39 protein-coding genes and 1 pseudogene are annotated in these 56,213 nt (G+C 73.1%); 22 read left to right on the top strand and 18 right to left on the bottom strand.

The features are described 5' to 3' along the window. Positions 1-225: 225 nt before the first annotated feature. Positions 226-1,401 carry an Ig-like domain-containing protein gene (locus FAF44_RS16250; RefSeq protein ID WP_237103997.1) on the bottom strand — a complete coding sequence of 392 codons (1,176 nt, stop codon included), beginning with the start codon at positions 1,399-1,401 and terminating at the stop codon, positions 226-228. 213 nt (positions 1,402-1,614) lie between these two features. On the opposite strand from FAF44_RS16250, the gene FAF44_RS16245 reads away from it, so the two are divergent. The 4 genes from FAF44_RS16245 (at position 1,615) to FAF44_RS16230 (ending at position 5,220) form a co-directional block, all read left to right on the top strand. After that, positions 1,615-2,250 carry a TetR/AcrR family transcriptional regulator gene (locus FAF44_RS16245; protein WP_237103996.1) on the top strand — a complete coding sequence of 212 codons (636 nt, stop codon included), beginning with the start codon at positions 1,615-1,617 and terminating at the stop codon, positions 2,248-2,250. A 106-nt stretch (positions 2,251-2,356) separates the two neighbouring features. Continuing rightward, positions 2,357-2,842: a DUF3224 domain-containing protein gene (locus FAF44_RS16240; protein ID WP_237103995.1), complete on the top strand. Its 486-nt coding sequence runs from the start codon at positions 2,357-2,359 to the stop codon at positions 2,840-2,842. Between the two features lie 85 nt (positions 2,843-2,927). Then, complete coding sequence (locus FAF44_RS16235; protein ID WP_237103994.1) at positions 2,928-3,764, top strand: NAD(P)H-binding protein; 837 nt, start codon at positions 2,928-2,930, stop codon at positions 3,762-3,764. A 37-nt stretch (positions 3,765-3,801) separates the two neighbouring features. Then, positions 3,802-5,220 (top strand): FAD-dependent oxidoreductase, encoded by a 1,419-nt coding sequence (locus FAF44_RS16230; RefSeq protein WP_237103993.1) that lies wholly within the window; start codon positions 3,802-3,804, stop codon positions 5,218-5,220. Positions 5,221-5,229: 9 nt separating this feature from the next. On the opposite strand, the gene FAF44_RS16225 is transcribed toward FAF44_RS16230, so the two are convergent. From FAF44_RS16225 to FAF44_RS16210, 4 genes are all read right to left on the bottom strand, one after another. Next, complete coding sequence (locus FAF44_RS16225; protein WP_237103992.1) at positions 5,230-6,048, bottom strand: SAM-dependent methyltransferase; 819 nt, start codon at positions 6,046-6,048, stop codon at positions 5,230-5,232. Positions 6,049-6,240: 192 nt separating this feature from the next. Then, complete coding sequence (locus tag FAF44_RS16220; protein WP_237103991.1) at positions 6,241-7,581, bottom strand: NAD(P)/FAD-dependent oxidoreductase; 1,341 nt, start codon at positions 7,579-7,581, stop codon at positions 6,241-6,243. A 1-nt stretch (position 7,582) separates the two neighbouring features. After that, the gene (locus FAF44_RS16215) at positions 7,583-8,167 is read right to left on the bottom strand and encodes a PadR family transcriptional regulator (RefSeq protein WP_237103990.1); all 585 of its coding nucleotides are present in this window, start codon (positions 8,165-8,167) and stop codon (positions 7,583-7,585) included. A gap of 75 nt (positions 8,168-8,242) precedes the next feature. Next, a complete protein-coding gene (locus FAF44_RS16210; protein ID WP_237103989.1) occupies positions 8,243-9,226 on the bottom strand; it encodes a helix-turn-helix transcriptional regulator in 984 nt (327 codons plus the stop codon). 402 nt (positions 9,227-9,628) lie between these two features. Here FAF44_RS16210 and FAF44_RS16205 point away from each other — a divergent pair, with 402 nt between their 5' ends. Then, complete coding sequence (locus FAF44_RS16205) at positions 9,629-10,519, top strand: serine/threonine-protein kinase (protein ID WP_237103988.1); 891 nt, start codon at positions 9,629-9,631, stop codon at positions 10,517-10,519. A gap of 31 nt (positions 10,520-10,550) precedes the next feature. On the opposite strand, the gene FAF44_RS16200 is transcribed toward FAF44_RS16205, so the two are convergent. Further along, on the bottom strand, positions 10,551-11,189 hold the full coding sequence (locus FAF44_RS16200) for a TetR/AcrR family transcriptional regulator (protein WP_237103987.1): 639 nt from the start codon (positions 11,187-11,189) through the stop codon (positions 10,551-10,553). 80 nt (positions 11,190-11,269) lie between these two features. Between FAF44_RS16200 and FAF44_RS16195 the strand changes: the two genes are divergently transcribed. Beyond that, positions 11,270-12,388: an acyltransferase gene (locus FAF44_RS16195; RefSeq protein ID WP_237103986.1), complete on the top strand. Its 1,119-nt coding sequence runs from the start codon at positions 11,270-11,272 to the stop codon at positions 12,386-12,388. Positions 12,389-12,429: 41 nt separating this feature from the next. On the opposite strand, the gene FAF44_RS16190 is transcribed toward FAF44_RS16195, so the two are convergent. Genes FAF44_RS16190 through FAF44_RS16180 form a run of 3 tightly spaced genes read right to left on the bottom strand, consistent with a single transcriptional unit; the run spans position 12,430 to position 28,469 of the window. Beyond that, positions 12,430-13,743 carry a hypothetical protein gene (locus tag FAF44_RS16190; RefSeq protein WP_237103985.1) on the bottom strand — a complete coding sequence of 438 codons (1,314 nt, stop codon included), beginning with the start codon at positions 13,741-13,743 and terminating at the stop codon, positions 12,430-12,432. A 14-nt stretch (positions 13,744-13,757) separates the two neighbouring features. After that, a complete protein-coding gene (locus FAF44_RS16185; protein WP_237103984.1) occupies positions 13,758-15,575 on the bottom strand; it encodes a hypothetical protein in 1,818 nt (605 codons plus the stop codon). A gap of 36 nt (positions 15,576-15,611) precedes the next feature. After that, the gene (locus tag FAF44_RS16180) at positions 15,612-28,469 is read right to left on the bottom strand and encodes a hemopexin repeat-containing protein (protein WP_237103983.1); all 12,858 of its coding nucleotides are present in this window, start codon (positions 28,467-28,469) and stop codon (positions 15,612-15,614) included. 340 nt (positions 28,470-28,809) lie between these two features. On the opposite strand from FAF44_RS16180, the gene FAF44_RS16175 reads away from it, so the two are divergent. Together FAF44_RS16175 and FAF44_RS16170 are read left to right on the top strand one after the other, a co-directional pair. Next, complete coding sequence (locus FAF44_RS16175) at positions 28,810-29,376, top strand: PadR family transcriptional regulator (protein WP_237103982.1); 567 nt, start codon at positions 28,810-28,812, stop codon at positions 29,374-29,376. A 76-nt stretch (positions 29,377-29,452) separates the two neighbouring features. Beyond that, a complete protein-coding gene (locus tag FAF44_RS16170) occupies positions 29,453-29,815 on the top strand; it encodes a hypothetical protein (RefSeq protein ID WP_237103981.1) in 363 nt (120 codons plus the stop codon). A 39-nt stretch (positions 29,816-29,854) separates the two neighbouring features. On the opposite strand, the gene FAF44_RS54680 is transcribed toward FAF44_RS16170, so the two are convergent. Beyond that, positions 29,855-31,318 (bottom strand): Ig-like domain-containing protein, encoded by a 1,464-nt coding sequence (locus FAF44_RS54680; RefSeq protein WP_272894590.1) that lies wholly within the window; start codon positions 31,316-31,318, stop codon positions 29,855-29,857. Between the two features lie 177 nt (positions 31,319-31,495). Between FAF44_RS54680 and FAF44_RS16160 the strand changes: the two genes are divergently transcribed. Genes FAF44_RS16160 through FAF44_RS16150 form a run of 3 tightly spaced genes read left to right on the top strand, consistent with a single transcriptional unit; the run spans position 31,496 to position 39,773 of the window. Beyond that, the gene (locus tag FAF44_RS16160) at positions 31,496-31,993 is read left to right on the top strand and encodes a hypothetical protein (RefSeq protein WP_237103980.1); all 498 of its coding nucleotides are present in this window, start codon (positions 31,496-31,498) and stop codon (positions 31,991-31,993) included. A 21-nt stretch (positions 31,994-32,014) separates the two neighbouring features. Continuing rightward, positions 32,015-35,518: a hypothetical protein gene (locus FAF44_RS16155; RefSeq protein WP_237103979.1), complete on the top strand. Its 3,504-nt coding sequence runs from the start codon at positions 32,015-32,017 to the stop codon at positions 35,516-35,518. Between the two features lie 22 nt (positions 35,519-35,540). After that, positions 35,541-39,773, top strand: a complete 4,233-nt coding sequence (locus FAF44_RS16150; protein ID WP_237103978.1) for a hypothetical protein — start codon at positions 35,541-35,543, stop codon at positions 39,771-39,773. 31 nt (positions 39,774-39,804) lie between these two features. On the opposite strand, the gene FAF44_RS16145 is transcribed toward FAF44_RS16150, so the two are convergent. From FAF44_RS16145 to FAF44_RS16130, 4 genes and pseudogenes are all read right to left on the bottom strand, one after another. Continuing rightward, complete coding sequence (locus FAF44_RS16145) at positions 39,805-40,674, bottom strand: IclR family transcriptional regulator (protein ID WP_237103977.1); 870 nt, start codon at positions 40,672-40,674, stop codon at positions 39,805-39,807. A 109-nt stretch (positions 40,675-40,783) separates the two neighbouring features. Further along, a pseudogene (locus FAF44_RS16140) lies at positions 40,784-41,296 on the bottom strand (cytochrome P450); the annotation flags it as partial. 121 nt (positions 41,297-41,417) lie between these two features. Then, positions 41,418-42,071 (bottom strand): HAD family hydrolase, encoded by a 654-nt coding sequence (locus FAF44_RS16135; RefSeq protein WP_237103976.1) that lies wholly within the window; start codon positions 42,069-42,071, stop codon positions 41,418-41,420. 51 nt (positions 42,072-42,122) lie between these two features. Next, the gene (locus tag FAF44_RS16130; protein ID WP_237103975.1) at positions 42,123-43,742 is read right to left on the bottom strand and encodes a zinc-binding dehydrogenase; all 1,620 of its coding nucleotides are present in this window, start codon (positions 43,740-43,742) and stop codon (positions 42,123-42,125) included. Between the two features lie 200 nt (positions 43,743-43,942). Here FAF44_RS16130 and FAF44_RS16125 point away from each other — a divergent pair, with 200 nt between their 5' ends. Together FAF44_RS16125 and FAF44_RS16120 are read left to right on the top strand one after the other, a co-directional pair. Further along, positions 43,943-44,515 carry a hypothetical protein gene (locus tag FAF44_RS16125; protein WP_237103974.1) on the top strand — a complete coding sequence of 191 codons (573 nt, stop codon included), beginning with the start codon at positions 43,943-43,945 and terminating at the stop codon, positions 44,513-44,515. Positions 44,516-44,543: 28 nt separating this feature from the next. After that, entirely contained in the window at positions 44,544-45,110 is a 567-nt protein-coding gene (locus FAF44_RS16120; protein ID WP_237103973.1) for a hypothetical protein, read from the top strand. A 181-nt stretch (positions 45,111-45,291) separates the two neighbouring features. Here FAF44_RS16120 and FAF44_RS16115 read toward each other — a convergent pair whose 3' ends face one another. Further along, positions 45,292-46,248, bottom strand: coding sequence for an acyl-CoA desaturase (locus tag FAF44_RS16115; protein ID WP_237103972.1), 957 nt, complete (start codon positions 46,246-46,248; stop codon positions 45,292-45,294). 197 nt (positions 46,249-46,445) lie between these two features. Between FAF44_RS16115 and FAF44_RS16110 the strand changes: the two genes are divergently transcribed. Genes FAF44_RS16110 through FAF44_RS16095 form a run of 4 tightly spaced genes read left to right on the top strand, consistent with a single transcriptional unit; the run spans position 46,446 to position 51,724 of the window. Beyond that, positions 46,446-47,735: a cytochrome P450 gene (locus tag FAF44_RS16110; RefSeq protein WP_237103971.1), complete on the top strand. Its 1,290-nt coding sequence runs from the start codon at positions 46,446-46,448 to the stop codon at positions 47,733-47,735. Between the two features lie 3 nt (positions 47,736-47,738). Beyond that, positions 47,739-49,325, top strand: a complete 1,587-nt coding sequence (locus FAF44_RS16105) for a peroxidase family protein (protein WP_237103970.1) — start codon at positions 47,739-47,741, stop codon at positions 49,323-49,325. Continuing rightward, complete coding sequence (locus FAF44_RS16100) at positions 49,322-51,457, top strand: hypothetical protein (protein WP_237103969.1); 2,136 nt, start codon at positions 49,322-49,324, stop codon at positions 51,455-51,457. Before FAF44_RS16105 ends, FAF44_RS16100 begins: the two co-directional genes overlap by 4 nt. A 9-nt stretch (positions 51,458-51,466) precedes the next feature. After that, positions 51,467-51,724 carry a hypothetical protein gene (locus tag FAF44_RS16095; protein WP_237103968.1) on the top strand — a complete coding sequence of 86 codons (258 nt, stop codon included), beginning with the start codon at positions 51,467-51,469 and terminating at the stop codon, positions 51,722-51,724. A gap of 14 nt (positions 51,725-51,738) precedes the next feature. Here FAF44_RS16095 and FAF44_RS16090 read toward each other — a convergent pair whose 3' ends face one another. Continuing rightward, positions 51,739-52,104, bottom strand: a complete 366-nt coding sequence (locus tag FAF44_RS16090; RefSeq protein ID WP_237103967.1) for a DUF4267 domain-containing protein — start codon at positions 52,102-52,104, stop codon at positions 51,739-51,741. Positions 52,105-52,196: 92 nt separating this feature from the next. On the opposite strand from FAF44_RS16090, the gene FAF44_RS16085 reads away from it, so the two are divergent. Beyond that, complete coding sequence (locus tag FAF44_RS16085; RefSeq protein ID WP_237103966.1) at positions 52,197-52,793, top strand: TetR/AcrR family transcriptional regulator; 597 nt, start codon at positions 52,197-52,199, stop codon at positions 52,791-52,793. Between the two features lie 115 nt (positions 52,794-52,908). Here FAF44_RS16085 and FAF44_RS16080 read toward each other — a convergent pair whose 3' ends face one another. Beyond that, positions 52,909-53,466: a TetR/AcrR family transcriptional regulator gene (locus FAF44_RS16080; protein ID WP_237103965.1), complete on the bottom strand. Its 558-nt coding sequence runs from the start codon at positions 53,464-53,466 to the stop codon at positions 52,909-52,911. Between the two features lie 78 nt (positions 53,467-53,544). Here FAF44_RS16080 and FAF44_RS16075 point away from each other — a divergent pair, with 78 nt between their 5' ends. Then, positions 53,545-53,718, top strand: coding sequence for a hypothetical protein (locus FAF44_RS16075; protein WP_237103964.1), 174 nt, complete (start codon positions 53,545-53,547; stop codon positions 53,716-53,718). A gap of 62 nt (positions 53,719-53,780) precedes the next feature. Here FAF44_RS16075 and FAF44_RS16070 read toward each other — a convergent pair whose 3' ends face one another. Beyond that, on the bottom strand, positions 53,781-54,107 hold the full coding sequence (locus FAF44_RS16070) for a hypothetical protein (protein ID WP_237103963.1): 327 nt from the start codon (positions 54,105-54,107) through the stop codon (positions 53,781-53,783). Positions 54,108-54,251: 144 nt separating this feature from the next. On the opposite strand from FAF44_RS16070, the gene FAF44_RS16065 reads away from it, so the two are divergent. The 3 genes from FAF44_RS16065 to FAF44_RS16055 all read left to right on the top strand — a co-directional run. Further along, complete coding sequence (locus FAF44_RS16065) at positions 54,252-55,136, top strand: DUF2268 domain-containing protein (RefSeq protein WP_237103962.1); 885 nt, start codon at positions 54,252-54,254, stop codon at positions 55,134-55,136. A gap of 10 nt (positions 55,137-55,146) precedes the next feature. After that, entirely contained in the window at positions 55,147-55,905 is a 759-nt protein-coding gene (locus FAF44_RS16060) for a MerR family transcriptional regulator (protein ID WP_237103961.1), read from the top strand. Between the two features lie 112 nt (positions 55,906-56,017). Then, positions 56,018-56,213 (top strand): hypothetical protein (locus FAF44_RS16055; protein ID WP_237103960.1); only part of this gene is annotated, 196 nt, incomplete at its 3' end.

Here is a 56,213-nt window from a genome sequence, read left to right as displayed (position 1 = left end):
ATGACCGGAGGCACCCTCTACCTCTGGAACGGCAAAGGCGGCAACAAATTCGGCCCCGCCACCGAAGTCGGCTCCGGCTGGACCCCGTACTTCTGACCCACGGCCCGTCGCCGGATCGCGCCGGTGACATACGGCGGCCCGGGCCGGAGTCCGGGCCGCTGCGTCTCATGCCCTGGTTCTTGCGGCGGCCCGCACGTACCCGAGCCCGCCCGGCTCAGCACCCGGTCACACCGGCGACGGCTTGGCCAGGGCGCTGCCCGCCCGCCACTCCTCCCACGTCTTGGTCCACGGCGTCGGCCCGTTGCCGAACTCGAGGTCGCGCGAGGTCCCCTGAACCTTGATGATGTCCCCCCGCTGGGTGAAGTTGTAGAACCAGCGGGCGTTGTCCATGCTGACGTTCACGCAGCCGTGGCTGACGTTGCGGTTGCCCTGCGCGCCGGTCGACCAGGGCGCGGCGTGGAAGAACATGCCGCTGTAGGTCATCCTGACGTTCCACTTGGTGTGCGCGTAGTACTCGCCCGGCCTGCCGATGGTGGCCGAGTCCATGAGGAAGTCGGGGGCCTTCTCCTGCGCGATCATGGTGCCGGAGAAGCTCTCGTCGCCCCGCTTGCCCAGGCTGACCGGGATCGTCCTGACGACGTCGCCGTTCTTGCGGACGACCGCGCGGTGCGTCTTGTTGCGGATCTTGGTGATGTGCTCGGGACCGATGGTGAAGCTCACGCTGCGGTCCCTGCCGCCCCAGAGGTTCGGCCCGACCCGCAGGCCGGCCAGGTGGGCGACCACCGTCACCTTCTCCCCCGACGGCCAGTACACGCGCGGCCGGTACTGCACCTCCCGGTCGCTCACCCAGTTCCAGGAGCCCTCGACCGGCTGGGACATCTGAACCGTCAGCGAACGCTCGACCGCGGCCCGCGCCTCCTGCCCGGCCACCGGGTGCGACAGCAGGAGCTGGATCGGCATGCCGACGCCGACCTTCTCGCCGTTCAGCGGCGACATCCCGCTCTCCAGCACCCGCTTCGGCTTCAGCGTCGTGAACGCGACCCGCTTCGTGACCGGCCTGCCGTCCGTGCCGACGGCCTGGACGATGGCCGTGTACGCCGTCGCCGGCTTCAGCGGCCAGGTCGGACGCCATGTCCCGTCCGCGGCCACGCCCCCGCCGACCCGGTGTCCCTTGGCGTCGGCGACGGTCACGGCGGCGACCTTGCCGTCGGTGACCCTGACGCTGATCCCGGTGTCCGGGGCGACCTTCTTCGCGCCGTCGGCGGGCGCGATCGACAGCTTGGCCGCCCGTCCCGCCGGCTGCTGCTTCTCGGGCAGCGGGCTGGAGCCGCCCGACGTGCACCCGGCCGCCAGAAGCAGCGCCATCGTGAAGGTGCTGATGAGTATGGTGCCGCTTCGCATCGCCGATGCCTCCGCTCCCCGCCAAATAGGCATATGTCCAGCTAGGTCACTCCTTGCTGCTACGGAGTGCGTTATGCCCATCACTGAGAGTAGTCATGCGGACATGCATCGATGAGTGATGACTTGCTGTGAGATCCCCTGCCACGCAAGGGGTTCCGCATCTCACGCGCGGCGTCTTGACGCCCATTCAAACTGAACAGTACGGTTTGGCTCATGACGGCGGCGAAGACGGCCCAGGAGTCGGCACGCAGCGAGGCCAAGCGGGCCCAGATCCGGCACGGGGCGACCCGCGTCTTCCTGGCGGAGGGGTTCGCCGGCGCGACCACGGACGCCATCGCCAAGGCCGCGGGCGTGTCCAAGCAGACGCTGTACGTCTACTACCGCAGCAAAGAGCAGCTCATGGTCGACGTCCTCACCTCGCTGCTGGCGAGGTTGAACCGCGATCACGCGGTGCTGGAGGGCGAGCGGCCGGTGGGCTCGCTGCCCGAACTGCGGGCCACGCTGGTCGAACTGGCCTCCGAGGTGCTGACGGCCATCTCCGGCAGCGACTATCTCGCGTTGTCGCGCGTCATCATCGCCGACTCGCCGCGGGTGCCGGAGATCGGCCGGCTGTGGGCCCAGACGATCACCGGCGGGATCCGGCTCTTGGTGATCGGGCTGCTGGAGCGGGCCCGCGAGGCCGGGGTCGTCGTCGTGGACGACGTGGAGGCGGCCACCCGGCTGCTCACGGGCGGCCTGCTCACCTACATCCTGCCGGACGGGATCGTGGCCGTGGACGGGCCGGTGACCGCCCCCGACCGCGAGCGCGTCGAGCGGATCGTGGACCTGTTCCTGCGCGCGGTCACCTGAGTTCATCGGGCGTCGATCATGGACGCCTTTCGCAGGCCCGTCAATCAAACTGAACAGTTTGGTTTGACACTGGCCGGGGACGACCCCGGCGGAAGGGAAGGATCACATGCCATTCACCTGGGGCGGCCTCACCGAGGCCCCCGACGGCTGCGCCGAGGCGCGGCCACCGGCCGGCGCGGTGACGCACACCAGCTCCGTCGAGGTGCTCACCATGGCCAGGCAGGACATCGGCCCGCAGGTCGAAGGCGGCCCCGCGGTCTTCGCGACGCTCATGACGGAACGCTTCTCCGGCGGCATCGAGGGCACCGGGCACGCCGACCACGTACGGGTGGTGCAGCCGGACGGCTCGCAGATCGTCGCCGGGGTCGAACGGGTCGTCGCCACCGTCGACGGCCGCTCCGGCAGCTTCGTGCTGACCTCCTACGGCCACGCGGACCGGCCGGGGACGGGTCAGGGCTACTGGACGGTGGTCCCGGGCTCCGGCACGGGCGGGCTGACCGGGCTGCGCGGGCGCGGCGAGTTCACCGTGGCGCTCGGGCCGGACGGGGTCTGGCGGGCCGAGGACAGCTTCACCCACTGGTTCGACCAGTGAGAGCACAGACGTCCGCGACGCCGGGCGGTCAGGCCGAAGCGACGGCGCGGCATCTACGGCAACTCCCCACAGAGAAGAGCACCGCATGATCCTCGTCACCGGCGCGACCGGCAACATCGGCAGGAACGTCGTGACCCGGCTCCTCAACCACGGCCGCCCCGTCCGGGCCCTGACCCTCGACACCGCGCGGGAGGCCGGGCTGCCCGACGGCGTGGAGGTGGTCACCGGCGACATGTGCGAGCCCCGGGTGCTCGCCGCGGCGCTGCGCGACGTGCGCCGGGTCTTCCTCTTCCCCGTCTTCGGGGTCTTCGACCAGGTGCTGTCGGCGTGCGTCGCCGCGAAGGTGGAGCAGGTGGTGCTGCTCTCCTCCGCCGTCGTGACGTTCCCCGAGCCGGGCTGGCTCGGCCGCGAGCAGGCCCGGCTGGAGACGGCGGTGCGCGAGTCCGGCCTCGGCTGGGCCTTCGTGCGGCCGACCTATCTCATGGCCAACGACCTCAACTGGGCGCCGCGGCTGGCCGCCACCGGAGCGGTCACCGGGGCGTACGGCGACGCCGCGCTCGCCCCCGTGGACGAGCGGGACGTGGCCGCCGTCGCCGCCCACCTCCTGACGAACCGCCTGACCGGCTGCACGTTCGAGCTGACCGGCCCGCAGGCGCTGAGCCAGGTCGAACGGGTCCGCATCATCGGCGAGGTGACCGGCCGGTCGGCCCGCTTCGACGAGACGTCCGCCGGCCAAGCCGCCCGCGAGTTGCGGGAATGGGTTCCCGAACCGGCGGTGGAGCAACTACTGAGCATCCTGCGGTCGGCGCGGGACCGGCCACACCGGGTGCTGGACACCGTACGGACGCTCATCGGCGAGCCTCCGCACACCTACGCCCAGTGGGTCGCACACCACCGCGACCGCTTCCTGGCCCCGGCATGACCCGGCCGGCCCCCTTCCCGGCTCTGTGCGGAGGTGAATGATGGACGACGTGCTCATCGTGGGCGCGGGACCGAGTGGCCTGATGGCCGCCTGCGAACTCGCCCTGGCGGGCGTCTCGTGCCGGATCCTGGAACAACGGGCCGAGGAACCCGGCATCACCCGGGCCTTCGCCGTGCACGCCAGGGCCCTGGAACTGCTCGACGCCCGCGGGCTGGCCGACGACCTGGTGCGACGCGGCCACGCCATCCGCCGGGTGTCACCCGCCTACGCCTCGAACGTGGACTTCACCCGGCTCGACAGCCGCTACCCGATGATGCTCATCGTGCCGCAGAGCGGCACCGAGCACCTGCTGGAAGCCCGGGCGACGGAGCTGGGCGCGCGGATCGTGCGCGGCTCCCGCGTGACGGGCCTCAGCCAGGACGCCGAAGCCGTCACCGTGCGCCTCCAGGACGGCTCCCGGTCACGCGCACGGTACGTGATCGGCGCGGACGGCGCGCACAGCACCGTACGCGACCTCGTCGGCACCGGGTTCGACGGCGACACCTACACCCTGCCCATGGTGCTGGCCGACGTGCGCATCCCCGAGACGGGGCAGGACGGCCCGCCCATCAACGTCACCGGCCCGGACGGGGCGGTGATCGCCGTGCCGTTCGGAGACGGCTGGTTCCGGGTCGGCGCGTGGCTGCTGGACGGCCCCGGCCAGGACAAGCCGCCCCGGTTCGCGGAGATCCGCGATGCCTTCCACCGCATCGCGGGCACCGACTACGGGATGAGCGAACCGCGGTGGATCTCCCGCTTCGTCACCGAACGCCGCCAGGCGCGGCAGTACCGCTCCGGACGCGTGTTCCTGATCGGCGACGCCGCGCACGTCAACTCGCCCATGGCCGGCCAGGGCATGAACACCGGCCTGCAGGACGCGATCAACCTCGGCTGGAAGCTGGCCGCCGCCGTGCACGGGTGGGCGCCGTCCTGGCTGCTCGACACCTACCACGGCGAACGCCACCCGGTCGGGGCGGCGGTGCTCGCGATCACCGACCGGCTCACCCGGATGGTGCTCTCCGGTTCCCGGGTGCGGCTGGAGCTCGGGCGGCGGGCCATGGCCGCGGCCCTGCGCACCGGCCCCGGCCGCCGCCGCGTCCTCGGGCTGCTGTCCGGGCTGGAGATCTCCTACCCGCCGCCCGGGACCGGGGCCCACCCGCTCGCCGGACGGCGCGCGCCCGACGGGCCCACCACGCGGGGACGGTTGTACGAGGTCCTGCGCGACGGCCGGTTCGTCCTGGCCGGTGCCGACGCCGACGATCAGGTCACGCGGCCGTGGCCGGACCGCGTCCGGCAGGTGGGCGCGCCCGGCCTGCGTCCTGAGGCGGCGCTGATCCGTCCCGACGGGTACGTGGCCTGGGCCGGGCCGCACCACGAGACCCGGCAGGCGCTGCGAACCTGGTGCGGCGTCCCCTGACCGGCGCCGTCAGGGGACGCGGGCGACGCCGCAGAGGATCTCCGCCCCGCTGGGCCCGGACAGCGCCGGGTCGAGCGGGGCGGCGTCGGGACGCCACGCGTTGGACGACACCAGGCCCGGCTCCAGCATCTCCAGCCCCTCGAAGAAGCCGGTGATCTGCTCGCGGGTGCGCGGGGTGACGTTGCCCGCGCTGGTCCTGCGGTAGACGTCGCGACCCTCCCCCACCACGGCGCTGTCGAGTTCGCCCACCGTCACGTGCGAGATGATCAGGTGGCTGCCCGAGGGCAGGGACTCGCGGATGGTGCGCACGATGACCTGGGCCTGGTCGTCGTCCGGGATGAAGTGCAGCACCGCGACCATCAGCACGGCCAGCGGCCGGTCGAAGTCGAGGTGGCCGGTGACGTCGGGGTGCCCGAGGATCGCCTTGGGGTCGCGCATGTCGCCCGCCACCACGACGGTGTCGGAGGTCTCGGCGAGCAGGGCGCGGGCGTGCACCAGCACGATCGGATCGTGGTCGACGTAGACCACCCGGGCGCCGGGCGAGACGCGTGCCGCCACCTGGTGCACGTTCTCCTGGGTCGGCAGGCCGGTGCCGAGGTCGAGGAACTGGTCGATGCCGTCCTCGGCGGCCACGCGTACCGCGCGGCCCAGAAACGCCCGGTTGGCCTGCGCGATCTCCCTCGCGTTCGGCGAGAGCTGAATGATGCGGGCGGCGGCCTCGCGGTCCGACCGGAAGTGGTCCTTGCCGCCGAGCAGGAAGTCGTACATCCGGGCCACGCTCGGCACGTTCGGATCGACTCCCGCGGGTGCCCGCTCCTGTCCCATCATTCGCAGTTCTCCCTCTGATGGCGTTCAAACGATCTTAAGGGAACACTCGCGGGAGTTTCGCGGGTTTGACCAGGTTTCCCCTCCCACCAGGACCACGCAGCCGACTTCAACCGGGGGACGTCAAGGCGGCGGTGGACCAGCTCCCGCAGGCGTTTCGTCAGGGGTTGAGCCGGGCGCCCCGGCGCCGCGGGGTCATGACACCGCGTGGCGTTCGGGTTCCTGGGGGGTGGTGTCGGTCCAGTTGCCGCCGAAGGTCAGGCGCCTCAGCGCCGGCGCGTTCCGGCACAGGCGGAACCAGTTCTTCGCCGCGCCCCTGACGAGAGGGCTGCCGGAGATCATGAAGCCGGTCAGCCGGCGCGCGGCCCGTACGGCGTGGAAGCCGTGCTCGCGCATCTGCCGCTCGTAACCGGCGACGGCCGTGACGAGAGCGACCTCGCCGCGGCAGGCCGCCGAGAGCCTGCTCGACAGCAGGGCCGCGTCGCGCAGGGCGACGTTGGCGCCGAAGCCCAGGGCGGGGGTCATGCTGTGGATGGCGTCGCCGAGCAGGGTGATCGTACTGCTGGGCCAGGCGCGTACCGGGACCGAGGTCCTGAACGGCATGAGGCGCAGGGTGGCCGGGTCGGCGTCGGCGAGCACGCGGCGCAGCACGGGGTCCCAGTCCCGGGTCATCGTGCCCAGCAGGCGCTGGAGCCCCTCGCCGTCGAGGTCGGACACGCCGGGCGGGTAGGCGCGGCGGTGCGCGATGAACGCGAGCAGCAGGTAGTCCCGCACCCCGGAGGCGAGGGCCGCCAGGTCCACCCCGAACCCGCTCGGGCCGGTGGCACGTTCCATGCGCCGTTCGCCGTTGAAGGTGGCGGTGAACAGCACGCTGTCGCGGGGCGGCAGGACGAGGTTGAGCCCGTCGGCGAAGTCCGGCGGCAGCCAGGCGCGGGTGTGCTCGTCGAGGGGCAGCCGCCCGCCGACGGCCAGCGCGTCGGTCTGGACGGTACGCGCCTGCGGCAGGTACTGGCGGCGCACACGCGAGCGGGCGCCGTCGGCCCCGACGAGGACGTCCCCGGTGGCCCGGGTGCCGTCGGCGAAGAACGCGGTCACCCGCCCGTCGGAGCCGCGCTCGTAGCGCTCGTACGTCTTGCCGTACTGGATCACTCCGTCCAGGCCGGCCGTGAGCAGGGCGTGTAAGACGGATCGGCTGGTGGCGTACTGGGCGTCGGCGGCGCTGCCGGCGTCGCCGGTCATCACGCCCTCCTCCACGAACACCAGCCGCTCGCGGCGGTGGGTGTGGAAGCCGAAGCCCGGCCCGGGGTGGCCGGAGGTCGCGGCGAAGGTCTCCCACAGCGGACGGGGCAGGCACTGGTGCAACGACCTCGCGCCCATCTGGTTGACGTGGATGCGGTAGCCCTGCACCCAGTCGTCGGCGCCGCGACCGCGTTCGAAGACGCGCACGTTCGCGCCGGACGGCCGCAGCCCGTGGGCCAGGCACAGGCCGCCGATGCCGCCGCCGATCACGATGACGTCGAGGGGACGGGAGGTCATGTCAGGCTCCTTCCGGGGAGTCGGCGTCGCCGTCCGCGTTCAGGTCGGCCAGGATGGCGGGCAGGTCCTTCAGCAGTTGTTCGTGCCAGGTGACCTCGGCCTGGACGCGGGCGATGGTGTGGTCGAAGCCGTACGGCTCGAAGCCCTTCAGGTGCGGGGCGGCGAGTTCGCGCAGGCGCTGCCACGACCGCAACTGCGCCGTCCATGCCTGGTAGCGCTCCTCCAGGGCGGCGCGCAGTTCGTGCTCGCTCATCCCGACGCTGAGTTGCAGCGCCAGGTTGACGGGGTCGGGGCGCAGGCGGGTCTCGCGCAGGACGGCGTCGCGGAGCGCGGCCAGTTCGAGCAGTCCGTCGTCGGTGATCGCGTAGATCGTTCTGGCCGGGAGCCGGCCCTCCTGCTCGGTGCGGACCGTTTCGATCACGCCCTCGTTCTCCATCCGGTGCAGGGCGCCGTAGAGGGATCCGACCTTGATGTCGCTCCACAGGTCGGTCCGGTCGGTCTGCGCGTACTGCCGGATCTGGTGTCCGTGCATGGGGCCGCCGCGGGCGAGCGAGCCCAGGATGAACAGGCGGGTGCTGTTGCTCATGGAGGTACTCAAACACGAGTAGCGCCGACCGATCAAGAGCGAGTACTCATATAAGAGTAGTCGTTCAGGGGTAGGTCACCCGTGCTGGAGGACGTCCCGCCCCAGGGCGGTCAGGACGTGGAGGACGGCCGGGCCGTGCCGCTGGCTGCTGATCAGCCCCGCCTCGCGCAGCACGGTGGTGTGCCGGCTGGCGGCGGCCGGCGAGATGCCCGTGCGGCGGGCCAGCTCGGTGGTGGTGGCCCCGACGTCGATGGCGTGCAGGACGGCGGCGCGGGTGCCGCCGATCAGGGCCTTCAGCGGCGCGGGCGCGTGCTCGGCCGGCTTCCAGCGGAACTCCGGAGCCAGCGGGTAGATCAGCGTCGGCGGCAGTTCCGGATCGGCCGGCGCGACCGGGACACGACGGCAGAAGAAGGACGGCACCAGCCGCAGCCCCCTGCCGTCGAGGTGCAGGTCGCGGTCCACGCTGTAGTCGACCTCCAGCACCGGGGAGCGCCAGCGCATAAGGGGCCGCATGCTGGCCAGCAGCTCTTCCACACCCCCGTCGAGCAGGTGACGGACGCGCTTGGCCCGCTCGGCGTCGAGTGCCGCCTGGATGAGCTGCTGGTGCGGCGCGATGGCCACCTCGTGGTAGGCGTTCAGCGCCGCGGTGACCTGCGCGATCGTGGCGTCGTCGCCCCGGGCGAGCGGGACGGCCCAGTCGGGGACCGGCGCGTGGCGGGCGAACCGGCGCAGTTCGTGCGCCAGCCGGGCCCGGGGGGTGGACCGCAGCGCCGCCAGGCCGGGTCCGAGCCCGTCGCGGGCCGCCGCCGGGGTGAGGAAATCAGGAAAGTACGGGGCCGCCGGGGCCAATGCCGACAACCACCGGATGCCCGGCTCGGCCCGGGCCAGCAGGGCCCGATTCTCGTGCAGCCGGTGAATCCACGGACGCAGCGTCAGGGATTTGTCGCGGTCGTGCAACCGAAATCGGCTGAGCAGCAGCTCCCAAAGCGGGTCCGCGGTCGCGGCAATGGTCGTTCTCGCCAGATCGTCGGCCGTGAAGTGAATGCGTAACAATCCCATCGTCATCCCACGGGCGGCTCGGACGGAATGCCCGCAACGGCGGCTCTCCGGCACGGGCTCTGGTCACCCGACCATACTGCTTCGCCCGTCCGGGCGCATGGTCGCGACCGCGCGCAAAGGCCCTTGTCACGGTATTCAGTGCGCACCACAATCGCGACCAGCGGCGTCAACGAAAACGGCGTGACCGAATATCTCCGCCGACGCCCGGCCTTTTCCCGCGCGGCGGAATGCGCGCCCCCGACCGGCCGGGAGCCATTCCGCGAGGCCGGGACGCGCGAATGAGCCCGGCCGGGCCCGCGCGGGGGCGGCGTTTGCACCTCAGCGCAAAGGCGCTTGTCCCGATATTCCGGGCTCTTCACAATCACACCGGGCCGCGACGCAGGGGAGGACACCGGTGAACGGATGACGGACGCACCTGCGCGACACCTGCTCGCGGGCCGCTACCGGCTGCGCGGGCCGGTCGGCGCGGGCGGCATGGGCAGGGTCTGGCTGGCCCGCGATGAGTTGCTCGGACGTGACGTGGCGGTCAAGGAGGTGCTGCTGCCCCCGGCGGCGCACGCCGCCGACCGGGCCGCGGCCTACGAGCGGGTGCTCGGCGAGGCGCGGATCGCCGACCGGGTGCGGCATCCGGGCGTCGTCCGCCTGCTCGACGTGGTCGCGCACGGCGGCCGGCCGTGGATCGTCATGGAGATCCTGCACGGGCGTTCGCTGCGGGAGGCCGTCGGCGCGGAGGGGGCGCTGACGGCCCGGCGGGTGGCGGCGATCGGCGGCGAGGTGCTGTCCGCGCTGGCCTTCGTGCACGCGTCCGGGGTGCTGCACCGCGACGTGAAGCCCGCGAACGTGTTCCTGCGCCGGGACGGCCACACCGTGCTGACCGATTTCGGCGTCGCCACGGTCGAGGGTCAGGCGCCCGCCGCCGAGGGGATGGTGGCCGGGTCGCCCGGCTACATCGCGCCGGAGCTGCTGCGCGGCGAGCGGGGCGGGCCCGCGTCGGACCTGTGGTCGCTGGGCGCCACGCTCTACTACGCGGTCGAGGGCGTGCCGCCGTACCCGGGTGACACGCCGCCGGCGGTGCTCGCGGCGGTGCTGACCCTGCCGCCGCGCCCACCGGTGCTGGCGGGCGGCGCGCTGTCGCCGGTCCTGCTGGCGCTGCTGGCACGGGCCCCGGCCGACAGACCGGACACCACCGCGACCCGCGCGACGCTGGCGAAGATCGCCGAAACCGGCCCGGCCGTGGCGAGCACGGAACCCGGCGCCGCCATGGAGAGCGCGGAAGCCGGCCTGCGGGGGTGAGCGCGCGCGGGGCCGTAGGAGGAGGACGACCTCAGGAGTCTTGTTCGCCGGGGAGCGGCAGCAGGCAGGTCAGTACGGTGGTCAGCGCGCGTCCCACAGCCTCGGCGTCGACCGACTCGGGATCGGCGATGTGCTCGTTGACCAGGCCGTTGGTCAGGCAGTGCAGGATGAGCGCGGCCTGGTCGAGATCGACGGCGGGACGGGCGCCGGTGCGCTCGGCGACCTCGGCGATCGACCGGGCCGACCCTGCACGCTGGGCGCGGCGCATGGGGGCGAGGATCTGCCGGGTGGGCTCGTCGCGGGCGGCGCGGGCGGCGAACTCCAGGCCGAGGTGCCCGCGCCCGCCGTCTTCCACGATGCGCCGGGTGACCAGCGAGACCACCCGGCCGATCAGCGTGGGCAGGTCGTCGGTGTCGCGGATCTCGCCGCGCACGGCGGCCAGTTCCGTCTCGGCGCCGTCGCCGAGGATCGCGCCGAACAGCTCCTGCTTGCCGCCGAAGTTCGAGTAGACGGCTCCCTTGGTGAAGCCGGCGCCGGCCGCGATGTCCTCGATCCGGGCGTCGGCGTAGCCGCGTTCGGCGAACACCCGCGCCGCCTCGGCCAGCAGCCGGCGGCGCACCTCCTCGCGTGGCACGCGCCGGTTGTGGCTCTGCTGCCGATCATCGTTCACGCCCATAGCATACCGAAAGTACTCAATACTTTCGGTATCGTACGGAGTATCTTGATCACCTTTCCGCATCGGAGGCACCTTTGACGACCGCGACGACGACGGCGACGCCCGCGCAGGGCGGCGGACGCCGGAACCACATCGACTGGCTGCGGAACCTGGGCATCCTGTTCCTGTTCCCGTACCACACGGCGCGGGTGTTCGACGGGGGCGCCGCGTTCTACGTGAAGGGGGAGGTGAACACCTTCTCCACCGTGCTGGTGCAGTTGTCCTACTGGTTCATGCCGCTGCTGTTCCTGCTGGCCGGCTCGGCCAGCTTCTACGCCCTCAAGCGCAGGTCGGCGGGCCGGTACGTCCGCGAGCGGGCGTCCCGGCTGCTGGTGCCGCTGCTGTTCGGCGTGCTGGTCGTCGTTCCGCCGCAGGCGTACTACGCCATGCGCTTCCACCGCGGGTACGAGGGCTCCTACGCCGGCTTCCTGTGGACGTACTTCACCGACTTCTCCGACTGGTCGGAGTACGAGGGCGGCCTCTCCCCCGCACACCTGTGGTTCGTGCTGTTCCTGTTCCTCATCTCGGCGGCGCTCGTCCGGCCGATGCTGGCGCTGATCAGGCGCGGGTACACGCCGGGCTGGCTGCGGCGACCGCTGCCCGCGCTGCTGCCGGTCGTGGCGCTGACCGCGCTGTCCGCCCTGCCGGAGGTGGGCGGGAAGAACATCTTCGTCTTCGCCGCCTACTTCGCGCTGGGCTTCCTCATCGTCACCGACGACGCCGTCATGGACATGATCGAGCGGTGGCGGGCGCTGTTCCTGGCGCTGGCCGTGTCGGGAGGCGCGGGCGTGCTCCTGCTCGGCGGCCAGGACGGCCTGCCCGCGACGGCGGTGCGCGACCTCGCCTGCTGGACGGCGTTGCTGGCCCTGCTCGGCTACGGCAGGCGGCACCTCGGCGGCGGGGCGAAGGCGGTGGCGTACTGCAACGAGGCGGCCTTCCCCGTGTACGTCCTGCACCAGACGTTCCTGGTCGCCGCGGGCTGGTACGTCCTGCACGTCACCGCCGCCGGGCCCGTGCCGTACGTGCTGATCATGACCGCGGCCTTCGCGCTCAGCCTGGCCACCTACGAGATCGTACGGCGCTGGGGGCCGGCCAGGTTCGTCCTCGGCATGGGCCGCCGCAGGCCGGTACGCGGCCCGGCGCACCAAGGCTAGCTCGCGCTCCGGGCCAGGACGTCGTCCACGGGGAACGTCCGTCAGGGGAGCCCGATGAGGTCGGTGCGGCCGAGGAAGAAGGCCGCCTTGAGGTTGTCGGGCCCGGCCAGGTCCTGGATCGCGGCGGCGGCGCGGCCCGAGGTCCCGTACCCGGCCGTGACGTCGTCGGGCACCAGCTCCCCCAGCTCGGGATCGGCCCGCGACAGCTCGAGGAACTCGCAGGTGAGCAGATCGACGACGCCCTCGTCCAGGATCTGGGGATCGGCCACCTCGGCCGCCGCCGCCACGTAGCGGGGATGGGCCAGGCGGTGCAGCAGCTCGTGCAGCATCAGCCGGTAGACGTACGGCCGCCAGGCCGCCCGCGGCCCCCACCCCTCGCCGGGCGGCAGGTCGGGCACGTAGATCCAGCCGCCGGGGCCGCCGCGGTGTGCCGGGGTGCGGGCGAGCAGGCCGCCGACCAGCTCGTGGAGCGCGTCGTCGCCGGCCAGCCAGGCGCGCAGCAGGTCGTCGAGCGCGTCGGCCGCGTCGGCGCGGGTGTGGTCGTAGCCGGCGGCGTCGAGCGCGGAGCCGTACGCGGGGTCGCGGCCCATCAGGTGCACCTGGCGGCGCAGGAAGCCCAGTCGGCTGGTGTCGTCGTCGGGCCGGGCGGAGGCGCCGACGACGTCCCGTTCAAAGGCGAACCCCTCGTTGAGCGGGCCGTCGGCGCAGGCGCCGGTGATCAGGCCGGTGCCGTCGCGGACGAACGCCTGGAGGGCGCGGGCGGTGCTCTCCAGCCAGGCCGGGTCCTCGGGCTCCGCCGGCCCGGACGTCCACCAGGTGAGCTGCTCGCCCAGCCGGTCGGTCAGCGCGGGCAGCAGGGCCGCGGTCAGCGCCTCCGGGTCGAACGGCCCGGCCGCCGCGGCGCGGTAGAGCTCGTCCAGCCGGCCCCGCGCCGGGGCGGCGGGCACCGCCAGACCGGCCGGCAGGGCGCTCTCCAGCCAGGAGCTCAGCGTGAGGATCTCGTACGTGAAGCGCTCGCCGGAGATCGCGGGGTCGAAGCGCCGCTCGCGGACCCGGTCGACGAGCAGGGAGCAGGCCCGCGCGCCGTCGAAGCCGGGCCCGGCCGCGGCGGCGTTGCGGACCAGCAGGTCCAGGCCCTGGACGAGCCACTGCTGGTCGGCCGTGTCGTAGGCGGCGACGTCGATCCAGCGGGACGGGATCTCCTCGGCGATCTCCCCGCGCAGCTCCGCCTCCAGGGAACGGAAGACCGGCTCGACGCCGTTGCGGGCGAGCAGATCGGCCATGCCCGGCGCGCCGGGGGTGATCGAGGCGGCCGTGGCGAGCGCGGTGTCGCGCTTGGTCTTGGTGAGGGACATGGGGGCTCCGCTCCCTACAGGCCGATGAGCTTGGTCTCGCCCAGGAAGTAGGCGGCCTTGATGTTGTCCATGGACACGGTTCCGGCGATCTGCTCGGCCTTCGTGCCCGCCTCGCCGTAACCGACCTTGAGGTAGCTGGGGTCGGGGTCGGCGTACGGCTCGTCGCCGAGGATGATCAGGTGGGCGTCCGGGTTGTCGCGCACCTCGATGATGAGCTGGGTGAAGACCTCCACGGTGATCACCTCGGTGAAGCCCTCCAGGAGGATCTGCTTGTGCCCGACCGAGACGTCGTAGACGTTCTTGTGCGTGAGGGCGTGCAGGAACTCGTGGATCAGCGTCCGGGCCCGCTTCCACCGGAAGTTGACCCGGGAGGTCACGTCCGTGTTGTGGTACCAGGGCTGGACCATGACCTTGCCGGTGGCCTTCGCGTGGCAGGCGGTGAGCTGGCTGACGATCGCCAGATATTTCCGGAATTTCGGTTCGGAGAGCAACTCGTCGTAGATGGCCAGGAGGACCTTGCGGTCCTCCGGCCGGCCGGGGTCGTAGCTCGCCTGCGAGTAGGGGCTCCGGGCGTCGCCGTAGCCGACGTAGTCGCCCCGGTTGACCAGCCAGCCGAGCAGCTCCCTGTCGTCGCCGGGCTTGCTCTCGGTGCTCACCAGCTCGTTGCTGTAGGTCCAGCCGTTGTGGTACGGGCTCTCGATGGCGGCCAGCGGGTACTCACCGAACCGCGCCTTCAGGAACCCCTGGACGTAGTTCGCGATGATGCCGATGTCCTCGATCGTGTGCGCCTCGGTGAAGTTGCCGGAGTTCGTACGCCAGATCCGGTACTCGCTGACGACGACCTTGACCAGGGCGGGCCGCATCAGATCGCGAAGCAGCCCGGGATTGAGCGGCCCGATGGGCTTGGCGGGGTTCTTGCCGGGGTTGTAGAGGGTGCGCAGCCAGTTTCGCGTCCGCTGGTCCGGCGGGGCGAGATCGATGATCAGGCGCTGCTGCATCAGGCCGCCCACCTGGAGGATCTGGATCTCGAACCCGTGCTCGGGTGCGGTCATGGACATCCTGATCTGCTTCCTGGCCGTGTTGACCAGCCGCTTGACCAGCGCCTCCGGCGGCACGCCGAGCTGGAGCAGGCTCGCCTGGTTGTCGGAGACGAAGCACAGCGCCCGCATCAGCCACTGCGCCATCTGCGGGTTCTGCCGGCCCACCACCCCCATGAACGACTGGCCGATCGGATACGGCCGGCCCAGCAGCTTCTCCACCTGCGCGTCGATGTAGTCCGCCTCCCCGCCCTTCGGCACCTGGGCGACGGAGCTGTAGTCCACGACGAGGTCGAGACCCTTGACGTTCAGCCGCACCTGCCTGGTGGGGGGCCGCTGGATCAGGTCGTCGAGGTTGGCGAGCATCTCGTCGACCTCGTTGTCGACGAACGGGTCGATGATCTGATCAGGGCGTCTGACCTGCCGTTTCGGCGGGTCGGCGCGCTTGATGGGCGTTCTGGCGGGCGCCAGGACGATCTGCCCGCCGATGGGACGGACGTCGCCCGAGGAGGCGCCCTTCTCTTCCGTCTCCCGCTCCACGACCGGCCTCTTGGGCAGCGGCCGGACGACGGGCCGGGCGGCGGGCTGGGTGGCGGGCTGCGGATCGGGCTGCGGGTCGGGTTCCGCGCCCGGCGGCGTGATGACGGGCTGGGCCGGGCTCACGATCGTCTGCTGGATCCGCACCGGCGTGGTGACGTGCTGCACCACGGGCGCGCCGGTGTTCTGCTGGGTGTTCTTCTTCTTCGAGAACAGCTTGGGCAGCTTGAACTTGCTCTTGGACGTGTCCTTCTTCATGCCTCACCTCGGATCGGGCGCAACGGCGCCGGGACGTCAGCCAGCCCGGTACGACAGGACCAGGCCGACGTTGATCAGGGATTCCCGGTCGCCGTCCACGGTCAGCGTCCAGTCGCCGGTGCGCAGGCCGGGGATCTGGACCGCCGTCCTGTCGTCGATGAGCCGCCCGTTGAGCCGCAGCCGGGCCGAGCCCCACGTGGCCACCTCGTAGCGCGCGTACAGGCCGGTGATCTGGTCGCCGGTCAGGTCGAGGAACATCTCCGGCACGATCGGCAGCACCAGGTCGCCGCCGTCGAGCAGGGCCTGCCACTGCTCGGGGAACTCGCCGGCCACGTCGATGTAGCGCGCCGCCGCGTACGGCCGCCGCATCCCGCGCACCGCGTTGGCGAAGACGTCCCCGCCCTGCTCGGCGGTGTACTTGACGGTCACGACCACGTCGAACAGGTCGTACGGACGCCGGCCGGTCAGCTCCATGCGCCAGTTCGACACCGCGCCCGTGCCCTCGAACGGCAGGTAGCGGTCGTCGTCGAAGCGCAGCTCGAACAGGCCGTTGTTGTCGCGGTTCGGCTCGGTGTCGGACAACGCGATCTGCTGGCCGGGCCGCCAGTCCGAGCGGACCGACGCGGGCGCGTCGCCCTTGCCGTCGAGCAGGTAGCGCACCGCCCTGGCGTCCGGGGCGAGCACGGTCTTGTGCCCGGTCTGGGTGAGCACGGCGTTGACGTCGAGCGGCCCCTCCGGGCCCGCGAACACGACCGAGACGGTCTTGATACTCCGCCGGTAGTGCCCGGGGAAGTCCCGGTCGTACAGCTCCTCGGTCAGCGCGAACTCGCAGCGGCCGTCGTTCTTCAGCGCGAGCACCGCCAGCGGGTCGAGCTGGAGCAGGGAGATCCGCTTGGTGATCTCCAGGCCGCGGCGGTCGGAGGCGGTGTAGGCGGCGCCCAGCCGTTCGAGGTCGAGCGAGAGCGCCTCGCCCGACAGCAGGCCGTTGCGCCGGCTCTCCCAGTAGACCGGCTGGATGTAGGACTCCGGGACGCCCCGCTCGTACTGGAAGGCACGCTCGGCCGCCTTGGCGATCTCGTGGGCCAGGCCGTAGGAGGCGAAGTACATCGACGCCAGCCGGCCCGCCTGCCACCGGTAGAGCTCCAGGTCGGTGAACTTGCCGGTCAGGAAGGTCACGACGGCCTCCTGGTCGGCGATCGCCTGGTCAGCCAGGTCCAGCTCGCGCTGCGCGGAGACGAGCCCGGCCCGGGCGGCGGCGATCTGGTGGGCGAGCTCGCGCTGGTCGGCCTTGGCCTGCGTGAGCTGGGCGGACCAGTCGCCCTCCTGGCGTTCCTGCTCGGCGCGCACGCCGTACAGCTCGCCGAGCATGCTGAACGCCTCGCCGAGGGTCTCGGCGATCTCGGCCCCGACATCGAGGACCTTGCCGACCTGCTCGCCGCCGATCATCGTGCCCAGGATGAACGGGCCGGCCAGGACCTGCGGGGCGGCGTAGGCGAGGGCCGCGCCGATCTTCAGCCCGGCGGAGGTGAAGTGCGAGTTCACGCCGTCGGTCATGGCCTGGATCTGCGACTTCTGCAGGGCGGTGAGGCCGTTGGCGATCAGGCCCTCGTAGTACGCCTGCCGGGCCGCGGCGGCGTCGAGGGCGGCCTCGACCTGGCCCAGGCCCTCCGCGGCCGACTCGACCTGGGCCTCCCGCACGGCCCGCGTCATCCGCCGGATGTTGCCCTCCTGCCGGTTCTGCAGCAGGGTCAGCTCCTCGGCGTCGCGGCGTTCGAGCACGCCCAGCAGGTCGCCGCCGAAGCCGCGCAGCTTGTCGACCAGGTCCTGCGCCCTGCGGAACAGGAAACCGAACCGGTAGGTCGGCACCTGCGCCGACAGGCCGGCCACGACCTGGTCGGGGGCCGGCCCCGCCGCCGCGCCCCGCACCAGCGCGAGCACGTCGGCGGGCGGCTCGAACAGGGGCAGCGGCCGGCTGACGCCCATGATGTCGAGCGAGGCCCTGAGCTTGCGCAGCCGGTCCTCGACACGGTCCCAGTACTCGCCCAGCGCGGTGTTCCCCGGGATGAAGAAGTAGCCGTTGCCCACGCCGCGGTGGATGGCCCCCATGCCGTCGAGCAGGGTGCCGCCGCCGGTGATGACCTCGGCGTACGGGTCGGCGGGCGGGTCGGCGGGCGGGGTCGCGTCGATCTCCGCGAAGGTCCGCGCCGCCGTCAGGTGCCGCCCGCCGACGGCCTGCGGGCGCTTGCCCAGCAGGTCGAACGCCAGGACGTAGAGCATCCTGGCCTCGTCGAGGCTCTCGGCCGTGTACTGGCGGAACAGCACGTCACCCCAGTCGAGCACGTTGTCGAGGTAGGCCATGACGACGGCCCGGCGGTAGGCCGACGGGCGCAGCTCCGCGATGGCGTGCGGGTCGAACGGGTCGTCCCGGTACGCCTTCAGCAGCGCGTCGTGGTCGCCCATCAGGTCGTACTGGCGGCGCAGGTTGGCGATCATGCCGAGCTTCTCGCGCAGCCGCTCGACGTCCTCGAACGGCCGTACCCGGGCGGGCAGGCCGTCGAGCAGGGCCAGGTCGGCGGGTGTGCACGCGCGGGCGTGCTCGAACAGCGGGGCCAGCGACTCGACGTCGTCGAGCACCGGGCCGAGCGCCTGCCCGGTGGACGGCGGCAGGTTCTCCAGGTCCGCCCGGCAGCCGGCGGCCAGGGCGCGCAGATCGACCGCGAGGAAGGGCAGGAAGCGCCAGTACCGTTCCTGCTCGGTGGGGTCGAAGACGTACTCGTACCAGGTCTTGGCGTCGGCGAAGCGCTGGGCGGCGTTGAGCGCCTGGGCGATGAGCAGCGGCGCGTGGAAGAAGATCTCCCAGTAGTAGCGGCCGTTGGCGCTCTGGAAGTCCAGATGGGTGCTGACCGGCACGCCGGCCACGGTGTCGGCGTCGCGCACCTGGATCGTGGTGGAGTCCGACGCCGCCGTGCTGAAGGCGGGCAGCTCGTCGATCTCCTGCGTCTCGGGGGCGAGCAGCGCGGGCACGCCGCCGACCAGGAGCCTGCGGTTCAGCTCGAACGCCGTGCTGGAGGTCAGCCGGACGACCTCGTGCGGCAGGATCGCGTACTCGTAGGGCCGCTGGACGGCGGCCGTCTTGGAGTAGACGGCGTAGCCGCCGCCGACGAACAGGAACAGGTGCACGGCGGTGTCCAGCGCGCCGGTGTAGGTGGTGGCGAAGTCGGGCGGCATCGACAGCCAGCCGCCCTCGATCGGGCTGAACGCGCCGAGTTCGGCGGGTTCCCGGGTGGCCGGGATGACGGTGTAGTCCGTGCCGCTGAACAGGTAGCGCTGCTCGCCGCGCTGGAAGGCGGCGTGCACGGGGCGCGGCAGCGGCTTCGGGTAGCCGGCGTCGGCGATCGACGGGAGCCGGCCGTCCGCCAGGGTGTAGCGGTAGTACTCCAGGCCGCTGGTCAGGAAGAGCCGGTCGCCGGAGAGGTAGGCCGCGTCCACCTTGCCGGTGGTGTTGAGCGCCGTGGCGATCTTCCCGAGCGGCCGGGTGAGGCGACGGGTGGTCTCGGCGCCCACGGTGTAGGTCTTGTCGCCGAAGAAGTACGGCGTGCCGCGCACGTCGGCCGCCACCCGGAACTTGCCCGGCAGGCCGTCGGGGTTGCCGTTGTCCAGGCCGCGCGGGTAGCCGTCGTCCGGGACGCCGCGCACGTACCTCGTGTACGTCTCGCCGAAGATCAGCAGCAGGTCGTCGCCCTTGACCAGCCCGGAGCGCACGCGGGCCCGCTCGGGGATCCGCCATTTCTCGCGCACCTGCCCGCTCGCGACGAACGCGCCGGTCTCCAGGTCGCGCTGGGCGTAGGAGTCGCCGCTGATGAAGTACTCGGAGCCGTCCCAGGTGAACGCGGCGTTGATCGAGGTCCAGCGGGGCAGCTCCTCGCGGTTGGCGTCGAGCCGCCGGGGGTAGCCGAGGTCCATCTTCCCGTCGGTGAGCGGCCCCCGGAAGCGGTAGTACTCGCGGCCGGTGAAGACGTAGGTGGACTCGCCGCGCGTCAGCACCGCGTCCACCTGGCCGGTGGTGGCCAGTTCCCCGTCGGGCACGTTGCCCCAGCGGGCCGAGGTGCTCTCGCCGGTGGCCGCCGGCTGCTCGCCCGCGGGGACGGCGAGGTACTCGTCGGCGGCGTTGTTGAAGAAGTAGCGGGTGCCGTCGTGCTCGAAGGCGGCGTCGATGCCGGCCCAGACGGGCAGGCGGTGGGCGTTGCCGCCGTCCGCGCCCTTGAGCTCCAGCAGCGGCGGGTCCTCGCCCGGGTCGGCGATGACCGGGCGGACGAGGAAGCTGCCGCCCTTGTGGTCCACGCTGAACCACGGTCCGTCGGGCGACCTGGCCGGCATGTTGAACCGGACCACGCCGCCGACCGGCTCGGCGAAGACCTTGTCGAGCTCGATCAGCTTGGCGGGCTGGGCGGGCCTGGCGATCTCGACGGGGTACAGCTCGGGCGTGAGCGCGTACGACACCGCGTGGCCGGCTCCCCCGGCCTCGTACGCGCAGGACACCACGATCGAGTCGTGGCTGCCCTCGCCCGGGACGGTGGCCGAAGCCTGCACCGACAGGCCCCCGACGGTGATCGGGCCGTCGTGCGGCGGGCCGGGCGGCAGCGTCTGCGGGGCCACCCAGGCGCGGTTGAGGTTCTGGAAGGTGTAGAGGATGCGCACCCGGTGCTGCGGCGGCGGCGCGGAGACGTTCTGGGTGTCGCCGTCGGCCGTGGCGGTGATGACGGTCCGGCCGGAGTCCTCGGGCGCGACGGGCTCCGCGAGCGTCCAGAAGACGAAGACCCGGCCGAAGGCGTGCACGGGGTCCACGTGGTCGGCGTCGATCTGCACGTCCACCTGTTCCCACGGGCCCCAGCTCGCCGACAGGCGCTGCCCGTCGCGGAACTCGGCCTCCCGCAGGTACCACCGGCGCGGATCGGTACGGGTACGCCCGAACAGGACGAGCTGCCGGGTCCCGTCGGCGTCGCCGTCGGCCCGGTAGACGTACGCGCCGGCGATGGCCAGCCGGCTGACCTCGGTGTACTCGTCGAGGTAGGCCATGTACGCGCGCCGCACCGTCTCGGCGGTGATCTCGCCCTGGAGGAGGTCGTCCTCCAGTTTGCGGAACGCGGGCGTCTTGGTGTCGCGCAGCTCGGGCCGCAGGTAGTTCTCGGGGTAGAGGAAGACCTTCCGGTTGGCCTCCCAGATCCGGTAGTTCTTCAGCCACTGCCACCAGGTGCGCAGCCTCTGCTTGACCTCCTGCCCGGCGGGCAGCGTCTCCAGGTCGAGCAGGTAGCGGTGCAGGTAGAGCTGGGTGGCGGCGATGGCCTCGCGGACCCGGGAGGTGGTGGCCTCGGGGCCCGTCTCGACGTCCACGAGGGTCTGCTCGTAGATCGTGGCGGCGTCGGCGGCCGGCTCGGGGTGCAGGTGCAGCGCCGCGGCCACCAGCGCGTCGCGTTTGAGCACGTTGAGGGCGTCGTGCGCGATCGGGACGGCCGCCTCGGGCAGCAGCGCCGCCAGGGTGTCGGCGGTGGCCTCGTGCAGCGCCGACGGGCCCGCGCCCATCTTGGCGGCCACCGCGAACAGGCGGACGAGCTTGAGCACGAACTCGATCTCGAACCGGTCCTCCTCCTCGGGGAACGCGGTGATCAGGCCCGCGTTGCGCTTGACCCAGCGCAGCTCGTCGAGCTCCCACGGGAACAGCGCGCACAGCCGCTCGTACGGGTCGGCCGCGCCGCGCGCCAGCAGCTCGGCCAGGCCGGGGTGGCGGTGGCTGAGGTCGGCGAAGGCGACGATGGTGTGCACGTCGCTCAGCCGGTAGTCGGCCGCGTCGGACCAGCGGTGCCGGAACGGCTGCGGGAACGTGCGGTCCACGGCGGTCAGGCGGCCGGAGTAGCGCACGTACTGGTCGTCCTTGGCCAGGTAGACGGCCTGCCCGAGGGTGAACGCGCCGGTGATCCCGTCCTCGAAGGTGCCCGGCAGGTCGCCCCAGTCGTCCTTGATCGTGCGGGGGTGGCCGGGCTCGGCGACGTCGAGCGTGCCGGGGGCGTAACGGACGTACTGGTCGCCGGCGAAGACGTACAGCTCGCCCCGGCGGCCGACGAACGCGGCGTCGATGACCGGCTCGGCGGCGAAGGTGTTGCGGACGGGGCCGAACCGGCCGGCGATCGGGCCGGGGACGCCGTCGGCGGTGCAGCGCTCGCCCTTGAAGAAGTAGATCTTGCCGTCCTTGGCGAAGGCGGCGTCCACGCCGTCCTCGAACTCGGGCGGCAGGCTGCCCCAGTCCCCGGCGATCGTGCGCGGGAAGCCCTCGTCCACGTACCGGTAGTCGGCGCCGGTGTAGCGGACGTACTGGTCGCCGGAGAACAGGAAGGTGTGCTGCCCGCGGACCAGCGCGGCGTCCACCTTCCCGCGGTCGGCGATCGTGTTGCGCACCCGGCCCAGCAGCCCGATCGGGTACGTCGCGGCCGGCGTCGCCGAGACGGCGTGCACGACGTCGCCAGTGAACAGGCAGGCGGTGCGCCCGCCCGCGACCGCCGCGGTGACGCCGTGGGCGGCGGCCAGGTCGTCGAACGACTCGGGCAGCCCGGCGAAGGCCGCCTCCCTGCGCAGCTCGCGCACGATCGGCTTGGGGTAGCCGGGGTCGATGTAGCGGTAGTCCGGGCCGGTGTAGCGGACGTACCGGCCGCCGCCGAACACGTACGTGTGGCCGCCGAAGACCACGGCCGCGTCCACGGCCGAGCCGAACGCGTTGAGCGAACGGCCCCAGCGCTCGCGGATCCGGACGGGCGCGGTGAACGCGCCGCCGGCGTAGGTGGTGAACGTGCCGGTGAAGAAGAAGTGGGTGGCCCCGTCGGACGCGGTGAAGGCGGTCTTCAGCCGGTCGCCGCCCGCCACGGTGAAGCCGCGCCAGACGCGCTCGATCGGGCGCGGGTAGGACCACATGCCGGTGGCCTCGCTGAACTGCACGCAGCGCGTGCCGCTGAGCAGCACCATCGTCTGCCCCTCGAACAGCACCGCGTCCGGCATGGGGAAGCCGTCCGGCGCCTTCCAGAAGGTCTCGTCGGTGAGCGACGGGTAGCCGGGGTCGGGCCGCCCGTAGGGGCCCTCGTCGCCGGTGTAGACGACGTGGCGCATCGTCCCGGTGGCGTCCGGGCGTTCGAACAGGTAGGTGCGGCCGTCGCGGTGGTAGGCCAGCGTGACGCTGGTCAGGCCGCCCCAGTGCGCGGCGATGGGCCTGGGCTCGCCGTCGATGACGTCGGCGGCCTCCCCGTACACGACGAACTGGTCCCCGCTGAACAGGTACGTCCTGCCGTCGCGGCCCACGAACGCGGCGTCCACCGTGCCGTCCTGGTAGATCGTGTTGCGTGGCCGGCCCCACTCCTCGTCGAGCGGGTAGTCCTTGCCGATGGCCGTGTTGAAGCACATCGGCCCCTTGAACAGGTACGTGTTCCCGTCGGCCCCGGTCAGCACCGCGTCGAGGCCGTCGCGGTAGGCGGCGGGGACGGCACGCAGCGCGGGCGGGCGTACCGGCTCGTGCCGGTCGGGGCCCTCCAGGGCGTGCTGCCGCCGCCAGCCGCCGGCGGTCTGCACCATGACCGAACCCTGGTCGAGGTAGGCGGCCGTGACGCCGGGCAGCTCGTAGGAGCGGTGCGGGCCGTCGGAGACGGCGTGCCACCGGCCGCCGCGGAACAGGTAGACGGTGCGCCGGTCGGCGAAGGCCGCGTCCACCCCGTCGAGGACGACGTTCAGCGCGCCCAGGCGCGGCTCCCCCGACAGCGCCGACAGGGCGCGCGGGTAGCCGTTCTCGATCGCGGTGTAGTCGTGGTCGCGGTAACGGACGTACTGGTCGCCGGAGAACAGGTACGTGTAGGTGCGGGTGACGTCGGCCCCGTCCTCCTTCTCGGTCACGTCCATGACGAGGGTGGCGTCCACGCGGCCGGTGCGCTGGATGGTGTTGACCACGTTGCCCCAGAAGGTGGTGGTCGTCGCCGGGTAGCGGTCGTCGAGTTCGGTGTAGTCGGCGGTGGAGTAGCGGGCGTACTGGTCGTCGGAGAACAGGTAGGTGCGGCCGTCGAAGCCGGTGAACGCGGCGTCCACGTGGCCGAAGGTCAGGCTGTCCCAGTGCCCGGCCAGGCTCTTCGGCTCGCTCCACCAGCGGTGCCGGTCGTCGAAGACCACGAAGTGGTCGCCGCTGAACAGGTACGTGCGGTTGTCGCGGCCGGTGAGGACGGCGTCGATGCTGGTGAAGGTGTCGGGCAGGTTCAGCCAGTTCTCGGCCGACGGCCGGGGGAAGCCCTCGTCGGGGGTGGTGTAGTCGCGGGTGGAGTAGCGCACGTGGAACGGGGTGTCGTCGCCGAGCACCCGGAGGCGTCCGCCGGCGACCCGGATGGTCAGCCCGATGCCGCCCTCGGCGACGACCCGCCACTCGGGCGCGGCCCCGCTCACCTCGGCCGCCGGGGCGACGACGACGCCGTGCTGCTGAAGGCGGCGGCACAGCGCGGGCGGGCAGGTGCCCTCGGCCAGGCCCGCGCCGAACTCCCCCGGCAGGTCGAGGATGAGCCCGACCGGCCCGAACAGGTGGGTCGCGCCGTCCATCACGAACGCGGCGTCCACCCGGTCGAGCCCGCCCCAGTCGCCGGAGATCGCGCGCGGGTATCCGAGGTCCACGACGGAGTAGTCGGCCCCGGAGTAGCGCAGGTAGCGCTCGCCGCTGAACAGGTACGTCCGGCCGTCGAGGCCGGCGAACGCGGCGTCCACCCGGCCGCCGGGCAGCACCTCGGCCAGCAGGCCCCACTTCCCGGCGGTCGGCGTCACCGCGCCGCCCGTCTCGCCGAGCGCCACGGTCCTGCCGCCGCCGAACAGGTGGACGGTGCCGGAGCCGTCCTCGAACGCCGCCTCGACCCCGGACGCGAACTCGGCCGGCACGTCCTGCCGCCACGTCTGGACGCGCCGCGGGTAGCCCTCGGCCACGCGGACGCCGTCGTTCTCCGGGCTGTCGGTGTAGCACGCCACCTGGTCGCCGCGGAACAGCAGGTAGCCCTCGGCTCCGGCGTAGGCCGCGTCGATGCCGGCGGCGCCGTCGAAGGCGTTGCGCAGGCGGCCCCACCGCTCGGTGAGCGGCTGCTCGGTGACGCCGTCGAAGGCGTGCTCCCCGGACAGCACGTACGTACGGCCGTCGTGCCCGTGGAAGACGGCGTCGATCGCGTCGTGGAAGGGCTCGGGCAGCGGGACGTCGCCCTGCCACCACTCGCCGATCGCCCTGGGGAAGCCTTCGTCGGCCTGGCCGAAGTCGTCGCCGGAGTAGCGCAGGTACTGGTCGCCGGCGAACAGGTGGGTGCGGCCCTCGGGGTCGACGTAGGCCCCGTCGATCCGCTTGGGCTTGGCGAAGTTGTCGCGCACCCTGCCCCAGAGCTGCTCCTTCGGGGCCCAGCGGGTGCCGCCGGGCTCGCGGGTGAAGGACGACGAGACGCGGCCGGGGCCGCGGCCGACGATCCACTCGGTGCCGTCGGGCAGCGTGAAGGCCGCGTCGATCGCGGACAGGCCGGCGAAGTGCGGCGACAGTTCGGTCAGCGGTCTGGGCGGCGCGTCGTCCGGTGCCAGGGTGCGGGCGGAGTAGGTCCAGTAGACGTCGCCGTGGAAGGCGTGGATCAGGCCGTCGTGGCCGGTCAGCAGCGCGTCGAAGCGGTCGTGGCCGGGCGGCAGGGCCAGCGGCTCGGGGAACTTGCCGACCAGGTCCTGGTCGCGGAAGGCCACGGTGACCTCGTCGGCGTCCAGGGCGAACTTGGCGGCCAGCCGGGCGAAGCGGCGCATGCGCCGGTAGACGCGCCGGAAGTCCGGCCCCGGCGCGCCGGGGCCGGCCGTGGTGCGCGCGCCGAGCGTCGGGGCCACGAGCACGTCGAGCGCGGCGGGCGTCACGGCCGCGGCGATCGCCTCGACGACCGGGCCGGGCACGCCGAACACGTCCTGCAGCAGGGTGAGCAGGCTGTCGTGCTGGTGCCCGGCCAGCTCGCGCAGGGTGCCGGCCAGTTCGGCGGCGGCGTCGGCGTGCTCCCTGGCCACGGCGTGCAGCAGGAAGAAGACGTCCTTGGCGTAGTCCTGCAGGCCGGGCAGGGTGAAGTCGATCGCGCCGGTGACGGTCCTGAAGGCGGCGGCCCGCCGCTCGGGCACGCCGAGCGTCGCGGTCAGGTGGCCGGCCTCGATCAGCGTCTCGACCAGCCGGGCGCGCTCGTCGTCGGTGAAGCCGAGGCCGGTCAGGGCCCCGGTGTCGAGACGGTAGGGGGCCTGCGCCCGGATGATGGCGGCGACGCGTTCGAAGACCAGGTCCCCGTCCTCGGCGGTGAAGCCCTCGCCGAGGTCGAGGGTGCCGTCGGCGTCGGCGAACCCGTCGCGCACGTCCTCCAGGACACGGCCCCCGTCGAGGACCTCGCCCTCCAGCCGGCCGATCACCCGGGCGGCCATGGCGTCGTCGGCCAGGCCGGCGAAGTCGGCGGGGCCGAGCCGCAGCAGGTCCGCCCGCACCGCCGCGAGCTGGGCCCGCATCCCCTCCAGCACGGCGCGCCGGACCGGGTGGAACTCCAGGGCGAGGCCGAGTCCGGCCGGGTCGAGCGCGGCCAGGGCGGTCTTGTCGCGGTAGCCGCCGTCGGCGTCCAGGACGCCGTTGAAGCGCAGGCTCTCGATGAGCGCGCCCGTCTCCTCCTCGCTCAGCCGCAGCTCGTCGAAGACGGCCGGGTCTAGCGTGATCCGGGCCGCCCGCCATGCGTCGATCCGCTCCCTGAGCAGCGCCCGGACGGCGGACGCGACGTCGTCGAGCGGCGCGTTGACGCGGAAGCCGGCGGCCTGCGCGGGGTCGGCGAACGTCTCGGGGTCGAGGACCTCGCCGTCCTCGCCGAGGTAGCCGTTGTGCACCAGGTTGTCGTAGAGCTCGGCGAGGTCGGCCTCGGACAGCCGCGGCAGCGCGGTGGCCAGGTCGGACGGGTAGAACGTGCCCTCCAGCGCGGCGATCAGCCCGAACACCGTCTCCCGGTGCGCGGAGAAGTCCCCGGCCAGGGCGAGCCCGGCGGGCACGTCGGCGTCGGCGAGTTGCCCGTCGGCCTGGACGACGCCCCGGATGACGAGGTTGGCGAAGATCTTCCCGGCCGGCCGGTCGCCCAGGCCGAGCCCGGTGAAGTCGCCCTCGGTCAGCAGCGCGAGCCGGCCCACCGCCTCGTACGCGGCGGCGGGGAGCGCGCCGGGGTCGATCCGCAGCAGGCGCGGGTCGTGCGGGGAGAGCACGCCGTCGCCGGCCGCGCCCAGCGCCTCGAACAGGCTGCGCGCGGCCCGCTCGTCGAACCGGTCGGAGACCAGCAGGTCGGGGGCCAGCGCCAGGCCGGAGAAGCCGTCGGCGATCCCGGCGACGACCTGGGCCTGCTCCTCCTCCGACTCGGTGGTGGCCGGTTCGCCGAGCATGGCGGTCAGGTCCTCCCCGGACAGCCCCCACGTCCGCATCCAGGCCACGACCTCGAACACCGTCTGCGCCAGCCAGAGCGAGGCGATCGGGTCGTCGTCGCGTTCGAGCATGCGGTGGATGTCGCCCGAGCGCCCGTCGAGCACCGGCAGCACCGGGAAGGTCGAGCGGCGCTCGATGGCCGGGTCCGCCTCCAGCGCGTCGATCACGGCGAACAACTCCGCGACGGACAGGCCGAGGGCGCGGGTCAGCCGGGCCACCCGGTTGAGCACGAGCAGGCCGGAGCGGTCGATGCCCCGGTCGAACGGGCTCTCCTCCAGCGGACCGGCGTAGCGGGCGCGCAGGCGGCCGACCACCTCGGCCAGCTCGGTCTCCGGCAGGTCGATGGAACGTGCCACCCGGCGGCGGTAGACGCGGTTCTGCGGCGCCAGGATGTCGCCCGCGGGGAACGGGCCGTCCTTGATCTCCTTGGGCAGCGGCCTGGAGATGAGCGCCTCGATCAGCTCGTACGGCACGTCGTGGGTGCGGTGCAGGTGGACGGCGGCGGCCACGGCGCGCAGCGCGAGCGGGCTCAGCTCGGTGGAGACGGCGGCGGCCACCCGGTCCAGGTCGGTGAACGACAGGCCGGTCCTGCGGGCGAGCCGGACGAAGCGGTGGGCGCGGTCGAGCCAGGCGTCGGGCGGTTGGCCGCCGGAGGCCAGCACGAGCGAGCGCTCGTCGTCGGCGACGTTCACCACCGCGCCCTGGTGCACCCAGAACCCGCTTCTGGAACGTTCCTCCTCGGCGTCCTGGTAGAGCAGTTCGCGCAGGTCCTCGCCGGTCAGCGAGGTGGCCGACAGGAAGCGGTCGATGTCGTACAACGCCGAGACCGGCTCCGCCTCCTGCCCGTCCCGCGCGGGCCGCAGTCCGTACGCGGCGGCGAGCGAGGCGGCGTCGGGCCGGGCGACGGAGATGAGATCGACGTCGGCGACGGTCAGCCCGAGGTGGTCGCGGGTGACCCGGTCGGGGTCGATCCGGGCGGCGAACAGCAGGGCGAACTCGACCGGGTCCACGCCCAGGTGCTTGAGGTAGGTGGCGAACCGCGCGGCGTCCAGGGAGAAGGGCAGGTCGTGCGGGTGGCGCAGGCCGGCCATCCGTGCGTACGGGTCCGGGCCGACCAGGGCTTCGAGCACCTCGTTGACGATGTCGAGGTAGGGCAGCGCGGTGAAGGTGCCCTCCTCGTCGAGCTTGACCCGCGCGATGCCGGGCCGGCGGCTGAGCAGGGAGACGTCGTGGAAGGTCTCCTGCAGGAAGGTGAGCAGGTCGGTCAGGTAGGCCGCCGGAGAGTGGACGGAACGGGCCTCGTCGCCCGTCCGCAGGTCGAGATGTCCGAAAAGACGTTGGTAGCTCGGCAACGAGGCGTCACTGCGCACGCGGAAGTCCCCCCTCAGCATGTAAGCCCCCCGATTCGGCCGCCTCATGCTCGCCGATCCGGAGGAAGAGGGCTATCTACCCGGATGGTTACATCATTGATACGCCACGCCAGAGCCGGATTATCGGACTTGACATCGCACGTCCGCCGGTCAGCCCGATACCGCCTCCCCGGACGGGCGGCGAGCCGCCGAACTCGGCGGCGGGCGTTTCCCGGCCGGTCAGCTCGCGCGGATTCGACCCGTCAGACAAGCCGGACGTCCGGCTGCGGCCATCCGCCGGACGCGCGCCGTACCGCTGTGGCGCCGGACAGTGGCGGCCCTTTATAGTCACCTTCATGACTACTCACGGATGTGAATAGGAATGGCGCTGCGGCACGCGGTGCTCGGAGCCCTGCTCGACGACGAGCTGAGCGGCTACGAGCTGGCCAAGATCTTCGCGGTGGGGGTCGCCAACTTCTGGCACGCCGCCCCGCAGCAGCTCTACGCGGAACTGGCCAGGCTGGAGAGCGCGGGCCTGGTCGCGGGGCAGGAGGTGGTCCAGCGGGGGCGGCCCAACAAGCGCGTGTTCACCGTCACCGAGGCCGGCCTCGGCGAACTGGCCGCCTTCGCCGCCGCCGCGCCGAAACCGCTGCTCATACGGGACGAGCTGATCGTCAAGGTGCACACCGTCGACTTCCTCGACACCGCGACCGTGGTGGCCCAGTTGCACGAGCGGGCCCGGGAGGCCGGAGCCAGGCTCGCCCTGTTCGAGAAGATGCTCGTCCGCCTGCGCGGCGACCTCGACGAGGAGTCGTTCCTGCGGGAGGGGCGCAGGATCGGCCCGTACCTGTCGGGCCTGGCCGGCTGCCGCTTCCAGCGCGAGATGCGCGAGTGGTGCCTGCACACCGCGCGCACCCTCGCCGGACGCGCCCCCGACCGGCCCGCCTGATCGACCCGCCTGATCGACAGCGGCCCGGCCGCACCGGTGGGATGCGCGCCGGAGCCGCGGTCCCTAGGCTTCGCCCGTGAAGACGGACGACTTGACCGGGCGCGGTGTCACCGCCGTCGCAGCGCTGATCGGGAACGTGGTCCTGTTCATGGCCATGGGGTTCGCCATCGACCGGGCACGTAACCGGGGGGTGCTGTGCGACGGCGCCACCGTGCTCTGCTCGGGCCGAGACCCCTCCCCCGCGCAGTGGCAGGCGGAGATGACCTTCCGCTCCACCGTCGCCTACGGCTCGTTCGCGGTCACGGCCTTGATCCTGATCGTCACCGTGGTCGCAGCCTGGTGGCGCCGGCGTCGGGGCATCGTGGTCATGCAGCTCGTCGCCCTCGCGGCCGTGGCGGCACTCGCGGCCCTGTGGGAGCCGTACGCTCCGCTGCACTGACGGGTCCGGCGCGGACGGGTGGTCCGCGCCGGGAGGTCGTCAGGTGCGGCGGGCCTTGGTCGCGGTCCTGGAGGCTCCGTCGCCGGACATGGGCAGGCAGGGCGGCGTCTGGAAGACGACGCCGTCGAGGAAGTTGCCGATCGCCGGGTTCCCGCCGGCCGCCGACACCGACTCGAAGGCGAAGCGGGTGACGGTCTGCCCGGCGGGCACGACGTAGCTGCCGGTGTAGCGGCCCCAGGCGGTGTTGCCGTCGGAGATGTCGGGCGAGGAGGCCCCGTCGGGGGTCTGCGCGGCGGTGGCTCCCGGCGCGCCGGCGAGCACCCGCATCACGTCGGTGCCGGCCCGGCCCCGGTGGTACAGCGACCAGGTCATCACGGTCCCGGGAACGGTGGGGACGTCCTGGTAGAGCGTGGCGACCTCGTTGGCGTTGAGCTCGGCGAACTGCCGGCCGTCGGCCGCCGGTACGCCGCTGGAGCTGTTCCAGAACTCCAGCCTGCGGTCGGAGGCGGTGGTGTGCCAGCCGACGGAGGGGTTGGTGGAGGCGTCGGGGATGTCCCACTCGTAGCGGTTCACCGCGGGCGTCTCGAAGCTGCCGTTGACCAGGTTGATGGGCTCGCGGGTGCAGGCGACGGTGACCGTGACCGTGGCGGTGCCGGTGCCGCAGGCGGTCTCGATGGTGTACGTGAAGCGGTCGGTGCCCGCGCGGTCCTGGTCCGGCGTGTAGATCACCTTGTCGCCGGAGATCCGCGCCGTGCCGTGGGCCGGCTGGGTGACCCTGCTGATCACCGGCGCGGTCGCGGTGTCGTTGGCCAGCACCGGCACGGTGACGGCCGTGTTCTCGGTGGTGGCGGCGGTGTCATCGGCGGCCCTGGTGGGCGAGATGGACTGCCCGTCCACGATCTGGATGGCGGGCGCGGCGGTGTTGTTGCCGAGCTGGCCGGGGGCGGCGATGACGCTGCTGATCCCCGTCGGGCGGATGGTCATGCCGCGTCCGACGGTGCCCTGCCTGACGCGGAAGGTGATGACCGCCGGGGCCGGGTCGGTCTTGGTGCCCGGCGACTGGATGCTCAGCGTGTTGCCGCTGATCGTGCCGTTCCGCACGCCGCCCACGATGTCCGCGGAGGCCAGCAGGGACGACACGTCCCACATGGTCGTGTAGGTGCGGACCAGCAGCGGCCACTGGGCCGTGCGGTGGGTGAGGGTGACGGTGAAGGTGCTCCCCGGCGCGATCTGGCCGCCCCACAGCGAGGGCGAGGTGGTGACGGAGATCGAGCCGCTGCCCAGCCGCATGCCGAGCGCGTTCTTCCAGTAGTACTCGACGGGGTAGTTGGCCTGGCCGTGCCGGACGCAGGGGGTCCCGGCGGCCTGGTGGACCGGCCTGCGCGCGGTGTCGGCGATCGCCCGCGACCCGGGGGCGACGGCGGTCGCCGCGAGCGTGGAGAGCAGCAGCGTCCCGGCGACGGCCGCCGTCACCAGGGCACGGAGAGGTGGTGTGAGCGTCAACTCGCAGTCCTCACTGTTAGTAGTTGGCAAATAACTATCTGTAACTCCATGGGGAACGCAAGAGATCGCGAGATTCGCTCCGAAAACCGGTGGCGGTCGCCGACCAGGGAGAAGACCCCGGTCCACTGAATGGACCGAACGTTGCCCGCCCCTCCCCCGCACGATCAACATGACAGCATGCTGTCAACACACCATCACACAGAGCGACACCACGGCGGCCGGCGGACCAGGACCGCGCGGGCCCTGCTCCGGGCCCTCATCGCGACGGTCGCGGCCGGGGCGACGGTGGCGGCCCCCGGCCTGGCCGGGACGAGCAGCGCCGCCGCGGCCGACCCGTCCTGCGGCGGCTGGGTCTCCAGCCTGGTCTTCCCCGGGCTGTCGGCCCGCGCCTGCATCTGGGGGGTCGGCGCGTCCTGGAAGCAGGCCCAGACCGAGATCTACAACGGCACGGGCAGCTCGATGCACGTCGAGACCCTGACCTCCGACCTGACCCCCCTCGTCGCCAACGCCCGGTGCACCAACCTCGTGCTCGCGCGAGGGCAGTCGGCGTACTGCAGCACCCGCAGCGTGCCCGACAACAACCCCTTCCAGTTCGACCGCGCGGTGGGCTCCGCCCAGGTCACCGACCTGGTCCGGCGGGAACAGTTCGCCTTCTCCTCCCCCACGGTGGGCTGACCAGGAAAGGGCGGTGAAGCCGTGAGCGGCCCCGCGGAGGAGCCGGCCCACGTCCGCCTGGTCCGCACCGCGGACCTGGCGGACCTGCGCTTCAGGTTCGTCGGCCTGTCGTTCAAGCGCCCGGCGGCGCGCCGGATCCTGGTCCGGGCCGCCGCCGGGCGCGACGGGCTGATCGTCGTCACGTTCCCCGCACAGCACGTGGTGGAGCAGGCGTTCTTCGAATCGGCGGGGGCCGGGCTGCCCGACCCCGTCCCGGTGCAGCCCCATCCCGCGCCGCCCGTCGTGTCCCGGATCGGCGGGCGCAGCGTGCTGGTCTTCGTGGTGGGGCCGCACGACGAGGTCCCGTACACGGCCGAGGGGCTGCTGGAGGCGATGGGCCGGCTGCCGCTGCGGACGGTGGGCGACGAGGGCCCGGCCAACCCGCTGCGCGACCCCGCCGGCGACCCCCGGACCGCGATCGAGCTGCCGTACCGGCTGCTGCTGTCGCCGTCCCCGGACGTGCGCTGGACACACCGGACGACCCCGGCCGGCGCGGCGGGCCGCGTGGAGTTGTGGCACACGCGGGTGCACGGGACGCGGGCCAGGGCCGTGTGGACCCGGGACTTCCCCGGCGACACCCCGGCCGAGCCGCCGCCCGACCCCCTGACCACGTCGCTGACGCCCGCCGACCGGGCCGCGCTCGTCCACCTGACCAGCGATCGCGGCCTGTTCACCGAGCCGGGCCACCAGCCGTACGTGCCGGTGCCCGCCGACGTCGGGCACCTGATCCTGTCCGCCCTGGGCGGCTGGCTCGACGCGCTCGGCCGCTGGGACCCACGACCGGCGATCACGAACGTCAGCGAGTGGCGGCACCGCGCGGCCATGGGCCGCGACCACTACGTACGGGTGCTCTACTCGGGCTTCCTGTGCCCGTTCGGGCAGCGCGCCGACCTGGTGAAGGTGACGGAGCGGAAGTTCGACCCCGACCGCCCCGAACATCCCGCCTACCTCGCCCAGCGGCTGTTCATCGTCTGCCGCGAACCGGTCAGGGAGTTCCGGCCCGCCACCGTACGGCGGGACGCCGCCAGCGAGCGGCTCAACGCCTTGTTCCCCTTCCGGCGGATCGAGCTGCTGACCCTGCTCACGCCCGACCTCTCGCCGCCCGGCAACGTCCTGCCGGTGCGCGACGGGCAGTACGCGTTCTTCCCCGCCGTCCGTGACGAGGATCCGTTCCTGTTCCGGGTGCGGGCGACCGACCTGGACGGGCGGGTGACGGAGTTCCGCACCCCGCTGCTGTTCCTCACCGAGAACTTCAACAAGGGGGCCGACCTGGTCGCGGCGGCCGGGGCGTACAACGGCTTCGACGCCGAGCCGGTGAACCCCGAGGCGCCCCCGGCGCGGCTGAGCGCCGGGCTGCGCGGCGCCCGGGTGGCGCTCGCGCCGAGCGCCGCGCCCGACGACACCACGGTGGAGGCCGCCCACCTGGTCTGGGGGGCCGCCCTGCCGGCGGACCGCGACGACCAGTTCTACCAGCGGGTCGCCGGTTTCCTGCCGGTGGTGCGGTGGGCGTCGGCGGTGCTGCCCGCGGTGAGCCGGCTCACCGGGGCGCTCGGGCCCCGTCCGGTCCGTTACGCCCAGCGGTACCGGGTGGCCGGCTTCGACCGGGCTCCGGCCGGCCCGGGCGATCCGGCCAACCCGGGCGAGGTCTTCCTCGAACTGATCCCGGCCGACGGGACGTCCCCGCTGGTGATGGACTTCGGCGAGCAGCGGGACCGCTCCGGCGGGCTGGCCGCGCCCACGCTCACCGTGGCGGGCCTGTCCCGGCTGACCGGGCCGGTCAGCGCCGCCAGGCCGGCTCCGGCCGCCGCGGCGGGCGATCCGCTGGCGACGGTGGCCGACGGCGTCTTCCGTCCCTCCGACTTCTTCGACGCGATCGGCGCGCGGCTGTTCGGCGTCATCCCGCTGTCCGCCCTGGTCAAGGCGGCCGGCCTGGACCAGGAGCTGAAGGCGCCGCGGTTCGTCACGCAGACCGTCAACGCCGTCACCGGCTTCCTGGCGGACCTGCGCCGGATCGAACGCCAGCTCCTCGGCGTCGCCGCGCGCTTCCCCGCCGTCGCCGCCGCGGCCGGCCGGGTGCGCACCACGGCTCTGGCGCTCGTCGAGTCCGTCGAGGCGTTCCTCGCGGGCACGGGCACCCTGGCCCAGGTGGACGCGGCCTACCGGAACTTCGGCGCCGCCCTGGACGCGCTCGGCGCGGGGCTGCCCGCCGAGGTCGATCACGCGGTCGTCGCGCTGATCGACCACGTGCGCCAGGCCATCGCCATCTGGCAGGACGCCCCCGCCGGGGTGCTGGCGCTGCGACAGGCGATCGAGGCGGCGCGGGCCGGGGTCCGGCTGCCGGAGTCGGTGGCGGCGCGGCTGGAGTGGTCGCCCGACATCCAGCCCTGGTCGCTGCTTCCGGGCGAGCCCCCGGTCTTCGTGCCGCACGACGGCGGCGGCGACCCGGCGCGCACCGGCCGCTTCTCCGTGGTCGTGGACCTGCGCGCCGCGCTGCGTCCGGACGTGCGCCCGGCGGCCGACGTGACCTGCACGCTGGAGGAGTTCGACCTGGTGCTGCTGCCGGGCGTCCTGGAGGCGATGCGGCTGGACTTCCGCCGGGTCAGGTTCACCGTGCGGGCCGGTGAGAAGCCCGACGTCGAGGTGGCCTTCCGGGACATCGAGTTCATCGGGGCGCTGTCGTTCGTCGAGACGCTGCGCCGGATCATCCCGCTCGACGGGTTCAGCGACCCGCCGATGCTCGACGTCTCCCCGTCGGGCGTGCTCGCGCGCTACGGCATGCCGCTGCCGAATCTCGCGATCGGCGTCTTCAGCCTGGAGAACATCTCCCTGAACGCCTACCTGGACCTGCCGTTCGCCGGCACCCGGCCACTGGAGATCGGGTTCGCGTTCTGCCGCCGCGACGCCCCGTTCCGGCTGACCGTCTCGTTGTTCGGGGGCGGCGGCTGGTTCGGCATCGTGCTGTCGCCGGACGGTGTCCGGGCGCTGGACGCGGGCCTGGAGTTCGGCGCGGCGGCGTCCGTCGACTTCGGGGTGGCCAGCGGCAGCGTGTCGGTGATGGCCGGCATCTACTTCCACCTGGACGCCGCGACCGGCCGGGCCGTGCTGTTCGGCTACTTCCGCGCCCGCGGCGAGGTGGACGTCCTCGGCCTGGTCTCCGCCTCGATCGAGCTCTACCTGGAGCTGGGCTACGAGGGCGGCGACGCGGTCGGCCGGGCGAGGATCACGATCACCGTCGAGATCGGCTTCTTCGAGGAGTCCGTCGAGATCTCCTGCGAGAAGCGGTTCGGCGGCGCCGGGTCCCTGCTGTCGGCCGCAGCGGGCGAGGTGCGAACCGACGGCGGGATGGCGGTGCTGGGGGCCGCGGCGGCCGGTTCGGCACCGACGTTCGCGCAGATGATGGCGCCGTATCCGGACCCGGTGACCGGCGCGCGAAGAGACCCGATCGCCGAGTACTGCGCCGCGTTCGCGGAGGTGGGCGGAGCGTGATCGACCGAGTGAACGGACGGACATGAGCACGTTCAAGGTGGTGTGGACGGCGGTGCCGGCCGGGGTGGCCGGACCGGCGCAGGTACGCCTGTCCGTGGTGGCCGGCCCCCGGCTGGAGGCCCCACGGGGCCGGCTCGACGACGTCGGGGAGTTCGTGGACTGGCCCAGGACGCTGCGCGAGACGGTCCTGCCGGCGCTGCGGATCGTGTTTGACGGGCACGCCGAGCCGGTGCTCGCGCGCCTCGACCCCCGGTCACCGGCCCCCGACTCGGCCCTGTGGGGCAGGATGTTCCCGGCCGCCTCGCCGGTGCGCTCACGTTCCCTGCGCGCCGCCGCGTCCGCCGCCGTGGGCCCGCCGCCCGTGCGGCTGCTGCGCTCCTTCCCCGCCGCGCTGGTCCACGAGCGGATCGCCACCCTGTACGACGACATCGGCAAGGCCGTGGTCGCCGAGCGCCTCTCGCCCCCGGGCAACGGGGCCGGAAGAAACGGCGGCGGCCCACCGTCCCGGCCCTGGAACCAGCCGTACACCGGTCTGGTGCGCGGCATCCCCGTGGTCGCGGACATGCGCCGGTTCACCGGTGACCCCGAGGCCGCCTACCGGGCCCTCGACGGCCTGGTCGGCGGGGAGAACCCGGCCCCGTACGCCCGCTCCTCCGGCCGCCTGGCCGCCGGGCTCCGTCCCGGCACCGTGGACCGGGCGAGCGACGCCTACCGGGACGACGAGACGAGGTTCGCGCTGGCGGAGGCGCTGCGCTTCTACGACCGGCCCAAACCCGCCGGCGGCGGGGCCGATGAAGCCGCCGCGCCGGCCCGGCCCGACCCTCCTGACGTGGAGTTCCACGGTGTCTGCGGCTTCCTGGCCGACTACCCGGAGCTGTGCCGCCGGCTCGGGCTCGTCCTCGACCTCGTGGTCCCGGTGCCCGCCGGGCTCGGCGCGACCGGCCGGCTGCGGGTGGCGTTCGAGGACGTCGCCACGCCGTTCGACACCGACCGGCTGCGGCCGTGGACGCTGTTCGAGCACGACCCCGGCCGGCGCTTCACCGCCGCCTCCCCGCCGGGGCACCCCGTCCAGCAGGGCTGGCTCGGCCTCGGCGGCGAGGACTGGACGGTCACCGACGCCGACATCGACGGCGCGGCCATCAAGGCGGCCGACTTCACCGCGCTGATCGAGCGCCTGCACGAGCTCTCCGGGCCGAGCGGCCAGCCGAGCGCGGAGCACCTGGGCACCGGCACGACCGCGCTGCAGGGCGGCGGGCTGACCGTCTTCCACCGAGGCCGGGACGCGTGGCTGGCCGCCCTGATCGGCGACGACGCCGCCCGCCAGGCCGGGGACGTCCCCGAACTGCACGCCGGGCACCTGGTGCGCGGGTTCCGCGTCGACGCCGGGATCGCCGGGCCGGGAGGCTCGGTCACCGGCTGGCTCTCCCTGTGCCGCCGCCGGGGCTCCTACCTCATCCGCCGGGGCGGGCAGCCGCCGTACCGGATCGAGGGGATCGCCGACGACGAGGGCGCGGTCCGCGCCAGCGCCGTCACCCGGGACGCGACCCGGGCCGACGAGCTGTACGTGCACCAGGCGCTGTTCGGCTGGGACGGCTGGAGCCTGGCCGCCCCGCTGCCCGGCCGCACGCTCGACCGGTTCGGCCGGCCGGTGGTCGCCGACCCGGAGGTGCACCCGGACTTCCCGCTCGACACCAAGTTCACGCCGGTGCCGGGCTCGCTGCCCGCGCTGCGGTACGGGCGCGCCTACCGGTTGCGGGCGCGCGTGGTGGACCTGGCGGGCAACTCCCTGAATCCGGACGCGCAGGCGCCGGAGTCGGCGCTGTCGCCGCCGATCACGTACTCGCGGTGGGAGCCGGTCCCGCAGCCGGCGATCGTGGAGAGCAGGGCGTTCAACGAGGGCGAGTCCAGCCGGTGCCTGGTCATCCGCAGCACCGTCACCGCGCGCGGCCGGGACGTGCCCGCCCGGTCGTGGGCCCTGGACCGCCAGGACGTCCCCGGCCACACCGACCACCCGCCCGCCGCCGACGGGCTGAGCCGCCGCTACCCGCACTTCGACGAGCGGTTCGTCGCCCCGCCCAAGACGTCGCTGCAGATGGCCGAGCGGCACGGCCGGTTCGACGACGCCATCGGCGGCGAGCGGCCGGAGCGGGTGCTCAGGAGGTTCTTCGCGGCCGCCGCGCGCGAGGCCGGCACGTTCCTGGACACCGTCGTCAGCTTCGCCGACGATCCGCGCCGGACCCGCGACCTGCTGTTCTTCGACGAGATCGCCGTCGCCAAGCACGACGCCGCCGACCCGGAGCCGCTCACCGCGCTGCCCGTCACGCGCGGGGCCGGGCTGAAGCGGGGCGAGTTCGTCGTGCACACCGCCGCCGAGCTCGTCCTGCCGTACCTGCCCGACGTCCTCGCCCGGGGCGTCACGCTGTACGGCCTGCCGGGCGCGCCGCCGCTCTACCCGGTCTCCTTCCACGACGGCTTCCACCCGGCCTGGCCGGACGCCGCCCCGTTCACGCTGCGCATCGAGGAGGGCGACGGGGAGCCGCGCTGGCAGGACATCCCCCGCCGGCTCACCGTGTACCTGCCCAAGGCGGAGATGGCCACCGTCCGGCTCAGTTGCCGGCTCGACCCGGACGACCTGGCCCTCTTCCCCGTCTGGCGGCGCTTCCTCGACTCCGATTTCTGGCGCGACCTGACCGACGCCCAGCGGGCGCTGATCGCCGAGGAGACCGCCGCCGGACTGAACTGGCTGCTCACCCCGTACACGGAGCTCCGGCTCGTGCACGCCGTGGAGCGCCCGCTGCGCGCGCCCGCGCTGGACGCGCTGCGCTTCGCCCGGGAGCCGGAGCAGACCTTCGCCGACCTGCGCGGCACGCTGCGCGCGCACCCCCGCAGCACCGGGCACGTCGACATCGACGCCACCTGGACGCGCTGGATCGACGACGTCGCCGAACCGGCGCCCCGCCGGCTCACCGAGCACGCCCACGTCGGCCGGGTGGAGCTGGCCCACCACGACCGCGACGAGGTCCGGCTGCCGCACTCCGGGCCGCCGCTCCGGCACGACTTCGGCGACACGCTGCACCGCAACGTCGTCTACCGGCCGACCGCCACCACCCGGTTCCGCGAGTACTTCCACCCGTCGATCACCGCTCAGCCCGGCCTCGTCACCAGTGTCGGCGAGGCGAGCACCGGGCCGTCGGAGCGGGGCTGGCCGGTGCCCGCCGGCCGGCGGCCGGAGCCGCCGAAGCCCTCGTACCTGCTGCCCACCTTCCGGTGGAGCCGGCGGGCCGATCGCGAGAACCGGCGGCTGGTGTCGGTGCGCGAGGGGGCCGGGGTGCGCGTCCACCTGGACCGGCCGTGGTTCTCCTCCGGCGACGACGAGCTGCTGGCGGTCGTCCTCGACCCGCCCGCGGCGTCCGGGGCCGGGCCGCTGCCCGGACATCTGGCGACCCGCTGGGGCACCGACCCCGTCTGGTCCGACGCCACCGTGCTGCCCCCGCCGGCCCCGGTGCACTTCCCCGGCCCGGTCGCGGCCCCCGCCGGGCTGCGGCTGGCGGAGTCCGGGGCGGGCGGTGACCTGGTCGCGGCGGTCGTGGCCTACGAGCCGTCGTTCGACCCGGCCAAGGGGTTGTGGTTCGCCGACGTCGACGTCGATCTCGGCGCGGCCGGGCGGGAGTCGGCCTGCTTCCCGTTCCTGCGCCTGGCCGTGGCCCGCTACCAGCCGCACTCGCTGGCCGGGCTGGAGCTGTCGGCCGTCGTGCAGGCCGAGTTCGCCCAGCTCGTCCCGCGCCGGACGCTGACCGTCGAGGAGACGCCGGACGGCGGGCTGCGCGTCACGCTCGCCGGTCCCGCCGCCGCCACCGAACTGGGCACGCGGTCCGGTCCCGGCCTGGCCGGGGTCGCGGCGAGCCATCGTGTCACCGCGACCGTGCAGCGGCGTCCGTTCGCCAGCGGCGAGGAGCTCGACTGGGTGGACACCGAGCTCACGGCCGAGCTGGCCTGCGGCCAGGAGGGGGCCGGTTTCCGCTGGTCCGGCGTGCTCCCCGCGGCCGGGGTGAGCGTCGGCCGCGACTACCGGCTGCTGGTGGAGGAGCGGGAGCGCTACCTCACCGACCCGGGCACGGCCGACACGACCGTGCCGGGCCCGGTCTCGTCGGACGGCCGCCTGTCGCGGATCCCGGTGGGCGAGCGGCTCGCCCACGCCGACAGCGTGCCGCTGCGCGCCCACCCGGGCAGGCTGGTCATCGACTTCACCACCTGACCCGCCGGGGCCCCCGTGCCCGGCGGGGTGCTCAGGGCGGCGCGGTGAGCGCGTTCAGTGCCCGGCCCGCTCCTGGCACGCGGGCCAGGTTGGCGCTGATGTGCGCCGCGGTGACGCGTACGGCGTCGGCCAGCGCGGGCAGCCGGCCGGCGCCGACCGCGACGACGGCGACCGCGGCCACCAGGGCTCCGGTCGGCGCGCGTACCGGGGCGGCCACGCAGCCCAGCGGCGGCAGGGCCGCCTCGAAGTCGAAGGCCACCCCCCGCTCGCGGGCGTCGCCGAGCCGCCGCGCCCACTCGGCCGCGGACCAGCCCTCCGGCAGGCCCCGGCCGGGGCGCGGACGCACGAGCGACGCCGGGTCCCACGCCGGGTCCGAGAACGGGCCCGACAGCGGGTCTGACGCCGGGTCCCATGCCGCGAGCACGACCTCGGCGGCGCTGGCCGCCGGCAGCACGATGCCCGGACGCATCTGGAAGACCTCGTCCACGCCCGGGTCGGTGATCCCCGCCACGACGATGACGTCCGCGCGGTCCCGGACCGCGATGACCGTGCTGCATCCGGCGGCGGCCAGCCGGCGCAGCGGTCGCGCGGCGGCCGTGCCCAGCACCTGGGCGGGCGCCCAGCGCTGGCCCCAGCGGAACGCCCGCACCCCCATCCGGTAGCGCCCGCCGTCCTCGCGGTGCACCAAGCCCAGGTCGGCGAGCCGGCACAACAACCGGTGAGTGGTCGCCTTGGGCAGGCCGGTGGCCAGGGCGAGCTGCGTCAGGCCCGCCTCCTCGCGCTTGGCCAGCTCCTCCAGCACCGCGAACGCGCCGTGCAGCACCCCTCGCCCGGCCTGGAGCTCGGGCACGGCCCGGCCGAGCCCGACACCGCCGCCGGCTTCCCCCACGTCGGGCCGCATCGCCCACCCCCTCAGCCGCAGTGACCCCACATGTTGGTACCACCAGGGCCGATGGGCTCCCAGGCCCGCCGAAGCCATATGTGACTTACCAGATACCCGGAGTGACGATCTAGAACGCGACCGGCAGGCTGTGCACCCCGTAGATGGCCATGTCCGTGCGCAGCGGCACCTCCTCGTCCGGTACGGCCATGCGCAGGTCCGGGAACCTGCGCAACAGCGCGGCGTAGGCGACCCGCATCTCGATCCTGGCCAGTTGCTGGCCCAGGCACTGGTGGACGCCGTGGCCGAAGCCGAGGTGCCCGGCGGCGTCCCTGGCGAGGTTGAGCGCGTCCGGATCCGGGAACCTGGCGGCGTCCCGGTCGGCCGCCGGGATCGAGATGACGAGCGTCTGCCCGGCCCGGATCGGGGTGCCGTCGAGGGTGACGTCCTCGAGCGCGGCGCGTTGCGCGCCGAACTGGATGATGGACAGGTAACGCAGCAGTTCCTCCACCGCGTTGCCGATCAGGGCGGGGTCGGCGCGCAGGGCTTCGAGCTGCTCCGGGTGGCGCAGCAGGGTCCACGTGCCGAGCGCGATCATGTTCGCCGTGGTCTCGTGCCCCGCCACCAGCAGCAGCATGCCGACCGCGTCGCCTTCAGCGCATCTTCGGTGCGGCGGCTGCGGCCCGTTTCGTCCTGGACGATCCGATACTCCGCCCCGTGCCGTGATCGAACGGCGGCCGGGCCCTCGCGGGCCGGTCGTGCGGCTACCGGTCCAGCAGCACCGCGATCGCCCCGGCCGCGTCGGCGACGACCCGATCGGGCTTCGGCTCCGCCGCCGGCCACGGGCCGACCCGCCGATCGACCCAGATCGTGGTCAGCCCGGCCGACCGCCCGCCCACGACGTCGTTGACCGGGTCGTCCCCGACCATCCAGCCGCCCCCGGCGAGGTCCGCGCCGCAACGCTCGGCGGCGACCCGGAACAGGCGGGCATCCGGCTTGGCGACCCCTTCCGCCCCGGAGATCGCCCACCCGTCCACCATCGCGGCCAGGCCCGAGCAGCGGATCTTGCCCTCCTGGTTGCCGGCGGCCCCGTTGGTCACGATCCCCAGCCGCCAGCCGGCCGCCCGCAACCGGCCCAGCCCGGCCAGCACCTCGGGCGGGCAGACGACCAGCTCGGGCATGCGCTCGTGGAAGGCCGCCAGCAGCTCCTCCGCCGGTTCGGGGAGCCCGAACCGCTCCCGCACCGCGGCGAAGAACTCCTGCCTCGGCGTCATCCCGTCGGCGTCCAGGACGGCCGTCCAGGCGGTGTCGCGCTCCCCCAGCCCCCACCTCCCGGCGAACTCCGCCAGCCATCGGTGGAACGCGTCATGCCGGTTCACGAGCGTGTTGTCCAGGTCGAAGAGTACGAGTCCGCCCATGACCGCCCACCCTACGGCGATCAGGACGATCCCGTCAGACCCCGATCGTGATCACGCCTGCACCGACACGATGACCTTCCCGCGGAGGCCGCCACGCTCGGCGGCCCGGTGCAGGTCCGCCAGCGACTCCAGCGGCCGGACGCTCGTCTCCACCACCACCGCGCCCTTGTCGATCAGCGCCACGAGCTCGGCCAACTGGCCCGGGTCGTTGCGGGCCACGAACCGGACGGCGCGCGGATGCTCGATCGGCTCGGTGATCGAGACGAACGCCCCGGCCAGCTCCGACACCGACGCGGGCACACCGGGCACCAGGTTGATCAGCACGTCGTTGCCGCCGGGCAGCGGATCGGCGGTGTAGTCCACGACCTCGTCAGCCCCCAGCGCGCGCACGGCGGCGGCGCTGCGCGGACTGGCCGTCGCCACCACGTACGCGCCCGTGTGCTTGGCCAGTTGCACGGCGAACAGCCCGACGCCGCCGCCGGCCCCGTTGATCAGCACCCGGCTGCCGGGGCCGATGCGGGCATGGTCGAAGATCGCCTGCCAGGCGGTGAGCCCGGCCACCGGCACGGCGGCCGCGTCCGCCAGCGGGATCCGCTCCGGCGCCCTGACCAGCAGGCTCGCCTTCGCCACCACGTACTCGGCCGCCGCCCCGTCGATGAGCCCGATCACCCGGTCGCCGGGGACGAGGTCGCCCGCCCCGCTGACCACGGTGCCCGCGACGTCCACGCCGAGCGTGTGCGGGAGCGTGATGTCGAGCACGCCGCGCAGCAGGCCCGTGCGCAGGCCGGCCTCCGACGGGTTGAACGACGTCGCGGCCACCCTGATGAGCACCTCCCCCGGTCCGGGCCGCGGCACCGGCACCTCGTCCAGCGAGATCACCGAGGGATCGCCGTACTCGTGGATGCGGGCGGCCCGCATGGTGCCGAGGAAGTCCGCCGCGTGCTCGCCCGCCCACCTCTCGAACGTGCTCGCGGGCACTCCGGTGACCTGCTCCACGGTCGTGCTGGACGGGCCGGGTCCGGCCAGGTCGCGCAGCATCCCGTCCACGGCCGGGGCGGGCCAGCCCTGCCCGAGCAGCCGCCGCCTGGTCTCCTCCTCGGGCTCGTCCTCCCAGCGCACCGGACGGCCGATGGCGAGGCCGATCACCTGCGCCTGCTCCCGCTGGGTCAGCGGCCGGGGACCGGTCAGCGTGTGGACCGCCTCGTGGTGCCCGTCGTCGAGCAGCGCGCGCACGGCGACGGCGGCGATGTCCCGCTCGTGGATGGGCGAGAAGACCGCCTCGCCCCGCGGCTGCCGTACGACGCCGGCGCGCACCTGCTCCGCCCAGCGCAGGGTGTTGGCGGCGAACGCGTGCGGGCGCAGCACCGTCCACTCCCGGGCGGTCGCGGCGATCAGGCGTTCGATCTCGGCCTCGTGCGGACGGACGGCCGCCGAGGACAGGTAGACCACCCGCCGCGCCCCGATCAGCTCGACCACCTCGCGGGCGCCGTCGGCCGACGCGAACGGCCACAGCAGGAACACCGCTTCGACACCGTCGAGGGCCGCCTCCAGCGCGACCGGGTCGGTCAGCTCCCTCGTCACCGTGCGGACGTCGGCGCCCGCGTCCTGAAGTGCCGTCACCAGCGGGCGGCCGACCGTGCCGGTCGCCCCGCTGACCAATGTTCTCGTCATGCGTCGACCCTATGAACGCTCGCGGAGATGGCCAATGCGTCCGCATCTGTGATTCATACGCGATCGTCTTCCACGCTGGACTCACCTTCGTGCACTCCGGCCGGCCAGGACCGCTGTCGCAACCCAGCCACAAGTGGATCACCAGTCGGCTCCGCGAAGCTCCGCGAGGTAACCGAAACCGCAGCGCAGGAGACACGCATATGAGGAAGAAGACGTCACCCATCGCGGCGTCCGCCGCCCTGACCGCCCTGGCGGCCCTGGCCGTGGCGACACCCGCGCCCGCGTCCGCCGCCGCCGTGACGATCAAGGTCGAGCGCGCCCACGCCGAGATGGTGCGCGAGTGGATCGACCCATTCACCTGCCCCACGAACACGGTGCTCACCGGCCGCTCGCACTACGGCGACGAGAACGCGCCCACCACGTACTACTGCAGCTTCATCCTCATCGACGGCGAGCAGGCCCAGGTGTACCTGGGCGACTGGAACAACCGCCAGAAGGAGAGCAGGTCCGACTACAGCGCCCCCGACAACGAGGCGGTCGCCGGCCGCTGGCACGAGGGCGACGAGAACGGCTACACCAGGTACCGCTCCGCCACCGTCTACTGGCGGGGCCAGCGGGTGCTGCTGACCGGCGGGGACATCAGCGGCGCCTACCGCGAGAGCAACCACGCCTGGCAGGCCGACGCGAACAGGGTCATGACCGGCCGCGTGCACACCGGCGACGAGAACGGCACGACCCGCTACCGGTTCGCCACCGTGACCGTCGCGAGCTGACCCCCACTTCGAGAAGGAACCGCAGACGATGAGAACGTACGTCAAGACCCTGTCCGTGGCCGCCGTGGCCGCCGCCCTGTCGGCGACCACCATGGCCGCTCCCGCCTCGGCGGCGGTGACGATCAAGGTGGAGCGCGTCTACTCCGAGGCCGTGTGGGAGTCGATGGGCACCCAGTTCACCTGCCCGCCGAACCAGGTGCTCACCGGCCGCTCGCACTACGGCGACGAGAACGCCAGGACCACCTACTCCTGCAGCCGGATCCTGATCGACGACCAGCAGGTCGAGGTGCACTCCGGAGACTGGACCTCGCCCGAGAGGGAGAGCCGGTCCGACTACAGCGCCCCCGACAACCAGGTGGTCGTCGGCCGCTGGCACCAGGACGACGAGAACGGCCCCACCCGCTACCGCAGCGCCGCGCTGTACTGGCAGGGCCGGCAGGTGCTGCTGACCGACGGGAACGTCAGCGGCGAGTACAAGGAGAGCAGCCACAGTTGGCTGGCGGCGGCCGGGAAGGTCATGACCGGCCGCACCCACTACGGGGACGAGAACGGCAAGACCTGGTACCGGTTCGCCACCGTGACGTTCAACGGCTGACCCGGACGTCCGGCGCGCCCGGAGGACGACGCCACCGGGGCAAGCGTCGGTGGCGCCGTCCGGCCTCGTGCCCGGGGGCGGCGCACTCACCCAGCGGCCCCGGGATTCTCATCCTCCGGGCCACACCTGCTCCGGGGCCAGGGCACGACGAGGTCATCCGGCGGACACTCCCGAGAGCGCGCTAAGGCCCCTGCTGACCGGCCGGGCCGGTGCTGTGGGCGGTCAGCCGGCCGGGGCTGGGCCAGTGCACGTCGTGGGCCCAGCCCGCCTGCTCGAACCACCGGATCAGCCGCGCGCTCGGATCGAGCTGGCCGCGCAGCACCCCGTGCCGGGCGCAGGTCGGCTCGACGTGGTGCCAGTTGTGCCAGCCCTCGCCGAGCGTCAGCATCGCCACCCACCACACGTTGGACGAGCGGTCCCGCGTCCGGAACGGGCGGTCGCCGAAGGTGTGCGCGATCGAGTTCACCGACCAGGTGACGTGGTGCACCACCGCGTACCGCACCAGGCCGCCCCACAACATCGCGCTCCACGCGCCCGCCCACGACATCGACCACAACCCGCCGGCGACGGCGGGCAGCGCGAACGACAGCGCCACGACGGCCGGGTAGGCGGCGTCGAAGCGCCGCACGTCGGGGTCCGCCAGCAGGTCCGGCACCCAGTGCCGGCGGCTGGAGCGCAGGCGGGCGGTGTAGAACCAGCCGACGTGCGCGTGCAGCATGCCGCGCAGCAGCGCCAGGCCGCTGTCGCCGTAACGCCACGGGGAGTGCGGGTCGCCCTCGCGGTCGGCGTACTTGTGGTGCCTGCGGTGCTCGGCCGCCCACAGCGTGACCGGCCCCTCGACGGCCATGCCGCCGGCGAACATGAGACAGATCCGCAGCACCCGGTTGCACCTGAAGGCGCGGTGGGTGAACAGCCGGTGGTAGCCGATGGCGATGCCGAAGATGCTCACCAGGTACATCACGACCGCGATGACCAGGTCGCGGACCCCGACGCCCCACCCCCAGGCGGCCGGCACGGCGAGCGCCAGCGCCAGCACCGGCAGGATGACCAGGACGACCAGGTAGGCGCCACGGCGGCCGGCGCCGATCGCCACCGTCTCCGCCGTGCTCCCGCGCTGCCGCCGGCTGGGTGATGTCACGCGTCCCCCTCGTGAGCGGAGTGATCGGTCTCATTGAACGGCGACGCACCCAGGCCGAGGCAATTGACCTGAGGGTGACGATGGGATTACTTTGAGGAGCCATAAGACTGCGCTGCGTAGTCCTGAGAAGGCGCTCCGTGCCTTCGTAGATTGTGTGTGCACAAGGTGATCATCATCAGGTCGGGAAGGGCCGCGGCATGGGTTCTGTCGATCAGGCGACCACGGGTGGCCTGCTCCAGAGGTACGACGAGGCGCTCGCCCGCGACCCGATGGCGGCGCTCGGCCTGGTCAGGCAGTGGATGCGGGAAGACTGGCGGAGCCTGTTCGCCGAGTTGCGCGCACACCGCCCGATCTTCGTCACCCCCGCCTTCACGGTCGTGACCCGCTTCGCCGACGTGGCCGAGGTGCTCTCCCACGAGGAGGTCTTCTCGGTCCGCTCCTTCGGCCCGCGCCTCGACGCCGCCCTGGGCGCCCCCTTCATGCTGGGCCGGGACGCGACCCCGATGAACTGGCGGGAGAAGGGCCTGATGCGGGTCATGCTCGAGCCGGGAGACGCCGGCCGGGTCCGCGAGCTGGCCGGACGCCTGGCCGACGACCTGCTCGACGCCGCCGGGCAGCGGGGCCGCATCGACGCGGTCCAGGAGCTGTTCCGCCCGGTCGCCCTCGGCGTGAGCGCCGGCTACTTCGGCGTCCCCGGCCCCGACCCGCAGACCCTGTCGCGCTGGATGCGGGCCATCGTCGCCGACGGCTTCGCCAACCCCCTCGCCGATCCGCGGATCCAGGCCGCGTCCGTCGAGGCGGGCGCCGAACTGGTCGCCTACCTGCGCGGACGGCTGGCCGCGCGGCGGGCGGGCGACGTACCGTCCGACGACGTCTTCGGCCGGCTGGCCGGCTCCCGGCTGCCCGGCGGCATCGGCATGACCGACGACCGCATCGTGATCAACATGGCCGGGATGCCGCTCGGATTCGTGGAGAGCGCCCCGGGGGCCATGGCCGAGGCGGTCGAGCAGCTCCTGCTGCGCCCGCAGGTGCTCGCCGAGGCGCTGGAGGCGGCCGGCGACCCCGAGCGCTTCGAGCCGTACGTCTGGGAGGCGCTGCGGTTCAGCCCGTTCTTCAAGCTGATCCCCCGCCTCTGCGAGCAGGACCACGTCGTGGCCGCCGGCACCCCGCGCGCCACGCTCGTCCCGGCGGGCACGTACGTGCTCGCGGCCCCGGCCTCGGCCATGTTCGACGCCGACGTGGTGCCCGAGCCCGAGGAGTTCCGGCTCGACCGGCCGCGCCACCACCGGCTGTTCTTCGGCACCGGCCATCACGCCTGTCTCGGCGTGCACGTGGCCGGGCCGGTGATCACCGAGACCGTACGCCGCCTGCTGCTGCGCCCCGGCGTGCGCCTGCTCCCGCCGCCCGAGGGGTCGATCGCCTACAGCCTCGGGATCTTCCCCGACAGGTTCGCGCTCGGGCTCGGGCCCGGCGTACAGGAGGGCTGAACGATGGCCGCGAGACGATCGAGTGCCCGTACCGTCGCCACGGACGGGCTGGCCAACCGGCTCAGGTTCCTGGCCCTGACCCGGGGCCGGCCGTTCTGGCGGCTCGTCCAGGCCGGCCGGCCGCTGCGGCGCCGGGTCAACGCCTGGCTGATCGACCGGGCGGTCCGCGAGATGCCGCCGCGTCCCGAGCCGTTGAGCACCATGGCGGGCTACACCTCGTGGTCCTCGCTCACCGACCGCAGCTACAGCGGCCGGCACCTGCCGCCGGTCGAGGTCGCCGACGACCGGCGGCCCAGCCCCGAGAGCGCCGCCGAGCTGTTCACCCGGGGCGAGAGCATGATCCCGTGCCCGCGCTCGACGGTGCTGTTCGCGTACTTCGCGCAGTGGTTCACCGACGGTTTCCTGCGCGGCGACGTCAACGTGCCCCGCGACCCGCGCAAGAACTCCTCCAACCACCACATCGACCTCAACCCGGTCTACGGCCTCGACGAGGCCGCCACCGCCGCGCTGCGCAGCTTCGACGGCGGGCTGCTCAAGAGCCAGCTCATCAACGGCGGCGAGTTCCCGCCCTACCTGTGCGAGCACGGCAAGATCAAGCCGGAGTTCGCCGCGCTGCGGGTCATCCGCTTCGAGGAGCTGAGCGACGCCCAGCGCGACCGGCTCTTCGCCACCGGCAGCGACCGGGGCAACGGCCAGATCGGCTTCACCATGCTGACCGTGCTGTTCCTGCGCGAGCACAACCGGGTGGCCCGGCTGCTGGCCCGGCACTACCCGGGCTGGGACGACGAGCGGCTGTTCCAGACCGCCCGCAACATCCTCATCGTGCTGCTGATCAAGCTGGTGGCCGAGGAGTACATCAACCACATCACCCCCTACCACTTCCGCTTCACCCTCGACCCGCGCCTGTCGTCGATGCTGGCCCACGCGCCCTGGCAGCGGGAGAACTGGGCCTCCGTCGAGTTCAACCTCGTCTACCGCTGGCACAGCCTGATCCCGTCGCGGCTGTCGGTGGGCGGGCACGACCTGCCCATGGCGCAGACCCTGATGAACGCCGCGCTGCTGCCCGGCACCGGCCTCGGGCGGCTGTTCGAGGACGCCTCCCGCCAGCGGGCCGGCCGCATCGGGCTGTTCAACACCGATCCCCTCCTGCTGCCCATCGACGTGCACAGCATCGCCGACTCGCGGGTGCTGGGGCTGGCGCCGTACAACAGCTATCGCGAGCACTGCCGCTTCCCGCGCGTACGCGACTTCGGCCAGATCACCGGTGACCCGCGGGTCGCCGGCGCGCTGCGCGAGCTCTACCGCGACGTGGACGACGTCGACCTGTACGTCGGGCTGTTCGCCGAGGAACCCGGCTCCCCCGACGCCATCCTGCCCCCGCTGCTCACCAAGATCATCGCCATCGACGCCTTCTCCCAGGCGCTCACCAACCCGCTGCTGGCCCCGCGCGTCTTCAACGCCGCCACCTTCTCCCCGCAGGGCGTACGGATCATCGCGGCCACCCGCTCGCTGTCGGACATCGTGCGCCGCAACACCCCCGAGGACCCGGCCCCGCGCCTGGTCACCATGTCCTGGCGGGACCGGCCGTGAGCGAACCGGACGATCAAGACCCCGAGCCGCTGCGCGCCGCGGCCCGCGAACTGGTCGACATCGCGATCACCATCCACGACGTGGCCGCCCGCGCCACGTCCGCGCTCACCGACGGCGCGCTGCTGCGCGCCCTGCCGCACGGCCTGCCGGCGGCCGGCCCCGCCTACCGCGCGCTGCTGCGCGCCACCACGAACAGCCGCGGACTCGGGCACGCCCTCACCGGCGGCCGGCTGGCCACGCTGGCCGCCAAGGCCGCGGCCATGATGGGGGCCGAGAGCCTGGCCGTCCGCGTGCTGGCCACCTCGCTGCGCCTACGGGTGGCCGCCGTCGCGCTCAGCCATCCGGAGCTGGCCGCCGACCCGATGCTCACCCGGCTGATCGACGCGGCCGCGGCCGACCGCGACCTGGAGGCCGTCCGCGCCCTGCGCGCCCTGCTCAAGGACCGCGGCGCGGTACGCGCGCTCAGCCAGCTCGCCCCGGTCTTCGGCGAGGTGCTCGCGCTGCGCGCGCTGCTCGACGAGAACCCGCTCAACGACGCCACGGCCTGGCTCATCGCGACCGGCAAGGGCTTCGCGACCGCCGACCCGATCACCGGCATGAGCAACCGGGCCATCGCCGCGCTCGACTCCGGCGAGGGGGCCGCGCGCCGCGTCGAGCTGACCGTGGCCGAATCGGGGCTGCTGTGCAGGCGCGGGTCGCTGCTCGGCTTCCTGGGCAACATCGCCGCCATCGGCACCGGCGGGCGCGTCCTCATCCAGAGCGTCCGGGGGCCCGACGGAGTGGTCCGGCACGTCGTCCAGGCGCCGGGGATGCGCGGCGGACGTCCCGACCTCGACTCCCCCCAGGACCTGCTCGGCGCGTTCAGCAGCGCCGTGCTGGCCAGCAGCCCCTACAGCCGCGCGCTGGCCAAGGCCGTCGCCGACTACGGGCTGCCGCAGGGGGCCGAGGTGGCGCTGATCGGGCACAGCGCGGGCGGTGCGGCGATCATGAACCTGGCGCAGGACCCGGCGTTCTGCGCGCGGCACACGCTGACCCACGTCGTCGCCGTGGGCGCGCCCGTCGACTTCAAGCGGACGGCCGACCCCCGCACCTGGGTGGCCAGCGTCACCAACCAGCACGACCTCATCCCCACCCTCGACGGGCAGGGCGCGGGCACCGTCTTCGACCTGCACCCCGGCTGGTACGTGGTCGACTACACCGACCCCACCCACCTGTTCCCGCTGTGCCACAGCGTCGAGCACTACCTGGCGAACCTGTCCGACGACCTGCCCGAGGCCCGCGCCCACATCGACGCGCGGCTGACGGCCTTCCGCGGGCCGGTCCTGCGCTCGCAGGCGTACCTGCTGTCCGACCGTCCGGCGGCCCCGGAGGGGTTTCCCTTCCTCACCGTGCCGACCCACCCGGTCGACGGTCCCGGCAGAGCGGTCGAGCTGCCGATCAGGTGTCACGACGGCAGCGCGCTGACGGCGTACTTCGCGGCCGATTTCGAGGCCGCCGCCCGCCTGGTGGAGGGCACGGGGCTCGGCCCCGCCGTAGGCGTGCGCGGCCGGGCCCTGGTCGCCGTGCACGCCGCCTGGAACCGGCACACCAGTGTGGGCGGCTACCGGGAGGTGCAGGCCGGCATCGTCGTGCCCGGCCCGTCGCGACCGCACCCGCTGTCCGTCTGGCCCGACCTGCTGCGCCCGGCGGACCGTCGCCGCTCGGGCACCCTCCTGGTCGGCTCCGCCGTGGACTCCGCCCTCGTGCGCGCCCTCGCCCCGCGGCTGTGGGGCGGCCAGACGGTCATGACGGCGGCGCACGTCCTGCTCGGCGCCCGTTCCGCGCACGTCAGCGCCGGTCAGGTGCTCACCCTGCGCGGGCGGCTCGGTCCGGGGCTGCCGGTGCGCGATCCCGACCTCGTCGGCTACACGTGCGAGGCGGGTGGCGCGCTGCGCTCCTGCGTACGGACCCGCGGGCAGGCCCGGCTGCACCTCGCGCCCCGCATGCGGTTGAGCGTCGAGCAGCACCCCCACCATCGGCTGGCCGTCCGGCTCAGGGAGCTGGGGCTCGACGGCGCCCGCCCGCTGCTGTGCCTGTCGGCCGGCATCCGCCAGACCCGCCGGGACAACGCCGTCCCGGTGCCGCTCGCCTGAGAGGGAGCCATGTCAGCCGACGTCACGGCGATCAGTGCCCACGCCGATACCCTGCACGCGGACGCCTGCGCGCTCGCCGCCTGCGCCGAACGCCTGCGCGCCGTCGAGGCGGCTCTGGAGGCGGGTGGCGCGGCGCCGGCCTGGCTGCGGGCGTCGGTGGAGTACCACGTCGGCGCGTGCGCGTCCGCGGCGGCGGATCTGGAGACGGCCTCGCGCCGCCTGCGCCGCTGGGCCGACCAGGCGAGTCCGCCCGCGCGCAGCGGGTGATCGGCCCGGCGCGCTCAGACGGCGAACAGCAGGGCGGCGCTGATCAGGACGAGCACGGCGGTGGCGAAGTGGACGCCGAACGCGGTCGCCCTGGTGCCGCCGTTGCGCAGCACGATCAGGGTGTCGCCGAGCGGGAGCACGGCGGCGACCAGCATGAGCCAGGCCGCGGGGTGGGGTCCGGCGAAGGCCAGCAGTGCCAGTCCGGCCACGCCGTAGGTGCCGTCACGCATGCCCTTGATCGTCAGGTAGGCGCGATCCGTGCCGGCCGGGACGCCGTAGCCCGCGGCGGCGGCGACGGGCTGGAACAGGAAACGGGCTCCGATGAGCAGGCACAGCAGGTTGAGGGCGATGGCGAGACCGTAGGCGATGGCGGTGAACATGGGGGACCTCACAAAATATCTAGCGCTGCTAGGAACGAGAATGACGCTAGCAGGTCATCGACAGGAACGCTAGCGGTGCTAGATTTGTGAGCATGTCCACGGAGAAGCGCAAGGAACGCGAACGCGTGCAGCGAGAGCAGCTCATCATCACCGCGGCCCGCGAACTGGCCGAGGCCGAAGGCTGGGAGGCGGTGACCACCCGCCGGCTGGCCGATCGGGTCGAGTACAGCCAGCCCGTCCTCTACAGCCACTTCAAGGGCAAGGACGCCATCATGACCGCCGTCGCCCTCGAAGGCTTCACCGAACTGGGCGACGACCTACGTGCGGCCAGGGCCGCGGCGCCGACTCCCGCTCACGCCCTCGCCCAGGTCGGCAGCGCCTACCTGGCGTTCGGCGAGCGGCGACCGGCCCTCTACGACGCCATGTTCCGCCAGAACGTCAACCTGCCCTTCGCCACGCCCGAGGCGCCGGCCGTACTGCACGCCGGGTTCAACGAACTCGCCGAGGCCGTCGCCCCGCACGCGTACGGCGCCGATCTCGGGCTGCTGACCGAGACCTACTGGGCGGCCCTGCACGGCCTGGTGACGCTGACGCGCGGCGGCCGGCTCCCCCGCGAGGCCCAGGGCCGCAGGTTCGCCCTCCTCATCGCGCGCTTCACCCATGGGCTCGGCGACGGGGCGGGGACCTGACGGCTCATCGACCGCACCGGGCGCCTTTACATTGTAGATTCATCGAGAGCGCGGGGTGATTTTCAGACAACTGGGGACACCCGCGATCCGGCCGCTTCCCGCAGGGCCGCGGTTCTCACCGGGGACGGTCGAACACCAGGTCGGCGGCGTGGGTCAGCACCTCGATCCGGCTGCGTCCGCCGTGGTCGGCGGCCAGGAAGTGCCGGCCGATCGCCAGGCAGAAGGCCAGCGTGCTGCGGGCCTCGATCTCGTCGGCGTCGGAGCAGAACGTGGAGATCATCTCCCGCAGCAGGTCCATGCGCCGGTTGTCCACCCGTCTGAGCCGCGCGGCGACCGCCTCGTCACGCCTGGCCCAGTCGCGGATCGCGAGGTCGATGGGCAGCAGCCGGTCGTCGGAGAAGGTGAGCAGGCCCGCGCGCTGGGCCCTGGCAGGCGGGTCGCCGCCCTCGCGCTCGACGCGGTCGATCACCTCGTCGACGCTCTCCCGCTCCCAGGCGTCCAGCATCGCCGCCAGCAGCGCCTCGCGGTCGGCGAAGTAGCCGTAGAAGCCGCCCTTGGTGACGCCGAGCCGCTTGGCCAGGGCTTCGACGCGAACGGCGTCCGGGCCGCCCGCGGCCAGCGCCGTCAACCCTTCTTCGACCCACGTGTCGCGCTGCGTGCGTATCGTCCCCACGCTGTCACCGCCCGCGGCCCGGACTGGATCAGGCTGGAGGCCGCCTCCTGGTTCCTGTCGGGCAACCTGGTCGTGCAGGTGACCGGCGGGCACGTCGCCCTGAGCACCCTGCTCCACTACGACCGGCGCGTGGGCGCGGTGATCTGGCCCCCGCTCTCGGCCGTGCACCGCAGGCTCGTCCCCCGCATGCTGCACGCCGCCGCGGCGCGGACGACCGTACCGCCGCCCGCGCGGGCCACCCCACGAAGCTGACCGGCACACCCTCGACGGACGCGGGCACCGCCTCCCACCGGCGGCGCCCGCCTCCCGCAGGCTCAGGCCACGCGCTCGTCGACGCCCACGGCGCCGACGCCGGTGCCGAGACGCCCGCAGGAGCCCTGCGACTGCCCCGTGCCGCCCGGCTGGAGCGTGACCCACTCGCCGACGACGTCGGGGGCCCAGCCGCAGGTGATCACGGCGCGGAAGCGCCACGTCTGGCCCGTGGGGTTGCTGCAGAACGCGATGCCCACGTAGTTGTCGTTGTTGTGGACGAAGGTGTCGCACCTGAGCACGGTCGCCGCCGACGCGGGGGCGGCGAACCCCAGCGACATCAACGCGACGGACCCGGCCACGACGGCTGCGACGCGCACGGTCTTGAACATTGCCCCTCCTGGACCCGAGATTGACGATTACTTTGCGTTGTAGAGCGTACGCAAAGAGTGGCGATGAGGAAACTCGTTATTCACATCGCGACCGGCACCGGCTGGGTTGACCTTGACGCTGCGTCAACTTCTAGCATCGGGGCCATGCCGATCACCGTTCTCGACACCTACTCCGCCATGCGGCGGATCCTGCTGGCCCCGATCGCCGACCGCGCCGGGCTGCTGCACTCGATGCTGGAGCCCAACAAGGGCATGTACCGCTACAACCCCGGCGAGATCGACCTGGTCGCCGCACACCTCGCGACGTCCGGTTTCCCCATCGACCGCGACGAGGAGCGGTGCCTCGACGCGCTGGACACCCTGGCCGCGGCCGGGGCCTGGGAGCGGATGGAACGCGCGCTCGACGACGCTCTCGCCGTCCTGCTGGAGGCCACGCCGGGGCTGGAGGCCCCGGACATCACCGTGCTGTTCGTCCTCGGCGATCCGGGTGACGAACACTTCATGGGTCCCTGCAAAGGATTGACCGGGTTCGGCGGCATCTCGGGCAACATCGCCATCACGTTCTGGCCCTTCCCCGAGAACGTGGCGCGGCTGGAGGCCACCGCCGTCCACGAACTGCACCACAACCTGCGGTGGAGTCCGGGCGGGGTGGTGTGGGACCCGATGACCGTCACGGTCGGCGAGCACATCGTCGGCGAGGGCCTGGCCGACGCCTTCGCCCGTCAGCTCTACGGCGACGAGCTCGGCCCCGCCCGCATCGGCGTCCCGCACCTGCACGACGACGAGGTCTTCAACAAGGTGCTCACCGGGCTCGACGTGACCGGCATGCAGAACTTCACCGCCTGGGTGCACGGCGACCCCAGCGCCGAGCGCTTCGGCCTCACCCCGGTGGGACTGCCGATGGGCGCGGGATACGCCGCGGGCAACCGGCTGGTCGACACCTACCTGGCGGCGACCGGGCAGACCGCGGCGCAGGCCCTGCACGCCGACGCCTCCGAGATCATCGCAACCACGCTGCGCCACGGGTGACACTGGAACGATGGAGTGGACGATCCAGGAACTCGCGGCGCGGGCCGGCATCACCAGCCGCACCCTGCGGCACTACGACCGCGTCGGGCTCCTGGCCCCGTCCCGGATCGGCGCGAACGGGTACCGCTACTACGACGCCGCCGCGGTCGCCCGGCTGCAGCGGATCCTGCTCATGCGCCGGCTCGGCATGGGCCTGCCGGCCATCGCCGGGGTCCTGGCCGACGAGGTGGACGCGCTCGACGGGCTCCGCGCCCACATCGCCGCCCTGGAAGCGGAACGGGCCCGCATCGACCGGCAGCTCCGGTCCGTACGTCACACGCTCGAGGCCCTGCGGTCGGGGGTGGAACCGCGCATGGACGTCATGCTGGCCGGGTTCAACGACCACTACAAGGACGAGGTGATCTCCCGCTGGGGCGAGCACGCGTTCCAGGTGAGCAACGACTGGTGGCACGGCAAGAGCCTCGACCAGCAGCGGGCCTGGAAGCGGGACACCGACGACCTCGTCGCCGCATGGATCGCCGCGGCGAAGGCCGGGGAATCGCCGACGTCGGAACACGCTCAGTCGCTGGCCGCCCGGCACGTCCGGTGGCTGAGCCGGATCCCGGGCACCCCCACGGCCGAGGGCGACCGGGAGCGCTCGATCGAGATGGTGACCGGCATCGGGGACATGTTCGTCGACGACCCCCGCTTCGCCGCCATGTACGACGACGCCGCGGGGGCGAGGTTCGTCCGCGACGCGTTGCAGGCGTACGCGCGGACCAGGATGTAGCCGCGGTCCGGCATCTCCTGACAGACGGTCTTCCCGTGGCTACAGTTTGTGATTGCTCGCGCGGGCGTCACCGGGTCACGGCCGCACCGGTGCGTTCAGGAGGACGGCGACGATGAGCTATCTCGAACTCCCCCGCATCACCTTCGCGGGCCGGTACCTCAGCGACGTTCCGACCATGAACAACGACCCGGGCTCCTTCGGCGGGGACGTCCCGCCCGAGCCGGGCTGGAACCCGTACGGGAGCGGCGCGTTCGACCTGCTCGGGTGCGTGGTGACCGGGGGCGAGGGGAGGCGGGGCGCGGCGTGCT

It is taken from the genome of Nonomuraea sp. MG754425 (assembly GCF_021699195.1).
Lineage (GTDB): Bacteria > Actinomycetota > Actinomycetes > Streptosporangiales > Streptosporangiaceae > Nonomuraea.
The sequence above is the reverse complement of the archived record's forward strand: the minus strand, read 5'-3'. Positions and strand labels throughout refer to the sequence as shown.

Excerpts from the sequence above, each read along its gene's own strand:
- FAF44_RS16250 (WP_237103997.1), bottom strand. The coding sequence starts at position 1,401 with ATGCGAAGCGGCACCATACTCATCAGCACCTTCACGATGGCGCTGCTT.
- FAF44_RS16245 (WP_237103996.1), top strand. The coding sequence starts at position 1,615 with ATGACGGCGGCGAAGACGGCCCAGGAGTCGGCACGCAGCGAGGCCAAG.
- FAF44_RS16240 (WP_237103995.1), top strand. The coding sequence starts at position 2,357 with ATGCCATTCACCTGGGGCGGCCTCACCGAGGCCCCCGACGGCTGCGCC.
- FAF44_RS16235 (WP_237103994.1), top strand. The coding sequence starts at position 2,928 with ATGATCCTCGTCACCGGCGCGACCGGCAACATCGGCAGGAACGTCGTG.
- FAF44_RS16230 (WP_237103993.1), top strand. The coding sequence starts at position 3,802 with ATGATGGACGACGTGCTCATCGTGGGCGCGGGACCGAGTGGCCTGATG.
- FAF44_RS16225 (WP_237103992.1), bottom strand. The coding sequence starts at position 6,048 with ATGATGGGACAGGAGCGGGCACCCGCGGGAGTCGATCCGAACGTGCCG.
- FAF44_RS16220 (WP_237103991.1), bottom strand. The coding sequence starts at position 7,581 with ATGACCTCCCGTCCCCTCGACGTCATCGTGATCGGCGGCGGCATCGGC.
- FAF44_RS16215 (WP_237103990.1), bottom strand. The coding sequence starts at position 8,167 with ATGAGCAACAGCACCCGCCTGTTCATCCTGGGCTCGCTCGCCCGCGGC.
- FAF44_RS16210 (WP_237103989.1), bottom strand. The coding sequence starts at position 9,226 with ATGGGATTGTTACGCATTCACTTCACGGCCGACGATCTGGCGAGAACG.
- FAF44_RS16205 (WP_237103988.1), top strand. The coding sequence starts at position 9,629 with ATGACGGACGCACCTGCGCGACACCTGCTCGCGGGCCGCTACCGGCTG.
- FAF44_RS16190 (WP_237103985.1), bottom strand. The coding sequence starts at position 13,743 with ATGTCCCTCACCAAGACCAAGCGCGACACCGCGCTCGCCACGGCCGCC.
- FAF44_RS16185 (WP_237103984.1), bottom strand. The coding sequence starts at position 15,575 with ATGAAGAAGGACACGTCCAAGAGCAAGTTCAAGCTGCCCAAGCTGTTC.
- FAF44_RS16180 (WP_237103983.1), bottom strand. The coding sequence starts at position 28,469 with ATGCTGAGGGGGGACTTCCGCGTGCGCAGTGACGCCTCGTTGCCGAGC.
- FAF44_RS16175 (WP_237103982.1), top strand. The coding sequence starts at position 28,810 with ATGGCGCTGCGGCACGCGGTGCTCGGAGCCCTGCTCGACGACGAGCTG.
- FAF44_RS16160 (WP_237103980.1), top strand. The coding sequence starts at position 31,496 with ATGCTGTCAACACACCATCACACAGAGCGACACCACGGCGGCCGGCGG.
- FAF44_RS16150 (WP_237103978.1), top strand. The coding sequence starts at position 35,541 with ATGAGCACGTTCAAGGTGGTGTGGACGGCGGTGCCGGCCGGGGTGGCC.
- FAF44_RS16145 (WP_237103977.1), bottom strand. The coding sequence starts at position 40,674 with ATGCGGCCCGACGTGGGGGAAGCCGGCGGCGGTGTCGGGCTCGGCCGG.
- FAF44_RS16135 (WP_237103976.1), bottom strand. The coding sequence starts at position 42,071 with ATGGGCGGACTCGTACTCTTCGACCTGGACAACACGCTCGTGAACCGG.
- FAF44_RS16130 (WP_237103975.1), bottom strand. The coding sequence starts at position 43,742 with ATGACGAGAACATTGGTCAGCGGGGCGACCGGCACGGTCGGCCGCCCG.
- FAF44_RS16125 (WP_237103974.1), top strand. The coding sequence starts at position 43,943 with ATGAGGAAGAAGACGTCACCCATCGCGGCGTCCGCCGCCCTGACCGCC.
- FAF44_RS16120 (WP_237103973.1), top strand. The coding sequence starts at position 44,544 with ATGAGAACGTACGTCAAGACCCTGTCCGTGGCCGCCGTGGCCGCCGCC.
- FAF44_RS16110 (WP_237103971.1), top strand. The coding sequence starts at position 46,446 with ATGGGTTCTGTCGATCAGGCGACCACGGGTGGCCTGCTCCAGAGGTAC.
- FAF44_RS16105 (WP_237103970.1), top strand. The coding sequence starts at position 47,739 with ATGGCCGCGAGACGATCGAGTGCCCGTACCGTCGCCACGGACGGGCTG.
- FAF44_RS16095 (WP_237103968.1), top strand. The coding sequence starts at position 51,467 with ATGTCAGCCGACGTCACGGCGATCAGTGCCCACGCCGATACCCTGCAC.
- FAF44_RS16090 (WP_237103967.1), bottom strand. The coding sequence starts at position 52,104 with ATGTTCACCGCCATCGCCTACGGTCTCGCCATCGCCCTCAACCTGCTG.
- FAF44_RS16085 (WP_237103966.1), top strand. The coding sequence starts at position 52,197 with ATGTCCACGGAGAAGCGCAAGGAACGCGAACGCGTGCAGCGAGAGCAG.
- FAF44_RS16070 (WP_237103963.1), bottom strand. The coding sequence starts at position 54,107 with ATGTTCAAGACCGTGCGCGTCGCAGCCGTCGTGGCCGGGTCCGTCGCG.
- FAF44_RS16065 (WP_237103962.1), top strand. The coding sequence starts at position 54,252 with ATGCCGATCACCGTTCTCGACACCTACTCCGCCATGCGGCGGATCCTG.
- FAF44_RS16060 (WP_237103961.1), top strand. The coding sequence starts at position 55,147 with ATGGAGTGGACGATCCAGGAACTCGCGGCGCGGGCCGGCATCACCAGC.